At 76.3% G+C, this 47518-nt stretch carries 33 protein-coding genes; 11 read left to right on the top strand and 22 right to left on the bottom strand.

Annotation, left to right across the window (positions count from 1 at the left end; translation table 11 throughout):
* Window positions 1-577: 577 nt before the first annotated feature.
* The 4 genes from ACWENR_RS09445 to ACWENR_RS09430 form a co-directional block, all read right to left on the bottom strand.
* A complete protein-coding gene (locus ACWENR_RS09445; protein ID WP_452276558.1) occupies window positions 578-1222 on the bottom strand; it encodes a response regulator in 645 nt (214 codons plus the stop codon).
* The gene (locus ACWENR_RS09440) at window positions 1213-2358 is read right to left on the bottom strand and encodes a sensor histidine kinase (RefSeq protein WP_452276557.1); all 1146 of its coding nucleotides are present in this window, start codon (window positions 2356-2358) and stop codon (window positions 1213-1215) included. The genes ACWENR_RS09445 and ACWENR_RS09440 overlap by 10 nt, the downstream gene beginning before the upstream one ends.
* Window positions 2359-2362: 4 nt before the next feature.
* The gene (locus ACWENR_RS09435; RefSeq protein WP_452276556.1) at window positions 2363-3175 is read right to left on the bottom strand and encodes a DedA family protein; all 813 of its coding nucleotides are present in this window, start codon (window positions 3173-3175) and stop codon (window positions 2363-2365) included.
* 124 nt (window positions 3176-3299) lie between these two features.
* Entirely contained in the window at window positions 3300-6779 is a 3480-nt protein-coding gene (locus tag ACWENR_RS09430) for a BTAD domain-containing putative transcriptional regulator (RefSeq protein WP_452276555.1), read from the bottom strand.
* A gap of 155 nt (window positions 6780-6934) precedes the next feature.
* On the opposite strand from ACWENR_RS09430, the gene ACWENR_RS09425 reads away from it, so the two are divergent.
* The 3 genes from ACWENR_RS09425 (at window position 6935) to ACWENR_RS09415 (ending at window position 9408) form a co-directional block, all read left to right on the top strand.
* A complete protein-coding gene (locus tag ACWENR_RS09425) occupies window positions 6935-7813 on the top strand; it encodes an alpha/beta fold hydrolase (protein ID WP_452276554.1) in 879 nt (292 codons plus the stop codon).
* 210 nt (window positions 7814-8023) lie between these two features.
* Complete coding sequence (locus ACWENR_RS09420; RefSeq protein ID WP_452276553.1) at window positions 8024-8275, top strand: alcohol dehydrogenase catalytic domain-containing protein; 252 nt, start codon at window positions 8024-8026, stop codon at window positions 8273-8275.
* Window positions 8276-8493: 218 nt separating this feature from the next.
* The gene (locus ACWENR_RS09415; RefSeq protein WP_452276552.1) at window positions 8494-9408 is read left to right on the top strand and encodes an MOSC domain-containing protein; all 915 of its coding nucleotides are present in this window, start codon (window positions 8494-8496) and stop codon (window positions 9406-9408) included.
* A gap of 26 nt (window positions 9409-9434) precedes the next feature.
* Here the strand turns inward: ACWENR_RS09415 and ACWENR_RS09410 are convergent, their stop codons facing one another.
* The 4 genes from ACWENR_RS09410 to ACWENR_RS09395 form a co-directional block, all read right to left on the bottom strand.
* Window positions 9435-10961 (bottom strand): protein kinase domain-containing protein, encoded by a 1527-nt coding sequence (locus tag ACWENR_RS09410; RefSeq protein ID WP_452276551.1) that lies wholly within the window; start codon window positions 10959-10961, stop codon window positions 9435-9437.
* Between the two features lie 135 nt (window positions 10962-11096).
* Window positions 11097-11300, bottom strand: a complete 204-nt coding sequence (locus tag ACWENR_RS09405; RefSeq protein ID WP_452276550.1) for a hypothetical protein — start codon at window positions 11298-11300, stop codon at window positions 11097-11099.
* A gap of 2 nt (window positions 11301-11302) precedes the next feature.
* Window positions 11303-12358, bottom strand: a complete 1056-nt coding sequence (locus ACWENR_RS09400) for a LacI family DNA-binding transcriptional regulator (protein ID WP_452276549.1) — start codon at window positions 12356-12358, stop codon at window positions 11303-11305.
* A 21-nt stretch (window positions 12359-12379) separates the two neighbouring features.
* Complete coding sequence (locus ACWENR_RS09395; protein ID WP_452276548.1) at window positions 12380-13615, bottom strand: MFS transporter; 1236 nt, start codon at window positions 13613-13615, stop codon at window positions 12380-12382.
* 27 nt (window positions 13616-13642) lie between these two features.
* Here ACWENR_RS09395 and ACWENR_RS09390 point away from each other — a divergent pair, with 27 nt between their 5' ends.
* Window positions 13643-14158 carry a CGNR zinc finger domain-containing protein gene (locus ACWENR_RS09390; protein WP_452276547.1) on the top strand — a complete coding sequence of 172 codons (516 nt, stop codon included), beginning with the start codon at window positions 13643-13645 and terminating at the stop codon, window positions 14156-14158.
* A gap of 232 nt (window positions 14159-14390) precedes the next feature.
* Here the strand turns inward: ACWENR_RS09390 and ACWENR_RS09385 are convergent, their stop codons facing one another.
* The 3 genes from ACWENR_RS09385 to ACWENR_RS09375 form a co-directional block, all read right to left on the bottom strand.
* Window positions 14391-15239, bottom strand: a complete 849-nt coding sequence (locus tag ACWENR_RS09385) for an SAM-dependent methyltransferase (RefSeq protein ID WP_452276546.1) — start codon at window positions 15237-15239, stop codon at window positions 14391-14393.
* A 106-nt stretch (window positions 15240-15345) separates the two neighbouring features.
* Window positions 15346-16227 carry a helix-turn-helix domain-containing protein gene (locus ACWENR_RS09380; protein WP_452276559.1) on the bottom strand — a complete coding sequence of 294 codons (882 nt, stop codon included), beginning with the start codon at window positions 16225-16227 and terminating at the stop codon, window positions 15346-15348.
* Between the two features lie 138 nt (window positions 16228-16365).
* On the bottom strand, window positions 16366-16605 hold the full coding sequence (locus tag ACWENR_RS09375; protein ID WP_452276545.1) for a DUF397 domain-containing protein: 240 nt from the start codon (window positions 16603-16605) through the stop codon (window positions 16366-16368).
* Window positions 16606-16865: 260 nt separating this feature from the next.
* Between ACWENR_RS09375 and ACWENR_RS09370 the strand changes: the two genes are divergently transcribed.
* Complete coding sequence (locus ACWENR_RS09370; protein WP_452276544.1) at window positions 16866-17516, top strand: GGDEF domain-containing protein; 651 nt, start codon at window positions 16866-16868, stop codon at window positions 17514-17516.
* A 165-nt stretch (window positions 17517-17681) separates the two neighbouring features.
* On the opposite strand, the gene ACWENR_RS09365 is transcribed toward ACWENR_RS09370, so the two are convergent.
* Window positions 17682-18707 (bottom strand): phosphotransferase enzyme family protein, encoded by a 1026-nt coding sequence (locus ACWENR_RS09365; protein WP_452276543.1) that lies wholly within the window; start codon window positions 18705-18707, stop codon window positions 17682-17684.
* Window positions 18708-18840: 133 nt separating this feature from the next.
* On the opposite strand from ACWENR_RS09365, the gene ACWENR_RS09360 reads away from it, so the two are divergent.
* Window positions 18841-19491 carry a flavodoxin family protein gene (locus ACWENR_RS09360; protein WP_452276542.1) on the top strand — a complete coding sequence of 217 codons (651 nt, stop codon included), beginning with the start codon at window positions 18841-18843 and terminating at the stop codon, window positions 19489-19491.
* Window positions 19492-19513: 22 nt separating this feature from the next.
* Here ACWENR_RS09360 and ACWENR_RS09355 read toward each other — a convergent pair whose 3' ends face one another.
* Entirely contained in the window at window positions 19514-19996 is a 483-nt protein-coding gene (locus ACWENR_RS09355) for a type II toxin-antitoxin system PemK/MazF family toxin (protein ID WP_452276541.1), read from the bottom strand.
* A gap of 89 nt (window positions 19997-20085) precedes the next feature.
* Here ACWENR_RS09355 and ACWENR_RS09350 point away from each other — a divergent pair, with 89 nt between their 5' ends.
* From ACWENR_RS09350 to blaOXA, 3 genes are all read left to right on the top strand, one after another.
* Window positions 20086-20688 carry a DUF4291 domain-containing protein gene (locus tag ACWENR_RS09350; RefSeq protein ID WP_452276540.1) on the top strand — a complete coding sequence of 201 codons (603 nt, stop codon included), beginning with the start codon at window positions 20086-20088 and terminating at the stop codon, window positions 20686-20688.
* Entirely contained in the window at window positions 20685-21365 is a 681-nt protein-coding gene (locus ACWENR_RS09345; RefSeq protein WP_452276539.1) for a hypothetical protein, read from the top strand. The genes ACWENR_RS09350 and ACWENR_RS09345 overlap by 4 nt, the downstream gene beginning before the upstream one ends.
* Window positions 21366-21546: 181 nt before the next feature.
* Window positions 21547-22413 carry a class D beta-lactamase gene (blaOXA, locus tag ACWENR_RS09340; protein WP_452276538.1) on the top strand — a complete coding sequence of 289 codons (867 nt, stop codon included), beginning with the start codon at window positions 21547-21549 and terminating at the stop codon, window positions 22411-22413.
* 168 nt (window positions 22414-22581) lie between these two features.
* Here the strand turns inward: blaOXA and ACWENR_RS09335 are convergent, their stop codons facing one another.
* Window positions 22582-22947: a hypothetical protein gene (locus ACWENR_RS09335; RefSeq protein ID WP_452276537.1), complete on the bottom strand. Its 366-nt coding sequence runs from the start codon at window positions 22945-22947 to the stop codon at window positions 22582-22584.
* 193 nt (window positions 22948-23140) lie between these two features.
* Between ACWENR_RS09335 and ACWENR_RS09330 the strand changes: the two genes are divergently transcribed.
* Both ACWENR_RS09330 and ACWENR_RS09325 read left to right on the top strand, forming a co-directional pair.
* Window positions 23141-23656 (top strand): NUDIX hydrolase, encoded by a 516-nt coding sequence (locus tag ACWENR_RS09330; RefSeq protein ID WP_452276536.1) that lies wholly within the window; start codon window positions 23141-23143, stop codon window positions 23654-23656.
* 44 nt (window positions 23657-23700) lie between these two features.
* Window positions 23701-24966: a hypothetical protein gene (locus ACWENR_RS09325; protein WP_452276535.1), complete on the top strand. Its 1266-nt coding sequence runs from the start codon at window positions 23701-23703 to the stop codon at window positions 24964-24966.
* Window positions 24967-25006: 40 nt separating this feature from the next.
* On the opposite strand, the gene ACWENR_RS09320 is transcribed toward ACWENR_RS09325, so the two are convergent.
* From ACWENR_RS09320 to ACWENR_RS09285, 8 genes are all read right to left on the bottom strand, one after another.
* Entirely contained in the window at window positions 25007-30514 is a 5508-nt protein-coding gene (locus ACWENR_RS09320) for an amino acid adenylation domain-containing protein (protein WP_452276534.1), read from the bottom strand.
* A complete protein-coding gene (locus tag ACWENR_RS09315) occupies window positions 30514-33633 on the bottom strand; it encodes a non-ribosomal peptide synthetase (RefSeq protein WP_452276533.1) in 3120 nt (1039 codons plus the stop codon). Before ACWENR_RS09315 ends, ACWENR_RS09320 begins: the two co-directional genes overlap by 1 nt.
* Window positions 33630-33818, bottom strand: coding sequence for an MbtH family protein (locus ACWENR_RS09310; protein ID WP_452276532.1), 189 nt, complete (start codon window positions 33816-33818; stop codon window positions 33630-33632). Before ACWENR_RS09310 ends, ACWENR_RS09315 begins: the two co-directional genes overlap by 4 nt.
* Window positions 33818-34771, bottom strand: a complete 954-nt coding sequence (locus ACWENR_RS09305; protein ID WP_452276531.1) for a TauD/TfdA family dioxygenase — start codon at window positions 34769-34771, stop codon at window positions 33818-33820. Before ACWENR_RS09305 ends, ACWENR_RS09310 begins: the two co-directional genes overlap by 1 nt.
* 29 nt (window positions 34772-34800) lie before the next feature.
* Window positions 34801-40266, bottom strand: a complete 5466-nt coding sequence (locus tag ACWENR_RS09300) for a type I polyketide synthase (protein ID WP_452276530.1) — start codon at window positions 40264-40266, stop codon at window positions 34801-34803.
* 14 nt (window positions 40267-40280) lie between these two features.
* Window positions 40281-43787 (bottom strand): amino acid adenylation domain-containing protein, encoded by a 3507-nt coding sequence (locus ACWENR_RS09295; RefSeq protein ID WP_452276529.1) that lies wholly within the window; start codon window positions 43785-43787, stop codon window positions 40281-40283.
* Complete coding sequence (locus ACWENR_RS09290; RefSeq protein ID WP_452276528.1) at window positions 43784-46111, bottom strand: lantibiotic dehydratase; 2328 nt, start codon at window positions 46109-46111, stop codon at window positions 43784-43786. Before ACWENR_RS09290 ends, ACWENR_RS09295 begins: the two co-directional genes overlap by 4 nt.
* Window positions 46108-47518: lantibiotic dehydratase (locus tag ACWENR_RS09285; protein WP_452276527.1), on the bottom strand; the 1411-nt coding region annotated here is incomplete at its 5' end. The genes ACWENR_RS09285 and ACWENR_RS09290, both read right to left, overlap by 4 nt.

Here is a 47518-nt window from a genome sequence, read left to right as displayed (position 1 = left end):
TCGCGAAGAAGTACCCCGAGGTCGAGGTCCGGCACATCGACCACCCCAACCCCGCGGCGCAGGGCGACATCTTCTGCGACGGCAACCACTTCGCCCCCCCCCCGCGCACGGGGTAAATCGTCTACGGCACCCAGCTCCGCAGCGCCCGGATTCGCCTTCGCGCAGAGGTCAGTCGTTTGCGACATCAGCTCCACAGCACGCACAGCGCCCACCCCACGCAGGGGGTGGATCGTTCACGGCATCAGTTCCACGACAGCCGGAACGGCCGCCTCCGCGCACAGGGGAAAGGCCGCCTGGCGCGGGTGTGCCGTCCGACGTCGGTCCGGTCGCGACCGTGTACGCCCCTCGGCGAGGTCTGACGGCCTCGGGTGGGTGGTGCGGTCGGGCGCTGTCGAGCTGCCCCGTCTGTGGGGCAGCGTGCCCTCACCCGAAGACGCCGTCCACCACGACCGATGACCTCGCGGGCCCGGTGACCGCCCGAGATCTTGGCGGAAAAGTGCCCCTCCAGGGGCCATCCCTCACCAAGATCTCCCAGGTGCCGTGCACCACCCCCGCAGCGGCCCGCGGAGGAGCGCGCTCAGACCCCCAGGTAGCGGAGGACCGCGAGCACCCGACGGCTGTAGCCCGCCGCCTGCGACAGGTCGAGCTTGTCGAAGATCGTGTTGATGTGCTTCTCCACCGCGCTCTGCGACACGTGCAGCCGCTCGGCGATCGTCGCGTTGGTGTGGCCCTGCGCCATGTGGTGCAGCACGTCCCGCTCGCGGGGCGTGAGCCGCGCCAGCGGGTCCGCGCGGTCGGTGCCGGCCAGCACCTGCCGCACGACCTCGGGGTCCAGCGCCGTCGCGCCCTCGGCCACCCGGTCCAGGGCGTCGAGGAAGTCGTCCACCTGGGCGACCCGGTCCTTGAGCACGTAGCCGACGCCCTCGGGGCGGTCGGCGAGCAGCCGGGTGGCGTACCGCTTCTCGACGTACTGGGAGAGCACCAGGACGCCCGTGTCGGGCCAGCGCCGCCGGACCTCCAGCGCCGCCCGCAGCCCGTCGTCGGTGTGGGTGGGCGGCATCCGTACGTCGGTGACGACGACGTCGGGCCGGTGCCGGGCGGCGGCGTCGACCAGTTCGTCCGCGGAGGCGACGGCGGCGGCGACCTCGTGGCCCTCCTCGGCCAGCAGCCGGGCGAGGCCCTCGCGCAGCAGCGTGGAGTCCTCGGCGAGCACTATCCGCACGGCAGTTCCACCGACACCCTGGTGGGCCCGCCCGCGGGGCTGTCGACCCGCAGCCGCCCGTCGAGCGCGGCGACCCGGCGGGCCAGGCCGGACAGGCCCGTCCCGGTGGGGTCGGCCCCGCCGACGCCGTCGTCGTGCACCGCCATCCTGACGTGCCCCTCCCCCGTGCCGATCTCGACGGTGATCAGGGTAGCGGCCGCGTGTTTCGCCGCGTTGGTCAGCGCCTCGCAGGCGACGAAGTACAGCACCGTCTCGACCTGCCGCTGGGGGCGTACCGGCAGGTCGCAGCGGACGCGGACCGGAACGGCGGAGCGCTGCGCGACCATCTCCAGCACCTGTCCGAGGTCGGCGCCGTCGAGCGCCGACGGGTACACCCGCCAGGCCACCTCGCGCAGCTCCGCGACGGCCTGTTGGGCGTCGGAGTGCGCCTGGGCGAGCAGCGCGGCGGTGCGCTCCGCGTCCCGGCTGCGGCGGGCCCGGCCGAGCAGCATGCCGAGGGCGACGAGCCGTTGCTGGAGACCGTCGTGCAGGTCCCGCTCGATGCGCTGCCGCTCGGCGTCCACGGCGGCGATGACGCCGGCACGGCTGGCGGCCAACTCCCGGACCCGCTCCTCCAGCAGGGTTCGCTCGTTCGGGCCGAGCAGGCGCCGGGCCACCCGGGCGTCCAGCGCGGCCACGCTCGCCACGGCCTGCACGTTGACCAGGAGCAGGGCCGTCCCGATGACGACCTGGAGCAGCGCGTCGGCCACGCCCAGGTCGCCGCGCAGCACGGCCCGCACCACGATGGCCGCCAGCACGACGCCGAAGGCGAGCACCCCGTACGCCAGCAGGCCCAGCGCCCCGGGCAGCAGCCGGGCGGCCAGGTAGGCCGCCTCGCGCCGGGGCGGCGCGCCGGGCGGGACCTCGACGCCCTGGAACCGGGCCAGCCGGTCCCGTTCCCACCGGGCGAGCGCCCCGACGTACCGCCGGATCGTGGCGCGGACCCGCCGGCGGGCCGCCGGGGCGGGCGCGGCGCCGGCCCCCGCGACGGCCGCGACGACGAGGAACAGCGCCTCGACGACGGCCGAGACGATGCCGAGGGCGACGCCGGCGGGAATGCGGGTCGCCCTCGGCGGGTGCGGTCGGGCGGTCTCCACCAGCTCAGCGCACCCCGTCGCGGTCCCACGGGTCCGGCTGCCCGTCGGAGTGTGCGCTGCGGTAGATGGTGCCGCGCCCGGCCGGGTCGGGCGCGTGGTTGAGCGAGGCGGGGCCGGGGGCCGGGTTCGGCTCGGCGTCGTCCGGCGTGCCGCGCCGGGCGCGCATCACGCGGGTCACGACGAACCAGCCGAACACCGCCACGCAGGCCACGATGACCACCTTCTGCAGCGCGCCGGCGTAGCCCTCGACCAGGTGCCAGTTGTCGCCGAGGAGGTAGCCGGCCATCACGAAGGTGGTGTTCCAGATCAGACTGCCGAGGGTCGTGTAGACCATGAAGGTCAACACGGGCATCCGCTCCACGCCGGCCGGGATCGAGATCAGGCTGCGGAAGATCGGGATCATCCGGCCGAAGAAGACGGCCTTGACGCCGTGCCGCAGGAACCACTCCTCGGTGCGGTCCACGTCGCTGAGCTTCACCAGCGGCAGCTTCTGCGCGATCGCCCGGATCCGCTCCCGGCCGAGCGCCGCGCCGATGTAGTACAGCGCGAGGGCGCCGAGCAGCGAGCCGAGGGTGGTCCAGAAGATCGCGCTGACCACGCTCATCCGTCCCTGACCCGCGACGAAGCCGGCGAGCGGCAGGATCACCTCGCTGGGGATCGGCGGGAAGAGGTTCTCCAGGGCCACGGCCAGGCCCGCGCCCGGACCACCGAGCCGTTCGACCAGGCCGATGACGAAACCGACCAGGCCGTCCTCGGGTGGCGCGGCCTCCCCCGTGGTGGTTCCGGCGGCGAGCAGGGAGTGCGCGGTACGAATCATGGTGCCCACGCTACGAACCCATCCTGAGAGCCGACCATGGGGTCGGCCACCCGGTACCGCCGGGCGACCGCAGCGGGCGGGGTGCGGAAAACCGCAGGGGCGGGCCGGCCGGCGAACCTGCTCGTCAGCCGGCCGCCCGCGCCGCGACCGCGCGGGCGGTACGCCGGTGCGCGGCGGCCTCGTCGGGGCGGCCCAGCGCGGCGGCGAGCTCGCCGAGGTGCTCGGCGACCGGACCGAGGGTGAGGATTCCGCTGCCGGCCCCGGCCATCTCGTCGGCGGCGGGGGCGAGTTCGGCGTACGCCCGACGCGCCGTGGCCTGGTCGCCGAGGGCTAGGGCGGCGCGGGCGGCGAGGCAGACGCGGGCCTCGCGCAGCAGGTCGTGCGGTGGGTCCGGAAGGGCGCGCAGCGCGGCGGCGGCCTCGCCCCGGTGACCGGTGGAGAGCAGCAGCAGGGGGCGCACCCAGGGCTCGTACGGTCCGAAGTCCCCGTCGACGTCGAGGCTCCCCGGCCGGCCGTCCTCGCGTTTGCCCACCGGCGGCAGGCGCAGGGACAGCAGCGCGAGGGCGAACAGGCCGTGTTCCATCCCGGGCATCCCGCTGCCGGTGAGGCTGTCGTGCGCGGCGCGGTACGCGTCCGCCGCCCCGGCCCGGTCCCCGCCGATCGCCAGCCGCAGCGCGGCGTACCACCGGGTGAAGACGCCCACCAGCGGCAGGTCGTACCGCCCGGCGAGGCGGTCGGCGGCGCGGGCGTGCGCGTCGGCGCCGGCGAGGTCCGCGAGCGCGCCGTGCGCCTGCACCAGGATCAGGTGGCCGAGGACCTCGAAGCTGACCAGTTCGTGCCGGGCGGCCAGGTCGACCAGTTCGGCGCCGATGCGGGCGCGCTCGGCGGCGAGGCCGGTCCGCCGGAAGGCGTGCACGAAGCGGGCGTTGAGCGCGTGGGCGAGCAGCGCCGGGTCCGCCAGCCGCCGGGCGACCGCCTCCGCCTCGCCCGCCGCCCGGTGGCCGCGGTCGGTGGTGGTGCCGCGCAGCTCCAGCGCGAGGGTGCTCAGCAGCCGGGCACGCCGCCGCGGCTCGTCGTCGCCGAGCGCGGCCAGCGTCCACTCGGCGGCCCGGACGACCTGTCGGGAGAGGCGCTCGTCGTCGTTGCGGGTCCAGACCGCCGGGACGTCGAACGCGGTCAGCACGTCAGCGGCCAGGGCGGGATCGTCGAGCCCGACGGCCGTGGCGACCGACGCCGACCGGAGCCGCCGCGCCTCGTCGAGGTGCCCGGTGACGGCGAGCGCGCGGCCCAGCCCCATGGCCGCCGTCAGCCGCCCGCGTACGTCGTCGTCGCCGGCTCGGTCGTGGGCGGTGACCGCCTGCCGCCACAGCCGGGCCGCCTCGTGCGGGTGGAAGCGGCGCTCGGCCTGCTCGGCGGCGGCACGCGCGTAGCGGGCCGCGCGGGGCGCGGTGGCCCGGCTCGCCGCGTGCCCGAAGTGGTGGGCGAGGGCGGCGACGTCGTGCGGGTACAGCCGCTCGATCGCGTCGCCGGCGGCGGCGTGCCAGCGGGCCCGGCGCGGCGCGGAGAGGTCGCCGTAGAGCGTGTCCCGGGTCAGCACGTGGGTGAACCGCAGCCGGCCGTCGGCGTCCCGCTCGCTGAGGAAGCCGGCCGCGAGGGCCCGGTCCAACGCGTCGAGGACCGCCGTCGGGTCGCCCGCCAGCACGGTCAGCAGGTCGGGGTCGACGTCGCGGCCGAGCACCGCCGCCTGCCGCAGCACGGCCTGCGCCGGCTCGGGCAGCCGGGCGAGGCGGTGCCGGATCACGTCGCGCACGCCCGCCGGGACCTGGTGCAGCGCGGCCGGGCCCTCCGCCGCGAGCAGCCGCGCCAACTCCCGGACGAAGAACGGGTTCCCGCCGCTGCGGCGGTGGATCAGGCGGACCACGGCGGCGTCGAGGTCCCGCCCGGCCACCGCGCGCGCCACGTCGCCGGTCGCCGGTTCGGAGAGGCCGCCGAGGTAGACCCGGGCCGGCTCGGCGCGGGCCAGCCGGGCCAGCGCGGCGGTCAGCTCCGGGGTGATCTCGGCGGCGCGGTACGTACCCACGACGAGCACCGGCCCGGTGACCGGTTCGGGCTCGCCGACCAGGGCGGTGAGCAGGTCCAGGGTGTCGGCGTCGGCGCGGTGCAGGTCGTCGACGACCAGCAGCACCGGTCCCCGCCCGGCCGCCGCCGAGACGAGCGCGGCGACGGCGCGGTGCTGCCGGAACCGGGCCGCCGCCGGGTCCGGACCGGCGACGGGCGCCGCGCCGACGTCCGCTCCCGGCCGAGCCGGCCCGGCGCCGTCCGAGGGGGCGAGCGCGTCGGTGATCCGGGTCCACGGCCAGGCTGCCGGTGCGCCCTCGTACTCGGGAACGTGGCCCCACACGGACGTCCAGCCGGCGGCGGTCAGTTCCCGGGCGAGCGCGTCGGCGAGCGCCGTCTTGCCCGCGCCGGCCTCCCCCGAGACGAGCGCCAGGGCGGGGCTGCCGTGCCGGACGGCCCGCCCGGCCGCCTGCCGCAGCCGGGCCAGTTCCTCGTCCCGGCCGGCGAACGGGCGGCGGTTGTCGCGCGCCACCGCCCCGCCGGGTCGCGCCGTCCCAGGCGCGTCGGCGCCACCGGGAGCACCGCCGGCCACGGGCGCGCCGGGCGGCGCGGTCGGACCGCCGGCCGGCGCGGCCGGGAGGGGTCCGGGCGGCGTGGTCGGGAGGGGTACGGGCGGCGTGGTCGCGCCGACGGGCGGCGCGGGCGGGGGGAGCCCGGGCGGCGCGGTCGCGGCGGCGGGCGGCGCGGTCGGCGCGGGCGGGAGGAGGCCGGGCGCCTGGGCGAGGATGTCGGCCTCCAGCCGCCGCAGTCGCGGGCCAGGGTCGACGCCGAGTTCGGCCACCAGGGTGTCGCGGACCTGCCGCAGCGCGGCCAGCGCCTCGCCCTGACGACCCGACCGGTACAGGGCGGTGGCCAGCAACTGCCAGGCGTCCTCCCGCAGCGGGTGGTCGGCGGCGTGGGCCCGCAGCCCGGTGACCGCCTCGGCGGCCCGGTCCAGGGCCAGCAGCGCCCCGGCCCGCCGCTCCACCGCCAGCATCCGCAGCTCGTCGAGCCGGTCGATCTCCGCGCGGGCCCAGGGCTCCCCGGCGACCTCCGCGTACGCCGGGCCCCGCCACAGCGCCAGCGCGTCGTCCAGGCGGGTCAGCGCCGGCTCGCCACGACCGGCCGCCAACAGCTCGCCCGCCTCGGCGACCGCCGCCTCGAACCGCCAGGCGTCCACCGCGTCGGGCTCGGCGCGCAGCGCGTACCCGGGTGGGGCGGTCACCAGCAGCCGGGCCGGCTGGCGGGGCGGCCGGTCCGGCTCCAGCGCGCGACGCAGGTCGGCGACGAACGTGCGGATCGCTCCCACCGCGCCGTCCGTGGGCGCCTCCCACAGGTCGCCGACGAGCCGGTCGACCGGCACCACCCGGCCGCGGGCGACGAGCAGGCGGGCCAGCACCGCCCGCTGGCGGGGGCCCTTCAGCGCGACGGGGCCGGCGGCGTTCGCCGCCACCACCGGCCCCAGCACGCCGAAGGTCACCGTGGGTGCCGCCGCCTGCCCGGTCATGGCACCAATCTAGGCGTGCCCGCCGGCCGTTCCGCCTGGCCGGGGTCGCCGTGTCGGCCCGCTCATCCGTTGCTGACCGGCCGCTGACCGCCCCCGGGCACGCTCGGAGCCGGACGGGGCGGAACCACCGCCTCCACCGCAGGGAGGGACCCACCATGAACCCGACGATCAGGGGATTCGACCACCGACGCGTCACCGTCGCCGACGGCGTGGCGCTCAACGTGGCGGTCGCCGGCTCCGGCAGCCCGGTGGTGCTGCTGCACGGCTTCCCGCAGACCCACCTCATGTGGCGGCACGTCGCCGCCGACCTGGCCGCCGACCACACCGTGATCTGCCCGGACCTGCGCGGCTACGGCGACAGCGACAAGCCCGCCGACCCCGACGGCACGGCGTACGCCAAGCGCACCATGGCCGCCGACGTCGTCGCGCTCGCCCGCGCGCTCGGGTACGACCGCTTCGCCCTGGCCGGGCACGACCGTGGCGCACTGGTCGCCGTCCGCGCCGGCCTCGACCACCCCCGGGCGGTCACCCACCTCGCCGCCCTGGACGTGCTGCCCACCCTCGACATGTGGGACGTCATGCACGGCACCACGGCCGCCGTCGGTTTCCACCTCTACCTGATGGCCCAGCCGCCCGGCCTGCCCGAGCAGCTCATCGGCGCCGCTCCGGACGCCTTCTTCGGCCACTTCCTCGACGCCTGGACCCGCGACCCGGACGCCCTGCCCGCCGACGTGCGGGCCGCGTACCTGCGGGCGTCCCGGGAGGCGGTCCCGTCGATCGTCGCCGACTACCGGGCGTCGGCCGGCATCGACGTCGCGCACGACCGGGCCGACCGCGCGGCGGGCAACACGCTGCGCATGCCGGTGGCCGTGCTCCAGCAGGACTGGGGAGCCGCCCTGGGCTACGACGCCGCCGCGCTGTGGCGGGCGTGGGCGCCGGACCTGACGCACCGCACCGTCACCTGCGGACACTTCATGGCCGAGGAGTCGCCCGCCGAGGTGGTCAAGGCCCTGCGTTCGCTGCTGGCCAGGTAACGGGCCCGGCCGGCGGGCCGGCACAGGCGGGCCGCGCCGGGCGGGCCGCGCTGGGCGGGCCCGGCGGGAGGTGGCCCCGGCGGGAGGCGGCCCCGGCCGGGCCGCCCGGAGTGGGCGGACGGGACCGGAGCCCGCCTACGATGAAGCGTTCGGATCTTGGCCACCCCGTCAAGGACCACCGTCAGCAGCAGTCATGTGGAGGGCTCTCCCGTGCGTGCCATACAGATCGATCGCTTCGGCGCACCCGACGTCCTGAGTCTCGTCGAGGCTCCCCCGCCTGAGCCAGCTCCCGGGGAGGTGGTCATCCGGGCGGTCGCGACCAGCATCAATCCGGTCGACGACAAGACGCGGGAGGGCGCCATCGGCGAGGGAACACCGCCGCTGCCGATGACGCTCGGATGGGACCTGGCCGGCATGTTCCTGCGGGGCGGCCTGGCGGGAAAGATCACCGTGGTCTTCTGAGCCCCCCGCCCCTCCGGCGCACCCCTGGCCGGAAGGGCAGGGGGTGCTCACCCAGAACCGCCGCACCGGCATCCACCAGGCCCTCCGCGGTCTGGCCCGCGTCGCCGTCCGCCCACGACAACTCCAGATGAGACGGTCGCCTGGGAAAGGCTGCCCCCGTCGTCGACCGGGGTCGATGCCGCCGTCCGACGGATTGAAGATCAAGCTAGGGTGGCCGGGTGACCCAGCGCATTCCGAGCGTCGGCGGGCGGCCCGCCGAGGCGTCGTCGACACCCCTCGCGACGCCCCGTGACGGGGGCGGCGCGGTGACCGGGCGGCTGGCCGAGCTCTGGCGGTACCCGGTCAAGTCCCTGCTGGGCGAACGGCTGTCCGCTGCCGAGGTGGACGCGGCGGGAGTGGCGGGCGACCGGCGGCTGGCCCTGCGGCATCGGGACACCGGGCGGGTGGCCAGCGCGAAGCACCCCCGGCTCTGGCGGGACCTGCTCACCCTGCGCGCGGCCGGCGCCGCGCCCGATCCGGTACGCCTCACCCTGCCCGACGGGCGCGAGGTGTCCAGCGTGGACGCCGACGTCGACGGCGTGCTGTCCCGGGTGCTCGGCGCCCCGGTGACGCTGATCGACCGGCCGCCCGCCGGGGCGACGCTGGACCGGGCGGACCCGGAGGCGGTGCTCGCCGGCGGGATCGCCGCCGACGTGCCGGTGCACGCCAACCCCCTCGGGGCGGCGGCGCCGGGCACCTTCTTCGACTTCGCCCCCGTACACCTGGTCACCACGGCGACCCTGGCCCGGCTGGCCGCCGAGATGCCCGGCGGCACGCTCGACGCGGCCCGCTACCGCCCCAACCTCGTCGTCGAGGCCGACGCGGACGCCTTCGCGGAGAACGACTGGGTGGGCCGGGAGCTGCGGATCGGTCCGACGCTCGTGCTGCGGGTGCTCGCGCCGACGCCGCGCTGCGCCGTGCCGACCCTCGCGCACGGGTCGCTGCCCCGGCAGCCCGACGCCCTGCGCGTCCCGGCCCGCCTCAACCGGGTCGCGCCGCTGCCGCAGCTCGGCCCGCAGCCGTGCGTCGGGGCGTACGCGCAGGTGCTGCGCGGCGGCCGCGCGGAGCAGGGGGCGGCGGTCGAGGTCGGCTGAGCGCGCCGGCCGGTCCCCGAGGGGGATCAGTCGTCGTCCTCGTCCTCGCCGCGGAGCCCGTCGTCCACCCGGTCGAGCAGGGCGTCGAGGCGGGCCGCCGTCTCGGGCGAGATCCGCTCCTCCTCGGCCGCCTCGGCCACGCGCTTCCGCAGGTCCCCGATCCGCTTGGCCCGGTCCTTCGGCTTGCCACGGTCGAGTTCGGCGAGCTTGTCCCGGAACTGCTCCAGCGTCTTGCGGTCGATCTCGCCACGGACCTGTGCCTGCAGGAGCACCGCGGCGAACTCGGCGGCGAGCTGGCGCAGGCCGAGCGGGTCGGGTCGGGCGGACGCCGTCGGCGACGGCCGCGGGGCGGCGCTGCTGGCCGGTGGTTCGGCGCTGGTCGGCTGCTCCGCCGGGGCCGTCGTCGCCGGGGCCGCCGCGGACGGCGGGCTCCCGTCGTCGCCGATGGCGAGCACCCCGACGAGCCCGACGACAAGCGCGGCGCCGACGGCGACCAGCACCGTGATCGGCCGGTTCCCCCGCGACCCCGGCCCGGCGCCCGGAGCGGGACGCCGATCACCGGCGGCCGCCGCCGGCACCGCCCGGCCACGGGTCGGTGGCGTCTTCGCCCGGCCCACCGGGGCCACCGTGGTGGGCGGCGACGAGCGGTCGATCAGCGTCGGCGGGTGCGCCGGGGCCGGCGCGGGCAGGGTCGGCAGGACCACCGTGTGCGGGCCGGCGGGCGCCGCACCGGCGAACCGCCCGGCCAGGTGGGCGGCGGCCGGCCGGTGGGCGGGATCCGGGGCGAGGCAGGCCAGGGTCAGCTCGGCGACGTCGGCGGGCAGCCCCGGGACCCGCAGCGGCGGCACGGGCGGGTGGCCGGCGTGCACCTCCAGCGCGTCCTCCCAGGTCCGCACGGGCAGCGGGGCGCGGCCGGTGAGGGCGCGGTAGAGCAGCGCGCCGAGGGCGTAGACGTCGCTGGCCGGGTTCGGCGGCCCGGGCCGCATCCGCTCCGGAGCGAAGTAGGCGGGCGTGCCCATCAGCAGCTCGCCGGTCTGCCCGGCGAGTGGGTGGTCCGGGCCGGCGAGCGCGGCGATCCCGAAGTCGAGCACCTTGGCGCCGGTCTCGGTGAGCATGACGTTGCCGGGCTTGATGTCCCGGTGCACCACCCCGATGCGGTGGGCGGCGGCCAGCGCGGCGGCGACCTGCCCGGCCATCCGGACGGCGTCCGGCCAGGCGAGGGGCCCGTCGGCGAGTCGGTCGGCGAGGTTGCGCCCCTCCACCAGTTCCATCACCAGGTACGGCACGACCGCCCCGCCGAGGGCCGCCTCGCCGTAGTCGTACACCTGGGTGACGTGCGGGTGGGTCAGCCGCGCGGCGGCGCGGGCCTCGCGCCCGATGGTGGCCCGCAGGTGCGGGTCGGTGCCGAACTCCCCGGCGAGGGCCTTGACGGCGACGGGGCGGTGCAGCACCTCGTCGTCGGCGCGCCACACCTCGGACATCCCGCCGAGGCCGATGCGCTCGCGCAGGACGTACCGGTCGTGCAACCGCAGGGTGGGCGAGAACGGCGACATAGCCGTTCAGTCTGCCTGGCCGGGGTGGCCGGGCACCACCCGCGGTGCCCGGTTGCGCGCCGGTCGTCCCGCTGTGGGGTCGGACGACCGGCCGCGCGGGTGACGGTGGCCACCCGCGCGGCAGGTCGGGGGCGGTCAGGAGCAGCGTTGCGGCGCGGGCAGCGGCGGCGGCTGGATCCGGTCGGCGATCCGGCGCAGGGCGCCGGCGGCGGCCAGCCGCGCGGGGGCGAGCCGCGCGGCGCGGGGGCGCTCCGCGATCACCGGCGCGTCCGGCCGGGCGGAGTTGACGTGCCGGGTCACCGCGTCGATGGCGGCGATCAGGCCGGTGGGCTGTTCCATGGTCAGCTCCTCGGGACGGGTCCGGTGGAGGTCCGGACGACGAGTGTGGTGGGCAGCAGGACGTGGCCGGCCGCCGGATCGGCGGGCGGGTCGAGCAGGAGCTGGGCGGAGATGCGCCCCTTCTCCTCGGCGGGTTGCCGCACGGTGGTGAGGCCCGCCTCGGCGGCCTCGGCGATGTCGTCGAAGCCGGTGACGGAGACCGGTGGTCCGCCGGCCTCGGCGAGGACGTCGAGGACGCCCAGGGCGAGCACGTCGGAGCAGGCGAGGACCGCCGTGGGCGGCTCGGGAGCGGCGAGCGCGGCGGCGACGGCGGCGGCGCCGGCCGCCCGGCTGTTGCCGGTGGCGGCGAGCAGGGTCAGCTCGGACCAGGCGACGCCGACCTCGGCGAAGGCGTCGGCGAAGCCGGCGAACCGGGCCCGGGTGGTGGGGTGGGCGACGGCGGCCACGTCGGGCAGGCGCAGCTCGCCCGGGGCGACGCCGGGTCGGACGGCGTCGCCGAGCAGGGCGACCCGGCGGTGCCCGAGCCCGGCCACGTGCGCGGCGACCGCGCGGGAGGCGGCGCGCTCGTCGATGCCGACGTAGCGGTCGTCGGGGCCGGCGTCGTCACGGGGCGCGGTGGTCACCACGGGCAGGCCCCGTTCGCGGAGCACGTCGACGACCCAGCCCTCGTCGCCCACGCAGTAGACGCAGAAGCCGTCGACTGCCGCGTCCTCCACCGCGCGCCGCGCGCCCGCCTCGTCCGCCGGCAGCGGCACGAGCAGCAGGCTGGTGCCGTGCCGCTGGGCCGCCTCGGCGACGCCGGCCAGGAACCGGACCGCGAAGGGGTCGGTGAAGGCGTACGACAGCGGCGACTCGAACAGCACCCCGATGGCGCCGACCCAGCCGCGCCGCAGCGACCGGGCGGTGGGGTTGGGGCCGGGGTAGCCGAGCTGCCGGGCGGTGTCGAGGATGCGTTGGCGCAGCGCGGCGGAGAGCTGGTCGGGGCGGCTGTAGGCGTTGGAGACGGTGCTGCGGGAGACCCCGACGGCGTCCGCCACGGCCTGCAGGGTCGGCTTCACCGCACGCTCCTCTGTATCGATTCAGTCTGGATCGATACAGAGATTAGCGGCGGGGCCGGGAACCGTCAATGCGCCCGCACCGGCGGGTGTCGCGGCGGCGGGCGTCCCCGTCGAGCGTTCGTCGGCGGCGCTCGCGATGCGGGCCGCGACGAGGTGGGCGGCGGCGGCCGCGAGGAGCGCGACGGTCAGGCCGGCGTGCACGAGGGGCGCCGCGGCCAGCGCGCCGACGCCCGAGGCGGTGATCTTGAGGCTGGCCCCGGTGGTGAAGACCTGGGCGCGCAGGCGGGCGGGCGTCTCCTGGTGACGGATCCGGATCAGCCCGGCGAGCTGGGGCCCGTCGCCCGCGCCGATCACGACGGCCGCGAGGACCGCGGCGACCGGATGCCCGGCCGCCGCGATCGCGATGCCGAGTCCGGCCAGCACGGTGGCCCAGGTCAGGACCCGTCCCGGGCGCCGCAGCGCCGCGCGCCGGTCGAGGAGGGCATTCGACGCCAGGGCCGCCGCGGCCAGGACCGCCAGCAGCATCGGGCCGGCGGCGGGAGTGCCGAACCGCTCCTGGCCGATCGCCGGCACGAGGACGGCGAACAGCCCGAAGCCGCAGGAGGCCACACAGGACGACGCGGTCGCGGCCCGCAGCCCCGGCTGACGGGTGATCACGGCGACGCCCCGGCGCAGGTCGGCCAGCGGACGCGTCCGCCCACCGGGGCTCTCGTCACGCGCCACGCGGGCGAAGGGTGCGCACGCCGCTCCCGCCCCGAGCAGGAGGAGGGTCAGGACCAGCGGCGCGGCCGACCCCGCGATCGCGTACGCGACACCGGTGAGGGCCGGGCCGACCAACCCGGCGAGGCTGTAGGAGCTCGCGTCGAAGACCGCCAACCGTCGGGCCCGGGCGGCGTCGAGATCGGTGAGCGAAGCCGACCAGCCGCCCGCGACGGCCGGCCCGAAGAGACCGGCGAGGACCGCCACCCCCATGGCCAGCCCCTCGTGCCGATGGTGCAGCGCGACCCCGACCGCCGCCAGCCCGACCGCGAACGATGCCAGGGAGAGGGTCAGCGGGCCGCTGGACCGGGCCCGGTCCAGCCAGACGCCGAGCAGTGGACCCCCCACCGCCGCGGCGACGGCCAGGAGCCCGAACACGGCGGCGCCGTCGCCAGCGGAGGACCCGCCGAAGGCGAAGAGCAGGATCGCGGTGCCGGCCATCTCGTCCCCGGTGCGCGACACGAGCGCGCCGAGCGGAGCGATGTAACGGTTTATCACGGGGATTACGTTACATAGGATGGTGGCATGGCGATGTTCAAGGCGGGGGCGGAAGCCGCGGCACGGCGCTGCGCCGACGTGATCAACGCGGCCGAGGCGGACGACGCGGGCCTGTGCGCCGCCCTCGCCGCACACGGGGAGGCGGTCTCCTCGCTGCGGCCCGACGAGGCCCGCCAGCTGCGTGACGCCGCCGCCAGGCTCCGCCCGATCGCCCGGGCCGGCTCGCTCGAGGAGGCCTGCGCCCGGCTGAACGAGGTGCTGGCCGCCTGCGGGCCACCGCGGCTGACGGCGCACCAGGACACCCCGTGGCACCTGCACGTCGACAGCGGCGACGACGCCGACTGGGGCGAGTGGTTCACCGCCTCCTCGGCGATGGCCCTGGCCATCCTCGTCGCCGAGCACCAGCAGCCACCCCTGGGCGTCTGCCGGGCGCCGGGGTGCGACCGCGTCTTCCCGACACACAGCCCCGGACGCCCGCGCCGCTACTGCTCCCCCACCTGTTCCTCGCGAGCCCGCGTCGCCAGCCACCGCTCCCGCGTCTAGGAGGCCGTCCTGCCGCGCCGATCGGCGCCCCCGGCCGGCATCCCGCCCGGGCCGGCGGGCCGACCGGAAAAGGGCACGAACGCGTCCGCCCCGCCGGACAGGCCGAGCGGGGCGGACCGGCCGGGCGGGGCCGGATGCCGGCCGGGCGAGCCGGCCGGGCGGGCCGAGCGGGGCCGGGCGAGCCGGCGGGGCGGGCCGAGCGGGGCCGGCGCCGCCGGCGGATGAGGGCGGGTCAGGGCTTGCGGGCCACCGCCCCGTACATGCTGACCTCGGCCACCGACGGCCGTGGCTGCGGGGCGTCGTCGGCGCGCCACTCGGCCACCGAGGTCACGCCGGGCTCCACGACCTCCAGGCCGTCGAAGAACCGGACGAACTCCGCCCGGCTGCGCAGGTTGATCACGCCGTGCGGACCGCCGCCCCGGCCGGCGGCCTTCGCCTCCCGGGCGATCTCCGGGGGCAGGTGGTCGTGGGTGGCGTGGGAGGCCGCCAGGTAGCTGCCCGGCGGCAGCGCGTCGAGCAGCCGGGCGACCACGGCGTACGGGTCGTCGCCGTCGGGCACGAAGTGCAGGATCGCCACCAGCATCAGCGCGACCGGCCGGGACAGGTCGATGGTGCGCAGCAGGTCGGGGTGGGCCAGGATCTTCTCCGGGTCGCGCAGGTCGGCGTCGATGTAGGCGGTGGCGCCCTGCGGCGAGCTGCTCAGCAGCGCCCGGGCGTGCGCGAGCACGATCGGGTCGTTGTCGACGTAGACCACCCGCGTCTCGGGGGCGACCGCCTGGGCGACCTCGTGGGTGTTGTCGGCGGTCGGGATGCCGGTGCCGATGTCGAGGAACTGGCGGATGCCCGCCTCCCGGGCCAGGTGACGCACGGCCCGCTGGAGGAAGCGGCGGTTCTCCAGGGCGGCGGTGCGGATCGTCGGGAAGGCCGCCGCCACGGCGTCGCCGGAGTCCCGGTCGGCCTGGAAGTTGTCCTTGCCGCCCAGCCAGTAGTTGTACCGGCGCGCGGGGTGGGCCACCGAGGTGTCGATGCGGTCGCTCGGGTGGGTGGGGCCGGTGGCCGCGCCCGGGGCGTCGGTGGTCAAGGTTGCCTCCACGACTCTGCGCCAACCGCCACCGGTGGCGTCCGTCCACTGTCGCCGGTCGGCGACCATGCTAGCCGCAGAGCCCTCGGCGCACGGCCCCGGACGGTCACGCCGGGTAGAGCTCGTCCAGGAGTCGGCCGAGGATCTCCGGCGTACGCTCCGGCGGCTCGGCCTCGACGCAGAGCCGCTCCATCGCCACCGCGTAGTAGTCGAGGTCGTCGCGCTTGTCGAGATAGAGCGCGCTGGTGAGCTGTTCGATGTAGACGATGTCGGGCAGGTCCTGGTCGCCGAAGCGCAGGATCGTGAAGGCGCCGCCCGCCGCCGCGTGCCCGCCGGCGGCGAAGGGGATGACCTGGAGCCGGATGTGGGGTGACCTGGTCGCCTCGATCAGCGCCGCCACCTGGCCGCGCATCACCTGCGGCCCGCCGATGGGCCGGCGCAGGGCGGCCTCGTCCACCACCGCCCAGAGCAGCGGTGGATCCTCCCGGCGCAGCAGCCGCTGGCGCTGCATGCGCAGGGCGACCCGGCGCTCGATCTCCGCCGGCGCCGCCCGCCCGTGGCCGAGCAGCACCACCGCCCGGGCGTACTCCGGGGTCTGGAGCAGGCCGGGGACGAACTGGACCTCGTAGGAGCGGATCAGGGCCGCGGCGGCCTCCAGGCCGAGGTACGACTGGAACCAGCTCGGCAGGACGTCGCCGTAGCGGTGCCACCAGCCGGGGCTGTTGGCGTCCCGGGCGAGCTTGAGCAGCGCCTCCCGCTCGTCCGGCTCGGTGACGCCGTAGAGGGTGAGCAGGTCGGCGACGTCGCGCTCCTTGAAGCCGACCCGACCCAGCTCCATCCGACTGATCTTCGACTCGGAGGCCCGGATCTCCCAGCCGGCGCCCTCGCGGGTCACCCCGCTGGCCTCGCGCAGCCGGCGCAACTGGGCGCCGAGCAGCATCCGCAGCACGGTGGGCCCGGTGGCCGGACCGCCCTCGGCGGGAACCATCGTCACTGCCGCCCCTCCGCATGCCCCGACCGTGCCGGCCGGGGACCCCGGCCCGGCCGACGTGTAAGCATGCCATGAACCGTGAGTGAGGAGAACTCCCCGGCGGTCGCGGATTCCGACCACCGCCGGGGGCGGCGGTCAGCCGATCAAGTGATCGAAGTCACCATCGCGGGCGCCGAGCACGAAGGCGGCGATCTCGTCCACCGTGTAGATCAGCGCCGGGCCTTCCGGGTGCCGGGAGTTGCGCAGGGCGATGCCGGCACCGCCGGGCAGTTCCGCCAGCTCGACGCAGTTGCCGCTGGGGTTGCTCCGGCGGCTCTTCTGCCAGTTGAGCGGGGGCAACTGGGCGGTGGGAACGCCGTTGGGAGGCTGCTGCATGGGGCGTCTTTCTCTGCGCGAGGGCGCCGATGCCGCGCGGCGGGGCTGCGGAGACTCGCACGGCATCGACGAGGGGCTTGCTGCACGTGCATCTGCTCTTGCATCTGCATCGGACGGCGAGCATGATAACGCACGTGACCGGTACCGATCCGTTCACTCTGCGTCACCGACAGCTGAGCTGCCACCAGCGACGACAGGTCCCGCGAGACGCGGCACGCCGTGCCTCGAGGGCTGCGGACATCGTGGCGATGGGAGGTCTCGTGCCGGATCCGCTGACCATCGCGTCCGGCATCTGCGCGGCCGGGGCCATCGTGACCACCTGGCAGCTGCGCAGCCGCGCGCTGCGGGCCGAGGCCGAGATCCGGCACCTCCAGGCCGAGCTCGCCGCCGAGCGGCACGCCGCCAGCCACGATCCCCTCACCGGCCTGCCCAACCGTCGCGCGTTCTATCGGATCGCGGCCACGCTGCTCACCGACGCGGCCGGGCAGCCGCTGATCGCCGTGGTGCTCGACCTCGACGACTTCAAGCAGATCAACGACCGCTACGGCCACGCCGCCGGCGACCAGGTGCTGGTCAGTGTCGCCCAGCGGCTCGCCGCCTTCGCCGGCGACAACCTCGTCGCCCGGCTCGGCGGCGACGAGTTCGCCGGGCTGCTGGCCAGCCCGACGGTCGACCGCCGGTGGATCGAGCACGCCACCCGCCGGCTCTGCGAGAGCCTCGCCGCGCCGATCCCGCTCGGCGGCCTCAGCGTCCGGGTGACCGCCTCCGTCGGGCTGGCGCCGGTCACCGGCCCGGCACAGCTCACCGAGGCGCTCGACCGGGCCGACGCGGCGATGTACCGGGCCAAGAGCCTCGGCTCGGCGCGCACGCCCCGGCAGCTCGTCGACACCGCACGTCTCGCGGAGTGCTGAGCACGCGGCCCGCCCGCGCGAGCGGGGACGGCCGCGGCGGGAAGCCGGGCAGATCGCTCGCCCCGGCCACCGGGTCCCGGCGGCCGCGCCCGGCGCGACACCGGCCAGGGTCCCGCGCGGCGCGACGCACGCGAGGGTTCCGCGCCCGTCGCGCCCCGGCGGCGGTCAGCGGGAGCGGGCCAGGCCGGCCAGCGCCGAGCAGGCGGTGGTGACCAGGCCGTCGGGTGACACCAGGCCCCGCACGATGCCGAGCGCCCGCCGCCGGTCCGCCTCGGCGCCGGCGACGTCGAGCGCCTGACGGGACCAGTCGGCGATGTCGTCGAGGGCGCGCAACGCCTGGAACCAGGCCAACCGGGTCGCGTCGACGTCGACCGGGCCGTAGCCGGCCAGGACGGCGGCCCGCTGCGCGGCGGTGACGGGCGCGAAGGCCAGCACCCCGCCGCCGATGACGAACATCAGGTCACACTCGCGCGGCGCGAGCACGGCGTCGTCCCAGTCGATCAGCCAGACCCGGCCACGGGGGCCGAGCAGCAGGTTGCCCAGGTGCGGGTCGCCGTGGCAGACCACCGCCCGGCCGGCCGGGACGCGCGGACCGGCGCCGGGCCGCTCCACCTCGCGGATCAACGTCGTCACCGCGCCGCGCGCCCCGGACCAGATCCGGGCCAGCTCCCCCACCAGCGGATCGGCCCGCTCCGCCGCCGCGGGGTCGCGCAGCCGCGCGTTCACCTCGTGCGCGCTCGCGACGACCGACGGGTGGTTGGCGCCGCCGGCGGGCAGCAGCGCGGCGAGTTCGTCGGTCACCTCCGCGGCGTGCACCGCAGCCAGCACCTCGCCGTACGCGCGCCAGTGCGCGGTCGTCATCGGGCCGCCCAGCGCCCGCGCGTCGGAGACCCACGGCACCAGGGACAGCCGGCGACCGCCCCGCTCGCTCCACAGCCGCCCGTCGCGGGTACGCAGCGGGGCGGCGACGCCCGGCACGCCCCCGGCCGCCAGATGCGCCGACACGACCAGGCCGGCCCCGGTGCCGCCGCCGCTGAGCTTGACCGCGTAGCGGGTACCGTCGGCGGCCCGGGCCTGCCACAGCAGGGCGAGCCGGTCCGCGCCGTGCCCGACCGCCTCGGTCGCGGTGAGGCGCACCCCGAAGTCGTCGCGTACCCAGTCGCGCAGCGCGTCCGGCGGGTCGTCGGCCATCCCGACACCCTGCCATCGGCACGCCGACCGGCACACCCGGTTTTTCGGGCGGCCGCCGCGTCCCGACGTGTCCCGCGGCGCCTGCCGGGTATGCCGGGGGACATTCAGCGCGGCGCGGCCGAGAGGAACGATCGTGGCGACCATCCGGGCCCTGGTCCTGAACTGCACCCTGAAGCGGTCACCCGCCCCGTCGAGTTCGGAGGTGCTCGGGCGGGAGGTCCTCGACGAACTCGCCACGCAGGGCGTCGAGGGCGAACTGGTCCGGGTCGTCGACCACGACGTGCGGTTCGGGGTCTCCATCGACGAGGGCGGCGGCGACGGGTGGCCGACCATCCGGTCCAAACTGTTGGCCGCGCAGATCCTCGTCGTCGCCACGCCGATCTGGCTGGGCCAGCCGTCGGCCGTGTGCAAGATGGTCCTCGAACGGCTCGACGCCGAACTGTCCGAGACCGACGCCGAGGGCCGGCTGCTCACCTACGGCAAGGTGGCCGGCGTCGCGGTCGTCGGCAACGAGGACGGCGCGCACCACACGATCGGCCAGGTGCAGCAGGCCCTCAACGAGGTCGGCTTCACCTGCCCGGCGGCCGGCGCCACGTACTGGGTCGGCGAGGCGCTGCACAAGGTCGACTACATCGACGCCCGGCCGAAGCCGGACACCACCGGGCGCACCACGAGGGCGCTGGCGCTCAACAGCGCGCACCTGGCCCGCCTGCTGGCCGAGCAGCCGTACCCGCCGCCGGACGCCCGCGACGCCGGGGTCTCCCCCAGCCGCGAACCGGCCTGACCTCCGAGCGCCGCGAACCTCGTCAGCGCCAGCCGTAGCCGGCGCGCAGGGCCCGCCCGACCCGGTCGAAGCGGGCCCGGTCCAGCACCGCGCCCTCCCGACGGATGCTGTCCTCCCGCATGGTCAGCACGCGGTCCAGGCGTACCCAGCTCGGCCGGTTGTCCCGGTCCCACTCGCCCGGCCCCAGCGCCAGCCAGTGCCGCTGGCCGTCGCGTTCGCTCTGGCTGGAGAGCATCAACCCGAACAGGGTGCGGCTGTGCCGGCCCACCACCAGCACCGGGCGGTCCTTTCCCTGACGCGGGTCGTCCTCGTAGGGCACCCAGGTCCAGACGATCTCGCCCGGGTCCGCGTGCCCGTCGAGCTCCGGGGCGTACGTCAGCTCCCGGCGTTGCAGCGCCGCGACCTGGCGCCGCCGGGCCACCTGCGCCGGCGCGGGCCCCGGCCGGCGGGGCGACGGGATGACGCCGCCGATGCGCGCCGCCACGCTCCTGATAAGTCCAGCCACGACCGGCAGCCTATCCTCCGCCCCGGCGCCGGCCCGAGGCGGCGACAATCCGCTGGACCGGCGAGCGGCGCTCGATCAGGATCGACGGCATGACGGTCCCCGCCCACCAGGTCCGCGCCGACTTCACCGCCGACACCGTGACCGTGTACCAGGCGTACTCGCCGGAGATCGCCGGGGCGGCGCTGGCCGCCGGCCGCTTCGTCCCGCCGTTCAAGCGGGAGCGGATGACCTGGGTCAAGCCCTCGTTCCGCTGGATGATGTACCGCTGCGGCTGGGCCACGAAGCCCGGGCAGGAGCGGGTGCTCGCCGTCGAGATCACCCGCTCCGGCTTCGAGTGGGCGCTGGCCCACTCGTGCCCGAGCAGCTTCGACCGCGACCGGCACCCGGACCGGGAGACCTGGTCGCGGCGGCTGCGCGACAGCCCGGTGCGGGTGCAGTGGGACCCCGAGCGGTCGCTGCGGCTCGCCCCGCTGCCGCACCGGTCGCTGCAGGTCGGGCTCTCCGGCGAGGCGGTGCGGCGGTACGTCGACGAGTGGCTGGTCGCCCTGACCGACGTGACCCCGACCGCCTGGGCGGTGCGCGCGGCGCTCGACGCCGGCGACGACTCCGCCGCCGAGGCCCTGCTGCCGCCGGAGCGCCCGTACCCGCTGCCGCCCGACGTGGCCGCCGTCGTCGGCGCGACGATCCCGTGAGGGGAGACCGCGCCGTCCCCGGGCCGCCTGCCGCCGCGCGGCACGCGCCGATCCTCCAGCCGGTGCTGGAGGTGGACTTCCTCGACGGCTTCACGCTCTGGCCGGTCGCCGAGGTCGGGCCGTGGCTGGCGCTCTCGGGTACGCTGACCGCCGCCGAGGTGGGCACCGCCGTGGCGCGGATGGCGGCGTACAACCACGTCGACGACCGCACCGTGTGGCCTCAGGGCGACGATCCCTCGAGCGCCGTGCTGCCGCTGGTGGCGGCCGGGCCGGAGCCGGGCTCCCTCGTGGTGCCCGGCGGGCTGCGCCTCACCGACCCGGGCACGGGGGCGCGGATCGACCCGGGCTGCTGCTGCGGCCTCGAGGACTGGCGCTGCTGGTACGACATCCCGTCGGGGGCGTCGCCGGACCAGGGGCACGACCCCGCCCCCTGGGTGGAGCACCGCGCGGACGGCACGATCCGGGTCTGGGCGGACGAGGAGCGCAGCGCCCACGTGGACACCCACGTCGACGAGCTGCCGGGACTCGTCGACGGCGTCCGGGCGGACCTCGCCGCGTTCCTGGGGGCGCTGCGGACGTGGGCCGACGAGGTCGTGCCCGCCGGCGCCGACGCGTTGGTGGAGAGCCTGGACCGCCATCTCCAGATCTCGGCGCCGGGGTCCTGGGCGACGCGGTGAGCCGCCGACGGCGCGGGTGGGGCGGGCGGCGGTCCGCCACGTGCTTGACTGGGGTGTCGGTTCCGGCAGCGGGAGGCGGTTACGGGTGACCTTCGACGGGTGTCCCCCGCCCGACGCCGGCCGGGATGCCCCGCGCCGGCCACGCTCTCCGCGGCCGGCTCGCGGGCGGAGCGTCGCGGGCGTGACCGCGCTCGCCCTGGCCCTGCTGGCCGGCGCGGCCGGTTGCGCCGCAGGCGAGCGCCCCGCGCCCAAGCCGACCGACGGCCCGTCGGCCACCGCCGCGCCGTCGGCACCGCCCGCGCCGCCCGCACCGACGGTCGAGACCCGCGACGACCTGGCGAGCCTGTTCCGGCAGGCCGGCCTCCGGGGCACCTTCGTCCTGTACGACGTCACGGCGGCGCGCGTCGTCATGGTGGACCGCGCCCGGGCCGAGCGCCGGTTCGTCCCGGCCTCGACCTTCAAGATCCCGCACAGTCTGATCGCCCTCGAGACCGGCGTGGTGCGCGACGAGCACGAGAAGGTCCCGTACGGCGGCCGGCCCCAGCGTGTCGCGGCCTGGGAGCAGGACATGGGGCTGCGCGACGCGGTCCGGGTGTCCAACGTGCCGGTGTTCCAGGAGCTGGCCCGGCGGATCGGGCCGGAGCGGGAGCGGGAGTGGCTGCGCCGGCTCGGCTACGGCAACGGCGAGGTCGGCGCCGAGGTGGACGCGTTCTGGCTGCGCGGGCCGCTGGCGATCTCGGCCGACGAGCAGGCGCGGTGGCTGGCCCGGCTGGCCCGGGGCGAGCTGCCGGCCGACCGGGGGCGCCAGGCGACGGTCCGGGACATCCTGCGCCTGGAGCGCGCCGCCACGCACACCCTGTACGCCAAGACCGGCCTGACCGACGCCACCGATCCCGGCACCGGCTGGTGGGTCGGCTGGGTCGAGCGCGGCGACCGGCTGTACTGCTTCGCCCTGAACGTGGACATCCGCACCGACGCCGACGCGGACAAGCGGCTGCCGCTCGGCCGGCGGCTGCTGCACCGCCTCGGCGCCCTGCCCACCGCCTGACGCCCCCTCGGCGGGCACCGTCGCGGATCCCGGCGCGCCGCACCCAGGCCGCGCCCGGCCGGGACCGCTGCACCGCTCCCACCACCGACCCCCGCCCCGGCACACGGCCCGTCCGGGAGCGTCGTACCGTCTCGACCCGATGCGTCGTGGCGGCGTTCCCGACGACGGTCAGGTGCCCGGCGTGCGCACCGGCCAGATCAGGCGGAAGAGCCGGTCCGGTGCCGCGCGCCCGCCGTGGCGCGCGCGCAGGACGAGGCGGCCCCCACGCCACGTGCCGCTCACCTCGACGTCGCCTGCGCCGAAGTGGCCGGGCGTGGTCAACGAGATCCGGTCGGCGGACACGGCGTACCGGACGGCGTGGACGCCGCTCAGGGGCGACTCGCGGCGCAGCCACCGGGCGATGGCCGGCCCGTGGGTCGCGTCGGGGGCCGGCTTCACGAGGACGTCGAGCGCGAGACCGTCGGGATAGAAGCGGAACACCTGGATGTCCGAGGCGTAGATGCCCGACAGTCGGGCGCGGCGCGGCTTCGTCACCGTCCGAGGATGCCGGATCCCGCTCGTCGGCGGGCCGGCTCCCCCGCCGGCGCCGCGACCCGCCGGCGGGCGGCCGGGCGGGGCGCGCGCTGCAAGCCCGTGCCGCCCGGGACGCCGGCCCGGTTCCGCGACGTCGACGGGCGGCCGGCCGGTCGAGCACGGTCGGGGACCGCGTCGCGGGCATGATGGACCGGTGATCGAACTGCCGCGGGATCTGCCGGTCTTCGAGCGCAGCGCGGTGCGGGTCGTGGTGCTCGACGCCGCCGAGCGAGTGCTGCTGTTCCACACCCGCGACCCGGACCACCCCCGGCTGGGCACCTGGTGGGAGCTGCCCGGCGGCGGCGCGGACCCCGGCGAGACGTACCTGGACACGGCGGTGCGGGAGCTGCGGGAGGAGACCGGCATCGTCGTCACCGCCGGGCAGGTCGGCCCACCGACGTGGCGGCGGCGGGCCAGCTTCGTCCACCGGCAGCGGCGGCACCTCCAGGACGAGGTGATCGTGCGCGTGCGGCTCGCCGGGCCGGGGCCGGACGTGGACGAGGCGCACCGGCTCGACTACGAGGTGGAGGACTACTTCGGTTTCCGCTGGTGGCCCTTGCCGGAGGTGGTGGCGAGCCGGGAGCGGTTCTACCCGGGCCGGCTGCCGGAGCTGCTGACCCCGTTCCTCGCCGGTGCGGAGATCGACGAGCCCTTCGAGTTGTGGTCCTGACCGGCGGTGGTGACGGCGCGGGCGGCAGCGGGCACAGTGGAGCGGTGACGACGGACATCCGCGCTCCCCTGGCCCGCTACGCCGAACGCCTGCACGCCGTGATCGGCGACGGGCACCACGTCGCCTCCCCGCTCGGCGCCTGGCTGCTGCTGGCGCTCGCCGCTCCGGCGGCCACCGGTCCGACCCGCGGGGAGCTGGAGGAGGCGCTCGGCACGGACGTGCGGACCGCCGCCGAGGCCGCCCGCGCCCTGCTGGCGGCGCCGCACCCGCTGGTGCCCTCGGCGACCGCCTTCTGGCACCGGCCGGGGCGGGCGGCGACCGCCGGGCTCGACGCGTGGCGGTCGGCCCTGCCCGCGCCGACCGTCACCGGGCCGTTGCCCGACCAGACCGGGCTCGACGCGTGGGCCCGCGAGAACACCCTCGGCCTCGTCGAGGCGTTCCCGTTGACGGTCACGCCGGACGTGCTGCTGGTCCTGGCGAGCGCCCTCGCCACCCGGGTGTCCTGGGCGGAGCCGTTCGAGGTGGCGCCCGCCGCCGCGCTCGGGCCGGGCGGCGCCTGGGCCGGCCGGCTGAGCCGGGCGCTGCGCACGCCGGAGCACGGCCACCGCTGCTGGATCGCGGACACCGCGCGGGCCGGCACCGTCGCCGCGCACGCCGCGCGGGCCCAGCCGGCCGGCGCCGCCGACGGCGAGGCCGGGCTGGTGGTGGTCTCCGTGGCGGCCGCCCCCGGGGTGGCGGCCCGCGACGTCCTCGCCGCCGCCCACGGGATCGCGGCGGAGGCCGTCGCCGCGGGCGACCGGCTGCCGGCCGGCCGGCGCTCCCTCTTCGACCTTCCGCTCGGCGAGACGCCGCTGTGGAGGCTGCGGGAGGAGCCGGTCCGGACCTCGGCCCCGGACGGTCGGGAGGAACGCGTCACGGCGGCCCTGCCCTGCTGGTCGGCGCGGAGCCGGCACGAGCTGGCCGCGCCCGAGCTGGGCCTGCACGCCGTCCGCCGGGTGTTCGGCGAGCTGCTGGAGGCCCCGGGGCTGGACTACGAGGCGGCGCAGGCCGCGATGGCCCGCTACGGCCGGTACGGCTTCGAGGCCGCCGCCGTCACCGGGATGATGGCGCGGATGAGTCTGCCGCCCGAGGGGACCGCGCGGATCGCGGAGCTGCGCTTCGGCCACCCGTACGCGGTGGTGGCGGTGGCCACCGACACCCGGCCCGGCGGCGCGACCGGGCCGTGGCACGGCGTACCGGTCTTCTCGGCGTGGGTCGCCGAGCCCGAGGAGCTGCCCGAGGCGGATCTCGTCGACCGCCCCGCGCGCTGACGAGGGCGGGGCCTCCGGCGCGCGCCGGAGGCCCCGCGTGTCACGCCGCGACCGGCGCCTTCTCCCCCTCGCGCTCGGCGGCGCGGGCGGCCAGGCGCTTCTCCCGCTCCTGCGCGCCGATCAGGTCGTCGGGCAGGGAGTCCGGCACCTCGAGGTCGAACCGGCGCAGCAGCCGGATCGCGAAGCCGCCGAGGGTGATCAGCACCAGCGCCGCGCCGAAGCAGACGTACGCGAAGCCGATGCCGCGGCCCGGCCCGGTGCCGATCACCGCGCCCACCGACCCGGCGAGCGACCCGCCCGGGGCGAGCATGGGCTCGAACAGGGCGGTCGCGCCCGGGGCGATCAGCGCGAACCCGATCGGCAGGGTCGACCAGGAGATGGTCTGGTTGAGGCTGAACACCCGGCCGTGGAAGCGCTGCGGCACCTTGACCTGCACGATGGTGGCGTAGATCGACTGCGCCGTGGTCATCGCCATCGCCAGCCAGAACGCGCCGACGCAGATCATCGCCACCGAGGCGTCCAGGCCGATCAGCACGCAGCCCACCGCCGTGCCGAGGTTGCCGACCAGCACGCCGATCATCCGGCGGTGCCGGGGACCGCCCCACAGCGACATGAGCACGCCGCCGGCGACCGCGCCGAGCGCCTCGGCCAGGGCCACCTGGGCCACCTGCGTCGCGGTGCCGAAGGAGAGCACCAGCGGCGTGGTGAGCACCAGGGCGGGCGCCAGGAAGATGTTGCCCAGCGCGAAGTAGCCGAGCATCAACCGGAAGCCCCGGTGCTGCCAGGAGTAGCGCATGCCGTTGGCGATGGCCACCAGCAGCCGCTCCTTGGGCCGCCACCCGAGCAGGTCGGGGAAGCGGACCACGGCCAGGGTCAGTACCGCCACCACGTAGCTCGCCACGTCGATGAGCAGGATGCCCTTGAGTTCGATGGCGGCGAGCAGGCCGGCGGCGAAGACCGGCATCAGCAGCATGGCGAAGCCGTTGGTGAGCTGCGTGATGCCCATCGCGTGGCCGAGGTAGCGCTTCGGCACGAGCTGCGGCACCGCCGACTGGAACGCGATGCGTTGGAACGAGCCGGCGACCTGGCTCAACGCCACCAGCACGTAGATGTTCCACAGCTGGAGGTTGTCGGTCCAGAGCAGCGCGGCCAGCACCAGCTGGATCGAGCCGGCGCTGCTGCTGGCGATCATCATGATCTTCCGGCGGCTGACCCGGTCGGTGATCGCCCCGGCGATCGGCAGCATCAGCACGCCGCAGATCAGGGCGAGCGCCCAGAGCAGCCCCAGGTTCGCCACCGAGCCGGTCTGCGTGAACAGCCAGATCGGCAGGGCGAACGCGGTCAGCGCCGACCCGGTGGTGGAGACGAGCTGCCCGGTGGTGACCGCCACGAACCTCGCCATGGACGGCTTGACCACCGCCTTCTCCGGCCGGTCGTCGCCGCCGACCCGCTGGTGGTCGGCGACCCACCAGCCGGCGTCCTCGCCCCGGGCCGCCGGGGTGAGGGCCGAGACGTCCCCGGCCACCACCGCCGGGTGCACCCCGGTGACGATCTCGGCCAGTTCCTCGGCGCGGTACTTGAGGAAGAAGTGCCCGGCCTGGTCGAGCACCACCAGGCCGAGGGTGTCGCTGAGGAACTGCCACTCGGCGTACCGCTCGGTGTGGTAGTCGGTGACCGGGTCCTCCGAGCCGACCACCGAGATGATCGGCGCGCGCAGCTTGGCCGCCCGCCGGTCCAGCAGGCCGGTGAAGTACTCCTCCGAGGCCCGCGAGTCGGCCCGCATGTTGCTGATGATGCGGTCCGCCTGCTCCGGGTCCAGCTCGTCGGTGTCGACGCCCATCGACTTGAGCCAGCTCGCGTAGTGCCGGTTGCTGCGCAGCTGCTCCAGGCGGTTGCGCATGGCGGCGAACGCGCCCTTCGGCCGGGCGAACGGGAACATCGCCCCGATGTAGAGCGCCTCCAGGTCCCGCCCGGCCGCCTCGACCTTGCGGGCCACCTCGGCGACGATCGCGCTGCCGACACCGCAGTGGCCGTACAGGGCGATCGGCCCCTCGACGCGTTCCAGGATCTCCTCGGCGACCCGGCTGGTCAGCTCGTCGAAGGGCAGGCCGTCCTCGCTGAGGCCGACGTCGTGCCCGGGGATCGCCAGCGACCAGAGCGCGTGCCCGGCCGGCAGCGCGTCGGCCAGCGGCTGGTAGACGATCGCGCTGCCGCCGCCGTACGGGACGCAGACGTACGAGAGCACCCGCTTGCCCGCCGGGATCGGCTTGGTCAGCTCGTAGAGCAGCCGGCGCGGGCCCTCCGCCTCACCCGCGCCGGACATGAACGCGGCCAGCTCGCGGATGGTGCGCTGCTGGAACAGGTCCATCACGCCGACCGGCCGGCCGCCGTGCTCCGCCTTGCGGACCTTCGCCACGACCTGGGTGGCGAGCATCGAGTGCCCGCCGAGGTCGAAGAAGTCGTCGTCGATGCCGAGCGTGTCGACGCCGAGCACCTCCGACCAGATCCCGGCCAGCAGCCGCTCGGTGTCGTCGCGCGGCTCCACCAGCGCCACCGACGCCTCGCGGGTGACCACCGGCGCGGGCAGCGCCCGGCGGTCGAGCTTGCCGTTCGGCGACAGCGGCAGCGCGTCGAGCGTGACGAACGCGCTCGGCACCATGTATTCCGGCAGCGTCTCCTTCAGCGCCGACTTCAGCGCCGCGTGCTCCGCCCCGCCGACCACGTACGCGGTCAGCCGCTTGTCGCCGGGGCTGTCCTCGCGGACGATCACCGCCGCCTCGGCCACCTCCGGCTGCTCGCGCAGAGCGCTCTCGATCTCGCCCAGCTCGATGCGCAGGCCCCGCAGCTTCACCTGGTGGTCGATGCGGCCGAGGAACTCGATGACCCCGCCGGCGCCGCCCGGCGCGGGCCGCCAGCGGGCGAGGTCGCCGGTGCGGTAGAGCCGGGCGCCCGGCTCGCCGGAGAACGGGTCCGGCACGAACCGCTCGGCGGTCAGCGCCGGCCGGCGGTGGTAGCCGCGGGCCAGCCCGACGCCGCCGATGTGCAGCTCGCCGGCCACCCCGACCGGGCACTCGGCGCCGCGCTCGTCGAGCACGTGCAGCCGCAGGTTGGCGATCGGCGCGCCGATCGGCACGCTGGTCAGCCCGGCCAGCAGGGCCGGGTCGCAGTGCCAGGAGCTGACGTCGATGGCCGCCTCGGTCGGGCCGTACAGGTTGTGCAGCCCGCACCACGGCAGCCGGGCGGTGAAGTCCACCGCCGAGGCCAGCGGCAGCTCCTCGCCCGAGCAGATCACCCGGCGCAGCGCCGTCGCCGCCTCGACGCCCTCCTCGGCGAGGAAGACGGTCAGCATCGACGGGACGAAGTGGGCGGTGGTCACCCGCTCGGCGACCAGCAGGTCGCGCAGGTAGCCGGCGTCCTTGTGCCCGCCGGGCTTCGCGAGCACCAGCCGGGCGCCCTCGCGCAGCGGCCAGAAGAACTCCCAGACGGAGACGTCGAAGCTGGCCGGGGTCTTCTGCAGCACCGCGTCGTCGGCGCCGAGGCCGTAGGTCTTCTGCATCCAGTCGAGCCGGTTGACGATGCCCCGGTGGGTGTTCGGCACCCCCTTCGGCCGGCCGGTGGAGCCCGAGGTGTAGATGACGTACGCCAGGTGTCCCGGGCCGGCCGTCGGCGCCGGGTCGTCCGCCGGCTGGTCCGCCCAGACGCGCTCGTCGTCGAGGGCGAGGACGGTGGCGCCGGTGTCCGGCAGCACGTCGCGCAGGTGCTCCTGGACCAGCACCACGGGGGCGGCCGCGTCGGTGACCATGAAGGCCAGCCGGTCGGCCGGGTACTCGGGATCCAGCGGCAGGTAGGCCCCGCCGGCCTTGAGCACGCCGAGCAGCCCCGCGACCAGCTCCACCGAGCGCTCCGCGCAGACCCCGACCAGGGTCTCCGGGCCCACGCCGGCGGCGCGCAGCCGGTGCGCGATCCGGTTGGCGGCGGCGTTCAGCTCGGCGTACGTGACGGCGCGGCCCTCGAAGGTGACGGCCACGGCGTCGGGGGTGCGGGCGGCCCGCTCCTCGATCGGCCCGTGCAGCGTCTGCGCGTCGGGGAAGTCCGCGCCGGTGTCGTTCCAGCCCGCCAGCAGCGCCCGCTCGTCGGCCGGGAGCAGGCCCAGCGCGGAGATCGGGGTGTCGGGGGTCGCCACCGCCGCGCGCAGCAGGGTGGTGAACCGCCCCGCCATCCGCTCCACCGTGTCCCGGGTGAACAGGTCGGTGTTGAACACGAGCTTGCCGTAGAGCCCGTCGAGGGTCTCCACGGCGTGGAACTCGAAGTCGAACCGGGTGGCCCGCAGCTCCATCGGCGTCCAGTCGAAGGTGACGTCGGTGGCGTCGGAGACCTCGTTGAACCGGCCGATCTCGTAGTTCTGCAGCACGAACATCGCCTGGAACACCGGGGAGCGGCTCACGTCGCGGGGCAGGCCCAGCTCGTGCACCACCCTGGCGAACGGCACCTCGCCGTGCTCCAGCCCGTCCAGCACGCTGCGCCGGGTGCGCTCCAGCAGCTCGGCGAAGGTGGGGTCGCCGGCCAGCTCGGCCCGCAGCGGCAGCATGTTGATGAACATGCCGACGATGTTCTCCAGCTCCGGCGCGGAGCGGCCGGCCACCGACGCCCCGACGGCGAAGTCGTCCTGCCCGGCGTGCCGGGCCAGCAGCACCTGGTACGCCGCCAGCAGCGTCATGAACAGGGTGCCGCCGTAGGAGCGGGTGAGCGCCGCGAGCCCGTCGGCGGCGGCCCGGTCGAGCCGGAACTCGACGAAATCGCCGGCGTAGGTCTGGGTGGCCGGCCGGGGCAGGTCCAGCGGCAGCTCCAGCGGGGTGATCCCGGCCAGCCGCCGCTTCCACCACTCCACGTGCCCCTGCGCGGCCGGCCCGTCCAGCTCCCGGGCCTCCCAGTGGGCGAAGTCGCCGTACTGGACGGGCAGGGCGGGCAGGTCCCCGCCGTGGTAGAGGGTGATCAGGTCGCGCAGCAGCACGTCGACCGACCAGCCGTCGCCCACGATGTGGTGCTTGCCGAGGAACAGCACGTGGTCCTCGGCGGACAGCCGGATCAGCAGGGCGCGCAGCAGCGGACCCCGCGCCAGGTCGAACGGTTCGACGGCGGCGGCGTCCACCAGCGCCTGCGCGGCGGCCTCGTCGGGGGCGTCCACGATGGTCAGCGGCACCTCGACGGAGTCCGCGACCACCACGGTCGGGCGGCCGTCGGCGTCCGCCGGGAACCGGGTGCGCAGCGACTCGTGCCGGCGGGTCAGCCCGGCCAGCGCGGCGCGCAGCGCCGCGACGTCGAGCGGCCCGCGCACCCGCAGCGGCACCGCGATGTGGTACGCCGCCTCGCCCGGAGCGAGCTGGTCCATGAACCAGACCCGCTCCTGGGCGTACGACAGCGGCACCTCGGCGTCCGGCGGACGCGGGGCGATCCTGGCGGTGGGGGCGGCGGCCTGCCGCTTGCGCAGGCGCTGCGCGATCAGCGCCTGCCGGGCCGCCTCCCGGGCCGGATCCTTCAGGTCGGTCATCAGGGAGTGTCCTTCTCCGCCGCGAGCAGCGCGGCGACCTCGGTTTCGGAGAGCTCGTCGAGTTCGGCGGCGATCCGCTGCTCGATCTGGGCGGCCAGGTCGGCCACCACCGGGGTGCTGAACAGCGCCCGCATCGGCAGGTCGACGTCGACCTCGGCCCGGATCCGGGCCATCGCCCGCATGCCCCGCAGCGAGTTGCCGCCCAGGGCGAAGAAGTCGTCCAGCGCGCCGACCTTGTCCACCTGGAGGATCTCGGCGTACACCTCGGCGACCAGCGCCTCGGCGTCGCTGCGCGGGGCGACGAACGCGTCGACGGCCGGTGCGGCGGCCGGGGCGGGCAGCGCCGCGGCGTCCAGCTTGCCGTTCGGGGTCAGCGGCAGCGCGTCGAGGCGGACGAACGCCGCCGGCACCAGGTGCGCCGGCAGCTCCCGGGCCAGGTCGGCCGCGAGCGCCGCCTCGTCGGCCGTGCCGACGACGTAGCCGACCAGGGTCGGCTCGCCGGAGTCGGCGCGCACCACGACGGCGGCCTCGCGGACGTCCGGCCGGGCGCGCAGGGTCGACTCGATCTCGCCCAGCTCGATCCGCATGCCGCGGATCTTGACCTGGCTGTCGCGGCGGCCGAGGTAGTCCAGCGTGCCGTCGGCCCGCCAGCGGGCCAGGTCGCCGGTGCGGTACATCCGCTGCCCCGGCGGCCCGTACGGGCACGGCAGGAAGCGCTCGGCGGTGAGGCCGGGCCGGCGCAGGTAGCCCCGGGCGAGCTGGTCACCGGCGACGTACAGCTCACCGGCCACGCCCGGCGGGACCGGGTTCAGCGCGGCGTCGAGCAGGTAGACCCGGGTGTTCCAGGTGGGCCGGCCGATCGACACCGCGCCGGCCGGCAGCTCCTCGCCGGGCGCGACGCGGGCGGCCACGCAGCCGACGGTCGCCTCCGTCGGGCCGTACTCGTTGATCACGGCGACGCCGGGGTGGGCGGCGCGCCAGTCGGCGAGCTGCTCGGCGGTGAGCGCCTCGCCGCCGATGACCAGGTCGGTCGTCGGCGACAGCTCGGCGTCGAGCAGCGGCAGGTGGCTCGGGGTGGCCTTCAGGAACGCCGGGCGGTCGCCGACGCGGGCCGCGGCCTCGTCGACGGCGGCGAGCCGGACGGCGCCGCCGGCGGTGAGCGGGCCGAGCAGGCCGGTGACGGTCAGGTCGAACGACACCGGCGAGTGCAGCAACGCCGTGCCGGCCAGCCCCGGGTAGGTGTCCCGGGCCCAGGCCAGGTAGGCCGCGACCGCCCGGTGCTCCACCACCACGCCCTTCGGCCGGCCCGTGGAGCCGGAGGTGTAGAGCACGTACGCGGGGTGCTCGGGGCGCAGCGGGGCGAGGCGGTCGGCGTCGGCCAGGTCGGCGTCGTCCCCGTCGAGCGGGCCGTCGAGCACCAGCGCGCCGTCGGGGACCAGCCCGGCGGTCTCCGGCGTGGCGAGCACCAGCGCCGGCTCGGAGTCCGCCAGCAGGTAGGCGATCCGACCGGCCGGGTAGCCGGTGTCGACCGGCACGTACGCGGCGCCGGACTTGAGCACCGCCAGGATCGCCACCACCAGCTCCACGGAGCGGGGCAGGGCCAGCGCGACCCGGGTCTCCGGTCCGGCGCCCCGCGCGACGAGCGTGCGGGCGAGCCGGTTCGCGGCGGCGTTCAGCTCGGCGTACGTCAGGGTGGCCCCGTCGCGCACGAGGGCGGTGGCGCCGGGGGTGGCCGCCGCCTGCCGCTCGAACTCGGCGACCAGGGTGGCCGCCGGCACGTCGCGGTCGGTGGCGTTCCACGTCGACAGGACCAGTTCCCGCTCGGCGTCGTCGAGCAGCGGCAGCGCGGAGATCCGCTGGGCCGGGTCGGCGACGGCGGCGGCGAGCAGCCGGACGTAGCGGGCGACCACCGCCTCGGCCGTGGACCGCTCGAACAGCTCCGTGCGGTAGACCAGCCGGCTGGTCTCCGTGGTGATGTCGAAGGCCAGGTCGTCCTTGGTGGTGCCGAGCTCCACCGGGTCGAGCCCGGAGCCCGGGATGTAGTTCAGCGCGGTCTGGAAGATCGGCTGCACCGACGGGTCCCGCTGCGGCGCGACCGCCTCGACGATCTTCTGGAACGGGGTGGAGCCGTGCTCCATCGCGTCGACCAGTCCGCCGCGCACCCGGCCGAGCAGCTCGGCGAAGGTGGGGTCGCCGGTCAGGTCGCAGCGCAGCGCGACCGGGTTGACGAACATGCCGACCAGCGGGGCCAGCTCGGCGGTGTCCCGGCCGGCGGTGGAGACGCCCACCACCACGTCGTCGTCGCCGGAGAGCCGGGACAGCAGCGCGGTGAACGCGGCGAGCAGCACCATGTACGGGGTGGCGGCGGCGTCGGCGGCGACCTCACCGACCCGGTCGAGCAGCCCGTCGGGCAGGTCGAAGCGCACCTCGTCACCGGCGAAGCCGAGCTGCGCCGGCCGGGGCCGGTCCAGCGGCAGGGCCGTCGCCGGCGGCGCGCCGACCAGGTGGTCGCGCCAGAAGGCGAGCTGCCGCTCCAGCTCCGCCCCGGTGAGCTGCTCGCGCTGCCAGACGGCGAAGTCGGCGTACTGGATGGGCAGCTCGGGCACGTCGGCCGGCGCGCCGGTCAGCGCGGCCCGGCCGAACGCGGCCAGCTCCTCGGTGAACAGCACCGCGGAGTGGCTGTCGAAGACGGCGTGGTGCACCACGAACAGCAGGACGACCTGGTCGTCGGCGACCCGGAGCAGCCGGGCCCGCCACAGCGGCGGGGCGTCCAGCGGGATCGGCGTGCGGCCCAGCTCGTCCAGCAGCTCCGTCACCCTCCTGTCGCGCTCCGGGCCGGCGAGGTCGCGCAGGTCGTCGACCGGAAGCGCGACCGGCTCGGCGGCGCGCACCACCTGGGTGAGGGTGCCGTCGTCGGACCGCAGGTGGGTGCGCAGCGACTCGTGCCGGGCGACGATCCGACCGAACACGTCGTTGGCCTGCTCCGGGGTGATCCCCACCGGGAAGCGCCACGGGTTGGAGACGTTGTAGACGGGCGAGCCGGTGTCGAGCTGGTTGGCCATCCACACCCGCTCCTGGGCGTAGGAGGCCGGGAAGGTCCACTCCTTGGCGGTGCTCATGAGGCGGCCTCCCGCACGGAACGCGGACGCATGTCCGTCCAGACGGCGTCGACGTGGGCGAGGCACTCCTCGCGGGTGCCGGCGAAGCCGGCCTCGTGCCAGCCCGCCGGGAGGTCGCGGTCGGCCGCCCAGATCGAGTACTGCTCCTCGTCGTTGCGGACGACCAGGAATCGGGTTTCGGCCATCACTTCTCTCCAGCGCTCTCGGGGGTGTGCGGTTCGGCCATCGCGACGGCGATCTTGCGGGGGCCGGTGAACGGCTCCCGCCCGTGCGCGGCGGTCATGTTGTCGACCACCAGCACGTCGTCGCGCTGGTAGTCGAAGCGGACGCTGGCCGCCCGGTACGCGGCCCGCAGGTGGTCCATCACGTCGGCGGGGATCTCGCCGCCGTCGCCGTAGTAGGTGTTCGACGGCAGCCCCTCGGGGCCGAACATGGCCAGCAGCCCCTCCTGGTAGTCCTTCGGCAGGGTGCTCAGGTGGAAGAACGTGGCGTGGTTGAACCAGCGGGGGGTGTCCGAGCCGGGCCGGTGGTGCACGACGTCCCGCACCGCCCGGGTGCGCAGCCCGTCGGAGCCCCGCCACTCCAGCTCGATCCGGTTCGCCGCCGCGTACGCCTCGACCTCGGCGCGGTCGTCGGTGTTGAACACGTGCTGCCACGGGGTGCCGAAGTCGCCGTGGAAGTTGCGCACCAGCATCCAGCGGCGCCGGACGAACTCCTCGCGGACCGCCGGGTCGATCAGCTCGTACACCCGGCGCACGTCGGCGAGCGGGGTCGCGCCCCGCGTCTCGGGCGGGGTGATGCAGTAGAAGAACAGCGTCAGCGGCCAGCGGGCCTGGTACGAGTTCTCGTTGTGCAGGAAGATCTCCTCGTCCGGCGGGTAGTCGGTCGAGGTGTAGACCCGCCCGGCGATGGCGTGCCGGGGCGACGACCGCTCGGTGTAGACCAGCGGTTCGCCGGACAGCGCCCGCACCACCCGGTCGAAGCCCTCGACGCCGCCGACGTCGAAGCCGCGGAACAGCAGCCCGCCGTGCGCCGCCAGGCTCGCGCGCAGTTCCGCGCGGCGGGCGCTGATCAGCTCGGTCAGCTCCCGGCCGTCGCTCTCGACGACCACCGGCAGCGTGGCGATCGTGTCGCTCATTGCTTCCTCACTCCTGTTGTCGCTCGCCGTCATGCGCGGGGCAGCCGCGGGATGGCGGGGATGGTGGCCGGCGCGGCCGGCTCGTCGGTCGGTACGGCGGTGGCGCGCAGTTCCTCGATCCGGGCGGCGAGCCCGGCCACGGTCGGCGTCTCGAAGAGGCTGCGCATCGGCAGTCGCACCCCGGTGGCCTTGCGCATCGCGGCGATCAGCTGCACCGCGACCAGCGAGTTGCCGCCGAGGGCGAAGAAGTCGTCGTCGACGCCGACGTCGGCGACGCCGAGCCCGTCCTGCCAGACCCGGGCGATGGTCATCTCCAGCTCGGTGCTCGGCGCGGCCGAGCCGCCGCCGGTGCCGGCCGGCGCGGAGGTCGTCGGCTCCGGCTCGCCCTCCAGGCTCCCGGTGGTCACCCGGCCGGCGCGGTCGCGGATGTCCGCCACCGTCCGGGTGGTGATCACGACCTGGGCGCCCAGCCCGGCGGCGAGGCTGCGCCGGAACGCCTCCGCCCCGTCCACCGGCCGGATGTCCTCCGTCGGTCCCGCGGGGGTCGCCGACCCCGCCTCCGGCGCGGCCGCCAGCCCGCCGGTCACGGCGCCCTGGTCGACCCGCCGCAGCACGAAGTCGCTGACGGTCACGAGTTCCCGGCCGTCGGCGTCGCGCATCGACAGGTCGGCGGCGACCACCTCGTCGGTGGCGCTGTCGCGGTGCCGCAGGTGGCTGGAGAACCGCGCCGGCAGCGGCCCGCGCACCACGATCCGCCCGTACGACAGCGGCAGGTAGGTGCCGGAGCCCTGGCCGCGACCGAACGCCGTCGCCACGTCCAGCAGCGCCGGGTGCAGGCCCCACGACGGCAGGTCCCCGAGCGCCTCGGCGGGGGCCTCGACGTGGGCCAGTTCCTCGCCGTCGCCGAGGTGGTGCTCGCGCAGCGCGGCCCAGCGCGGCCCGAAGGCGAGCATGCTGGTGCGGCCCCGGCCGAACGACGCGTCGTCGTCGACGCGGCGGCCCGCCACGGCCGGCTGCCGCGCCGGCGGGGCCGGCTCGACCGTCCAGCCCGCCGCGCCGCGCACGTGGGTGCGCGTCTGGCCGGCGGCCAGGCTACGCACGGCGAAGTCGACGCCGTCGTCGGTGGGGGTCAGCTCCACCCGGTACTGGGCGACGGTGCCGTCCGGCACCGAGAACGGCTCCAGGAAGACGACGTCGCGCAGCTCCACGGCGGCGTCCCCGGCGGGGGCCGGCAGCGCGGCCGTGACCGCCGCCCGCACACACTCCAGGTGGGCGGTGCCCGGCACGACGGGCACCCCGCCGATGCGGTGCTCGTCGAGCAGCCAGTGGCTGGTGGCGGAGACCAGGCCGTGCAGCACGGTCCCGTCCGCGCCGGCGACCTTCGTGGTGAGCACCGGGTGGTCGACCGGGGTGGTGACGGTGTCCCGCCCGGCGGCCCGGAAGCCGGCCGGGGAGTTGGTCTCCACGGCCATGCCCACCTCGGCCCAGCCGCCCCAGTTCTGCGACACCACCGGCGCGGCGAAGCCCGCCCCGGCGCGGGCGTACGCGTCGAGGAAGTTGTTCGCCGCGCAGTAGTCGACCTGGCCGAAGCCGCCGATCACAGCGGTGATCGAGGAGCAGAGCACCACGAAGTCCAGCGGCAGGTCGCCGAAGACCCGGGCCAGGGCGAGGGTGCCGGCGAGCTTCGGGGCGAGCACCCGTTCCGCCTCGGCCCGGTCCTTGATCTCGGCCATGCCGCCGCCGGGCAGGCCGGCCGCGTGCACGATGCCGTCGATCCCGCCGTACGCCCGCTCGGCCTCGGCGCGCACCCGGGTCAGGTCGGCGGGGTCGGTCACGTCGGCGGCGAGCACCAGCACCTCGGCGCCGGCCGCCTCCATCCGGCGGATCGCGGCGATCGCCCGGCCGGCCCGGTCGCCGCCGTGCACGGCCAGGTGGTCGTCCCACTCCTCGCGGGCGGGCAGCCCCGAGCGGGCCAGCAGCACCAGCTTCGCCCGCGCCCGGGTGGCGAAGTCCTCGGCGAGGGTGACGCCGATGCCGCCGAGGCCGCCGGTGATGACGTACCGGCCGCCCTCGCGCAGCGTCCCCGGCTCGCCCTCGCCGTCGACGGTGACCTGCTCGTAGCCGGTCACCCAGCGGCGTCCGCCGCGCAGCGTCACCTCGGGCCGCTCCGGGTCGACCGGGCGGCGCAGCTCGGCCACGAGGGCCCGCTCCCCGGCGTCGGCGGGGCCGGCGTCGAGCAGCCGGACGGTCAGGCCGGGCACCTCGGCGGGGAGCACCCGGGCCAGGCCGGCGAGGGTGGCGTGCTCGGGCCGGGTCAGGTCGGCGCCGGTCACGTCGCCGATGCCGGCGGTGACGAGGTCGAGGGTGAACGCACCCTCCTCGGCGGTCAGGCCGGCGCCCGCCAGTGCCTGCACCAGGTGCAGCGCGCTGAAGAAGCCCCGGTCCTGGGCGGCCCAGGTGGCCGCGATGTCGGCGCCGGTCGGCTCGCCGTCGAGGGCGAACGCGTGCACCAGCCGGGCCGGCACGCCGTCCGCGGCGAGGGCGGCCACCAGCGCGTCGTAGTCGTCCCGGACGCCGGGACGCAGCCGCCAGCCGTCGCCGTCGGCGGCGAAGCCGTCGCCGGGGCGTACCGTCAGCGGCTGCTCACCGGCGGCCCGCAGCGCCGCGACCAGCGCGTCGCCGCGCGGGCCGTCGGCGAGGACCAGGCAGCGGCCCAGCGGCGCGGTGCGCGGCTCGGGGGCCGCCTGCCGCCACACCGGCACCGCGAACCACTCCGGCAGGGGCCGGGGGCCGGTCTCGACCGGCGCGGCGGCGCCCTGCTGGACCGGGTCCGGGTCGACCCAGTAGCGGCGCCGCTCGAAGGGGTACGTCGGCAGCGGCACCCGCCGCGCGTCCGGGTCGGAGCCCAGCCGCACCGCGGTGCCGGCGCACCAGAGCGCCGCGGCCGTGCCGAGCAGGGTGGCGAGGTCGCCGGTGGGCTCGCCCGGGCCGGGCAGGCTGCCCAGCGGGACGAGCTTGCGCTGCGCCTCGGACGCCTTGGCCACCTGCATCCGGGCCAGGTTCGCCAGCTGCCGCCCCGGGCCGCACTCCACCAGCGACCAGGTGCCCTCGGCGAGCAGGGTCGCCACGCAGGCGCCGAAGCGGACCGGCTGGCGCAGGTGCGCCGCCCAGTACGCCGGGTCGGTGGCCTGCTCGGCGGTGATCCAGGTGCCGGTCACGTTGGACAGGAACGGCACGGCCGGCGGTCGCAGCGGCACCGTGCCCATCAGGGCGGTGAACTCGGCCAGGATCGGCTCCATCATGGGCGAGTGGAAGGCGTGCGAGGTGCGCAGCGCCTTCGTCTTCACCTCGAGCGTCTCGGCGAACGCGGCGACCGCGTCGCCCGGGCCCGCCACCACGCAGGTGCCCGGGCCGTTGACGGTGGCGATCGCCACCCCGTCCGGCAGCCGCTCGGCGACGACCGACTCGTCCAGCGGCACGGCGAGCATCGACCCCGGCGCGACGGACTGCATGAGCCGACCCCGGGCGGCGACCACCCGCAGGGCGTCCGGCAGGCTCAGCACCCCGGCCACCGTCGCGGCGACGTACTCGCCGATCGAGTGGCCGATCATCGCGGCCGGCCGTACGCCGGCGGACTGCCACAGCACGGCCAGGGCGTACTCGACGACGAAGAGGGCGGGCTGGGTGTAGCGGGTCTCGGTGAGCCGCTCCCCCGCCTCGGGGTCGCGGCCGAGGATCAGGTCGCGGATGTCGAGGCCCAGCTCGGGGCGGAGCAGCTCGGCGCACTCGTCGACCACCGCGGCGAAGCCCGGCTCCTCGGCGTAGAGCTGCGCGCCCATGCCGGCGTACTGGGAGCCCTGGCCGGAGAAGAGGAACGCCGGCCGGGGCGCCGGGCCCTCCACCACGCCGGCCTGCCGGCGGCGCTTGGTGCGCAGTGCGGCGACCGCGTCGGGCAGGTCGGTGGCGACCACGGCGACGCGGTGCGGGTATTCCTGCCGGCCGACGCGCAGGGTGTGCGCGACGTCGGCGAGGTGCTCCGGCCCCCGGTCCGTGGCGGACTCCAGGTGCGCGGCGAGCCGCTGCACGGCCGTGTCCAGCGCGCCGGCGGTCTTCGCCGAGACGTGCAGCAGCTGGGCGGGGCGGACCCGCCGCTCCCGGTACGCCGCCGGCGCCTCCTCCAGCACCACGTGGGCGTTGGTGCCGCCGATGCCGAACGAGCTGACCCCGGCGCGGCGGGGCGTGCCGTCGGTGTCCCACTTGGTCAGGGTGTTCGCCACGTAGAACGGGGTGTCGGCGAACTCGATCGCCGGGTTCGGCGTCTCGTAGTTGATGGTCGGCGGGATCAGCCCGTGCTCCATCGCGAGCACCGTCTTGATGACGCTGACGATGCCGGAGGGCTGGCTGAGGTGGCCGATGTTGGACTTCACCGAGCCGATGCCGCACCAGCCCCGCTCGTCGGTGTCCTTGGTGTAGACGGCCGAGAGCGCGGCGATCTCGATCGGGTCGCCCATCGCGGTGCCGGTGCCGTGCGCCTCGACGTAGCTGATGGTGCGCGGGTCGACGTCGGCCATCGCGACGGCCTGGGCGACCGCCTCCATCTGCCCGTCGACGCTGGGGGCGGTGAAGCCGACCTTGCCGGCGCCGTCGTTGTTGATCGCGTTGCCCAGCACCACGGCGCGGATCGCGTCGCCGTCGGCGACCGCGTCGGAGAGCCGCTTGAGCAGGGTCACGCCCACGCCGCTGCCCCAGACGGTGCCGTTCGCGTCCGCGTCGAACGGGCGGCACCGGCCGTCGGGCGAGGTGAAGCCTTCCATGCCGAGGTAGCCGACGTGCGGCAGCTCGATGTTGACGCCGCCCGCGAGGGCCATGTCGCACTCGCCGTTGCGCAGCGCCTCGCAGGCCAGGTGGAACGCGACCAGCGAGGTGGAGCAGGCGGTGTGCACGGTCAGGCTCGGCCCGCGCAGGTCGAGCCGGTACGACACGTTGGTGGCCACGTAGTTCGGCGAGTTGCCGGTGGCCAGCGAGACGGTGCCGTGCGGGTTGCCGCCGACCCGCTTGTTGCGCAGCACGAAGCGGTGCAGGTAGGTGTTCCCGCCGGTGCCGGCGTACACGCCGACCGAGCCGTCGTAGCGGGTCGGGTCGTAGCCGGCGTCCTGCAACGCGGTGTAGCAGGACTCCAGGAACAGCCGGTGCTGCGGGTCGGTGATCTCGGCCTCGCGGGCGGTCATCCCGAACAGGTTGGCGTCGAACTCGTCGTAGCCGTCCACGAGCGGGGCACGGTTGACCCAGCCCGGGTCGTCGACCTCCTCGACGGTGGCGCCGCGGGCAATCTGCTCCTCGCGGGTCAGTTCGGTGACCGACTCGACCCCGTCGACCAGGTTGCGCCAGAACTCGTTCACGTCGGCCGCGCCGGGCAGGCGGGCGGCCAGCCCGATGATGGCGATCGGCTCGATGCCGTCGCCCTCGGGCAGGTCGGTTGCGGTCGGGTTGCTCATCAGGCTGTCCTTCGTCACGCGGTGCCGCCGGGGCGGCGGGGTGGGTTGCGGCGGGTACGGCTACGTCGGGCTGCGGCGCGCAGCGCGGCGCGGGCCAGCTCCGGCCGGTCGGCGGCGCCGTCGAGGCTGACGGCGAGCGCCCGGACGGTGGGGTGGCGGAAGAGGTCGAGCATCTTGATCGACCGGCCGGTGGCGGCGGTGAGCCGGGCGTGCACGGCGGCCAGCGCCAGGGAGTGCCCGCCGATGTCGAAGAAGTTGTCGGTCACGCCGACCTGGTCGCGTTCGAGGACCTCGCGCCAGATCCCGGCGATCAGCTCCTCGGTGTCGGTCAGCCCGTCCGGCCCGGCCGGCAGGACGGCGCGCGGGGCCTCGCCGGCGGCGACGGTCATGGCGCCGAGCTGGGGCGTGGCCACGGTCGGCCGGGGCAGCTCGGCGGCCACCCGGTCGGCCGGGACGTCCGGCGCGGCGACCAGCGCGCCGACGAGGGCGACCAGGTCGGCCAGCAGGTCCCCGATCCGCCCGGCGTCGAACAGGTCGGGGTTGTAGACCACCTCGACGCCGCAGCGGCCGGCCCGCTCCACCACGTAGACGGTGATGTCGAACGGCGAGCCGGGCTTGGGCACCGCGACCGGCTCGCCGTCCAGGCCGGTGAGCGCCAGCCGGGGCGGGGCGAAGTTGAGCACGTTGAACAGCACCTGCACCAGCGGCGCGCGGGAGGTGTCCCGGCCCACGCCGAGCGCCTCGACGATCCGCTCCAGCGGCGCTCCCGGATGGGCGGTCGCGTCGTGCAGCTCGCCCGCGCACCGGTCGACCAGCTCGGCGAAGCTGGCCCCGCCGCCGCGTACCCGCACGGGCACCGTGTCGATGAAGAAGCCCACCACCTCGTCGAAGGCGGCCAGCCGGCGGTCGGCGACGATCGCGCCGACCACGTGGTCGGCGCGGCCGGTGAGCCGGCGCAGCAGCTCGCCGAAGCCGGCCAGCAGCACCGCCGCCACGGTGGTGCCGCGCCCCTCGGCCAGCTCCCGCACCCCCCGGTCGCACGCCTCGGGCAGCCGCACCGCCGCCTCGGCGCCGGCGTAGGTGGCCACCGCCGGCCGGGGCCGGTCGCGGGGCAGCTCCAGCACCGTCGGCACGTCGCGCAGGTGCGCCACCCACCAGTCCAGGTCGGCCGCGCCGCGCCGCCGGTCCCGCTCGGCCCGCCAGACGGCGTAGTCGGCGTACGTGGCGGGCAGCGCGGGCAGCCTCGGGTCGCCGCCCAGCAGCGCCCGGTCGTACGCCGCCGCCAGGTCGTCGTAGAGCAGCTTCTCGGACCAGCCGTCGAAGACCGCGTGGTGCAGTGTGACCGCCAGGACGTGCTCGTCCGGCCCGAGCCGGTAGACGGTCACCTGCCAGGGCGGTCCGGTGGCCAGGTCGAAGGAGTGCGCCGCACCGGCGGCGAGCATCCCGGCCAGCTCCGCCTCGGCGTCGGCGCTGCCGGTCAGGTCGACCACCGGCACGGCCACGTCGGTCGGTTCCTCGCAGACCGCGTACGGCACGCCGGCGGTCTGCGGGATCCGCCAGCGCAGCACGTCGTGCCGCTCGACGACCGCCCGCAGCGCCGCGCCGAGGGCGGTCGTGTCGAGGGGGCCGCGCAGCCGGTGCGCCACCGCGATGTTGTAGGGCGCGCTGGAGGGGGCGAGCTGGTCGACGAACCAGAGCCGACGCTGCGGCGGGGAGAGGGTCGGCGGGTTGCCGGTGGTCAGCCCGTCGGCGTCGGCCGGGGCGGCGGCGGTGATCCGCTCGACCAGGCCGGCCAGGGTCCGGCCGGTGAACACGTCGCGGGTGTCGACGTGCCGGCCCAGCTCGGCCCGGAGGGCGGCGACCAGGCGCATCGCCGCGATGGAGTTGCCGCCGGCGGCGAGGAAGTCGGTCTCCGGGGTGGGGGTGGCGCCGAGCAGCCGGCCCCAGATCCGGGCCACCGCCGCCGCGAGCGGCTCGTCGGCGTCGACCGGGCCGGCGGGAACGGGGGCGGGGGTCGTGGCGGCCAGTGCCCGCAGCGCCGGGCGGTCCAGTTTCCCGGTGGTCGGGCTGATCGGCAGGTCGTCGCGGCGCACCACCCGGGCCGGCAGCATCGCGGCGGTCAGCCGGGGCAGGGCGTACTCCCGCAGCCGCTCGTCGTCGGGGGCGTCGGCCGGGGTGAGGAAGGCGACCAGCTCGGTGCCGGCGGGGCCGGGGACCGCCTCCACGGCGACCTGCCGCACGCCGGGCAGGCCGGCCAGCACGGCCTCGACCTCGCCCAGCTCGATGCGCTGGCCCCGGACCTTCACCTGCCGGTCGAGCCGGCCCAGGTAGACGATCCGGCCGTCCGGGTCCTGCCGGACCAGGTCCCCGGTGCGGTAGAGCCGCTCCCCCGGGTCGCCGAACGGGTCGGGGACGAACCGCTCGGCGGTCAGGCCGGGCCGGTTGAGGTAGCCGTCGGCCAGGCCCGGGCCGCCGATCAGCAGCTCGCCGGCCTCGCCCGGGGGCACCGGACGCAGCTCGGCGTCGACGACGTACGCGCGGTGGTTGGGCAGCGGACGGCCGATCGGCACCGGGTCGGTCTCGGCGGCGGTCAGCTCGCCGCTGACCGCGAGCACGGTCGTCTCGGTGGGGCCGTACCCGTTGAGGAAGAGCCGCCCGGGGGCCCAGCGCGCGGCCAGCTCGGCCGGCACCGCCTCGCCGCCGCAGAGCACCACCCGCCAGGCCGGCAGCTCGGCCGGGTCGAGCATGGACAGCACGGTCGGCGTGATGAAGCCCCAGTTCACCTCGTGCGCGGCGATGAACCGGGCCAGCCGGACCGGATCGGCCCGGTCGTCGGCGCCGAGGAGCTGGACGGCGCCGCCGAGCAGCAGCGGGACGAAGAGGTCCATGGTGGCCGCGTCGAAGCCGAGCGAGGCGATGCCGAGGCTGCGCACGCCCGCGTCCGCGCCGGTCATCGCGGCGCAGCCGGTGACGAACTCGACCACGTTGCGGTGGGTGGTGAGCACCCCCTTGGGCCGGCCGGTGGAGCCGGAGGTGAACAGCACGTACGCGGGGTCGCCGGGTCGGGCGGGGCAGGCGGCCAGCGGCGCCGGCCCGGGCAGGCCGAGCGCCTCGACGCCCGGCACGTCGCCGAACTCGGTCACGGCGGCGTCGCCGACCACCACGGTGATCCCCGCGTCGGCGGCGATCTCGCGCAGCCGCCGGCGGGGACCGCCCGGCTCCAGCGGCACGTAGCAACCGCCGGCGAGCAGCACGCCCAGCACGGTCGCCACGAGGTCGGGGGTGCGGGCCCCGCAGACGCCGACCCGGCTCTGCCGGCCGACGCCGCGGTCGCGCAGCGCCGCGGCCACCCCGGCCGCCCGCCCCAGCAGCTCGGCGTAGGTGAGGCGGGTGTCCCACTGGCGCACCGCGACCGCGTCGGGGGTGCGGGCGGCCTGGGCGGCGATCAGCTCGGCCAGGGTCGCGTCCGGCCACGGCAGGGTCTCGCCGTGGGCGGCACTGATGGACAGGATGTCGGTCACCCGTTCTCTCCCCGGTAGCTCACTGGATCGGTGATCTGCAGCCGCAGCTCGCTGACGTAGCCGCGCCCCCGCGCGTCGGTCACCCAGGCGTCCGCCGGGTCCGGCAGCAGCTCGCTGACCGTCACGGTGACGTCGGGGCCGCTCTTCGCGGCGGCGTCGACCATGGCGCAGAGCGACTGGGCGTGCAGCGGGGCGGTGAGGTCGACGTAACAGGGCTTGACCTCGGTGCCGATCTTGACGAAGACCCGGTCGGGCAGCCCGACACGCGCCCGCCACCGGCGCACGGCGAGGAACCGCTCGGCCTCGCCGGTGACGCCGGCCAGGCCGGTCTCCGCCACCGTCGTCCGCCAGGTCCGCCGGGCCACGACCAGCCGGTCGATGGTGATCCGGGGCGTGTGCGCCGCCGGCGCGAGGAGCTTGAAGCTGTCCAGCAGCATCGCGCCGAGCAGGTTGGCGAAGATCTCCATCAGCGGCCAGCGGGTGCCGTCGGGCAGCACCGCGAGCCACTGGTCGCCCTCGTTCTCCACCAGTGCCTCGGTGGAGCGGACCAGCCGGTCGACGTCGGCGCCGCGGGCGGTGTCGATGCCGAACTGGCGGTCCTCGGGGCCGTTGAGGGCGTGCGTGATGCGGGTCGTCATCCGCGGGAAGCTCTCCGGATAGAGCACCCGGGCCCGGGCCGGGCCGAGCTCGGCGTCGAGCGCGGCCCGCAGCGCCGGCTGGTCGGCGTGGAAGGGGGTGAACACCACGCTGTCGAACGGCACGTACGCCGGGTGCAGCTCGCCGAGGACGAGCAGGAATTCGCCCCGGTTGAGGGCGTCCAGCCCGGCTGCGGCGACCTGCACGTCGGGGCTGTGGATGCGGGCGGACGGCCAGCCCGGGCGGTCGGCGGCGAACAGGACGCGGGCCCGCTCGGCCAGGTCGGCGGCGCGCAGCCGCAGCTCGGTCTGCCCGTCGGCCACCGCGTCCAGGCCGATGAGCTCCGCCCAGCGGGCGGTGAGCCCGGCGCCGGCCCGCGCGATCGGGCCGTCCGGGGCGAGCAGCAGGCCCTGGGCCAGGGTCCAGACGTCGGCCAGCCGCACCGGCCCGTCGGCGCGCAGCTCGGCGTGCAGCTCCGCGAAGAGCCGCTCCCCGGCGGCGCCGACCTCGGCGGTCAGCCACCGCGCGGCCGTCAGCACGATCGCCAGCGGCTCGGCCAGCGCGTCCAGCACCCGGGAGCCGACCGTGAAGTCCAGGTCCCGGGCGGTCTCCTCGTAGAGCACCGTGCGGCCGGCGTACATCTGCCCGGCCCGGCGGGTGGCGGCCCGGCCGGTGACGGCGGTGAACTCGGCGCTCAGCGCGGCGAACGCGGCGCCGAGCCGCTCCGGGTCGCCGGCCGCGGCGGCCACCGCGTCGCGGGCGGCGCGCAGCCGGTCGAACGCGGCCGCCGCCGCGGCGCGGACGGGCGCGTCGCCGATGGCGTCGATGCGCTCGGCGAGCACCCGCTCGGCCGCCGGGCTGACCGGCAGGCCGGCATCCCAGGTCAGCAGGCTCCGCTCGACCAGCCGGTCGAGCAGCAGGTAGGCGTCGTCGGCGCTGCGCAGCCCGGTCTCCCCGCCAGCCAGCAGCCGCTCGACCAGGGTCACCGCGGGGGTACGCCCGTCGCAGGCGGCCAGCAGCCGGGCCTCCGCGACGGTCACCTCGGTCGGCGGCAGCAGCGGCCGGCTGACCCGCCTGCCGGCCAGGCTCAGGTGCGGCGGCAGCGCCGGCGCCCACCAGCGGCGCACGGCCAGGTCGTCGGCGAGCCGGTCGGCGTAGGCGATCAGCGCCCACGCCTCGAAGTGGACCTGGCGCCGGGACACCAGCGCCGGACCGGGCCGCAGCCGGGTGGCCGGCTCGTCCGGATCGAGCCGGCCCCAGCAGACCGGGCCGAAGAATCCGATCGTCTCGGCCTTGCCGCAGTAGCGCTGCCAGTAGCGCAGGAGGGCCAGTTCACGCTTGCGCCGCGGCTTGTTGCGCACCGTCGGGTCGGTACGCAACAGGCCGTCCAGCGCGACCAGCATCCCCGGGTTCTGCCAGGTCACCGCCTCGCGCAGCAGCAGATCGGCGGCGATCTCGTCGGCCTGGCCGGAGCCGTCGACCAGTGCCGCCGCGAAGGCCTTGTCGAACAGCTCGGCGACGTCCTCGCCGGCGAGCAGGGCGTCCGCGGCGGCCGCCGCCTCCGGCGCGGCGAAGGCGGCCAGCCCGGCCGCCGGGAAGCCGGCGGTACGCAGGAGGACGTCGCGCCACACGGACCAGCCGGTGTCGCCGAGGGGGATCCGGTGGCTCACCCGCTGACGCTCGCTCATCGACGGTCCTCCCGGTCGTCGGCGTCCACGATGTGCAGGCGCAGCTCGCTGAAGTAGCGCCGGCCGGCCGCGTCGGGCACCCAGGCGTCCTCGACCGTGGGCAGCATCTCGCTGACCACCAGCGAGGCGTCGTCGCCGCCGTCGGTGCGGCCGGCCCGCACCATCGCGCACAGCATGTTGCTGAACGCCACGCTGCTCAGGTCCACGAAGCAGGGCTTGGTCTCGGTGCCGAGCTTGATGTACACCTGCTCGGGCAGGCCGAGGCGGCGGCGCCAGTCCCGGACCGCCAGGAACCGTTCCCGCTCCCCGGTGACCCCGGCGAGCCCGCTGGCGCCGACCGTCGTGCGCCACGTCTGCCGCGCCACCACCAGCTCGCCGACCGTGACGCGGGGCGTGTACGGCGCGGCGGCGACCAGCTTGAACCCGTCGACGGCGTGGGCGCTGAGCAGCGGGGAGAAGACGTCGGTCAGCGTCCAGCGCTGCCCGTCCGGCGCGGTGACGAAGAGCCGGCCGTCGGAGTCGGTGACGGTCAGGTCGACGGTCGGCAGCACCCGGTCCGGGTCGGCGCCGGGCGCCGGCGCGAAGGCGAGCTGCCGGTCGGTGGGCCCGGCCAGCGCCTCGGCGACCCGGCTGGTACGCCGGGGCCAGTCGGTCGGGAGGAGCAGCCGGATCCGCCGCTCGCCGAGGTCCTCGACCAGCGCGTCGCGCAGCCGCCCCACGTCGGGGTGCGAGGGGGTGAAGACCTGGCAGTCGAAGGACGCCCAGGCGGCGTGCAGCTCGCCGAGGACCACCGTGTAGTCGCCGCGCGCCAGCGCCTCCGCGTCGGCGGCGCAGATCTGCAGATCGGGGCTGTGCAGCCGGGCGTTGGGCCAGGCCGGGCGCGCGGCCGGGAAGACCTCGGCGACCCGGGCGGCCAGGTCGGCCACCGGCAGCCGGACCTCGGTCGTACCGGGCGGCAGCGCGGCGAAGCCGAACAGTCCCGCCCAGCGGTCGGCGAACTCGGCGGCGACCGCGTCCACCGGGCGGGTGCCCTCGCCCCAGAACAGGCCCTGGGCCAGGAACCACAGGTCGGACAGGGCCACCGGGGCGCCGCCCGCCTCCGCGCGCAGCTCGTCGTGCAGCTCCCGGAAGACCGCGTCGTACGCCCGCTCCAGCGCGTCGACCAGCCAACGGGCCGCCTGGAGCAGCACCGCGAGCGGGGCGGCGATCCGGTCCAGCAGGGGTTTGCCGAAGACCACGTCGAGGTCCCGGCTGGTGTCCTCGTAGCAGAGGGTGCGGCCCGCGTACATCTGGCCGGCGCGGCGGCGCGGCGGTTGCCCGGTCAGCTCGGTGAAGGTCGCGTCGAGCGTGTCGAGCGCGTCGCGCAGGCGCTCCGGGTCGCCGGCCGCGGCGGCCACCGCGTCGCGG

The organism is Micromonospora sp. NPDC004336 (genome assembly GCF_053602615.1).
The sequence above is the reverse complement of the archived record's forward strand: the minus strand, read 5'-3'. Positions and strand labels throughout refer to the sequence as shown.

Excerpts from the sequence above, each read along its gene's own strand:
- ACWENR_RS09310 (WP_452276532.1), bottom strand. The coding sequence starts at position 33,818 with ATGGCCGAAACCCGATTCCTGGTCGTCCGCAACGACGAGGAGCAGTAC.
- ACWENR_RS09320 (WP_452276534.1), bottom strand. The coding sequence starts at position 30,514 with ATGACCGACCTGAAGGATCCGGCCCGGGAGGCGGCCCGGCAGGCGCTG.
- ACWENR_RS09430 (WP_452276555.1), bottom strand. The coding sequence starts at position 6,779 with ATGACCGGGCAGGCGGCGGCACCCACGGTGACCTTCGGCGTGCTGGGG.
- ACWENR_RS09365 (WP_452276543.1), bottom strand. The coding sequence starts at position 18,707 with ATGGCCGACGACCCGCCGGACGCGCTGCGCGACTGGGTACGCGACGAC.
- ACWENR_RS09375 (WP_452276545.1), bottom strand. The coding sequence starts at position 16,605 with ATGCAGCAGCCTCCCAACGGCGTTCCCACCGCCCAGTTGCCCCCGCTC.
- ACWENR_RS09315 (WP_452276533.1), bottom strand. The coding sequence starts at position 33,633 with ATGAGCACCGCCAAGGAGTGGACCTTCCCGGCCTCCTACGCCCAGGAG.
- ACWENR_RS09300 (WP_452276530.1), bottom strand. The coding sequence starts at position 40,266 with ATGAGCAACCCGACCGCAACCGACCTGCCCGAGGGCGACGGCATCGAG.
- ACWENR_RS09305 (WP_452276531.1), bottom strand. The coding sequence starts at position 34,771 with ATGAGCGACACGATCGCCACGCTGCCGGTGGTCGTCGAGAGCGACGGC.
- ACWENR_RS09390 (WP_452276547.1), top strand. The coding sequence starts at position 13,643 with ATGGCGATGTTCAAGGCGGGGGCGGAAGCCGCGGCACGGCGCTGCGCC.
- ACWENR_RS09350 (WP_452276540.1), top strand. The coding sequence starts at position 20,086 with ATGACGGTCCCCGCCCACCAGGTCCGCGCCGACTTCACCGCCGACACC.
- ACWENR_RS09405 (WP_452276550.1), bottom strand. The coding sequence starts at position 11,300 with ATGGAACAGCCCACCGGCCTGATCGCCGCCATCGACGCGGTGACCCGG.
- ACWENR_RS09425 (WP_452276554.1), top strand. The coding sequence starts at position 6,935 with ATGAACCCGACGATCAGGGGATTCGACCACCGACGCGTCACCGTCGCC.
- ACWENR_RS09435 (WP_452276556.1), bottom strand. The coding sequence starts at position 3,175 with ATGATTCGTACCGCGCACTCCCTGCTCGCCGCCGGAACCACCACGGGG.
- ACWENR_RS09380 (WP_452276559.1), bottom strand. The coding sequence starts at position 16,227 with ATGGTTCCCGCCGAGGGCGGTCCGGCCACCGGGCCCACCGTGCTGCGG.
- ACWENR_RS09410 (WP_452276551.1), bottom strand. The coding sequence starts at position 10,961 with ATGTCGCCGTTCTCGCCCACCCTGCGGTTGCACGACCGGTACGTCCTG.
- ACWENR_RS09290 (WP_452276528.1), bottom strand. The coding sequence starts at position 46,111 with ATGAGCGAGCGTCAGCGGGTGAGCCACCGGATCCCCCTCGGCGACACC.